Origin of the sequence: Xenorhabdus sp. SGI246 (assembly GCF_040838225.1) — a bacterium.
GTDB classification, from domain to species: Bacteria; Pseudomonadota; Gammaproteobacteria; order Enterobacterales; family Enterobacteriaceae; genus Xenorhabdus; species Xenorhabdus indica.
The window spans coordinates 1-43,841 of sequence record NZ_JBFPEZ010000032.1 but is presented as its reverse complement, the minus strand read 5'-3'; the positions used below and the strand labels follow the sequence as shown (position 1 = coordinate 43,841).

Annotated in this window: 25 protein-coding genes; 15 read left to right on the top strand and 10 right to left on the bottom strand. The window is 43.9% G+C overall.

All coding sequences use genetic code 11. The annotated features are described in order from the left end of the window. Positions 1–205 precede the first annotated feature (205 nt). Positions 206–1,261 (bottom strand): AraC family transcriptional regulator, encoded by a 1,056-nt coding sequence (locus ABLA85_RS08290; protein WP_367963036.1) that lies wholly within the window; start codon positions 1,259–1,261, stop codon positions 206–208. A gap of 342 nt (positions 1,262–1,603) precedes the next feature. Between ABLA85_RS08290 and ABLA85_RS08285 the strand changes: the two genes are divergently transcribed. The 10 genes from ABLA85_RS08285 (at position 1,604) to ABLA85_RS08240 (ending at position 14,598) form a co-directional block, all read left to right on the top strand. After that, the gene (locus tag ABLA85_RS08285; RefSeq protein ID WP_367963034.1) at positions 1,604–3,802 is read left to right on the top strand and encodes a thiamine pyrophosphate-dependent enzyme; all 2,199 of its coding nucleotides are present in this window, start codon (positions 1,604–1,606) and stop codon (positions 3,800–3,802) included. Between the two features lie 32 nt (positions 3,803–3,834). Beyond that, positions 3,835–5,490: an indolepyruvate oxidoreductase subunit beta family protein gene (locus tag ABLA85_RS08280; RefSeq protein ID WP_367963033.1), complete on the top strand. Its 1,656-nt coding sequence runs from the start codon at positions 3,835–3,837 to the stop codon at positions 5,488–5,490. After that, positions 5,490–5,909, top strand: coding sequence for an acyl-CoA thioesterase (locus tag ABLA85_RS08275; RefSeq protein ID WP_367963031.1), 420 nt, complete (start codon positions 5,490–5,492; stop codon positions 5,907–5,909). The genes ABLA85_RS08280 and ABLA85_RS08275 overlap by 1 nt, the downstream gene beginning before the upstream one ends. Before the next feature lie 136 nt (positions 5,910–6,045). After that, positions 6,046–8,385, top strand: coding sequence for a bifunctional salicylyl-CoA 5-hydroxylase/oxidoreductase (locus ABLA85_RS08270; protein WP_367963029.1), 2,340 nt, complete (start codon positions 6,046–6,048; stop codon positions 8,383–8,385). A 50-nt stretch (positions 8,386–8,435) separates the two neighbouring features. Continuing rightward, positions 8,436–9,587 (top strand): cupin domain-containing protein, encoded by a 1,152-nt coding sequence (locus ABLA85_RS08265; RefSeq protein WP_367963027.1) that lies wholly within the window; start codon positions 8,436–8,438, stop codon positions 9,585–9,587. Beyond that, positions 9,578–10,489, top strand: a complete 912-nt coding sequence (locus ABLA85_RS08260) for a fumarylacetoacetate hydrolase family protein (RefSeq protein ID WP_367963025.1) — start codon at positions 9,578–9,580, stop codon at positions 10,487–10,489. The genes ABLA85_RS08265 and ABLA85_RS08260 overlap by 10 nt, the downstream gene beginning before the upstream one ends. 35 nt (positions 10,490–10,524) lie before the next feature. Then, positions 10,525–11,553 carry a carbon-nitrogen hydrolase family protein gene (locus ABLA85_RS08255; protein ID WP_367963024.1) on the top strand — a complete coding sequence of 343 codons (1,029 nt, stop codon included), beginning with the start codon at positions 10,525–10,527 and terminating at the stop codon, positions 11,551–11,553. Further along, positions 11,550–12,296, top strand: coding sequence for an Asp/Glu racemase (locus tag ABLA85_RS08250; protein ID WP_367963022.1), 747 nt, complete (start codon positions 11,550–11,552; stop codon positions 12,294–12,296). Before ABLA85_RS08255 ends, ABLA85_RS08250 begins: the two co-directional genes overlap by 4 nt. A 188-nt stretch (positions 12,297–12,484) precedes the next feature. Continuing rightward, on the top strand, positions 12,485–13,906 hold the full coding sequence (locus ABLA85_RS08245) for a PLP-dependent aminotransferase family protein (protein ID WP_367963019.1): 1,422 nt from the start codon (positions 12,485–12,487) through the stop codon (positions 13,904–13,906). A gap of 125 nt (positions 13,907–14,031) precedes the next feature. Further along, complete coding sequence (locus ABLA85_RS08240) at positions 14,032–14,598, top strand: HutD family protein (protein ID WP_367963017.1); 567 nt, start codon at positions 14,032–14,034, stop codon at positions 14,596–14,598. Positions 14,599–14,719: 121 nt separating this feature from the next. On the opposite strand, the gene ABLA85_RS08235 is transcribed toward ABLA85_RS08240, so the two are convergent. The 3 genes from ABLA85_RS08235 to ABLA85_RS08225 form a co-directional block, all read right to left on the bottom strand. Continuing rightward, positions 14,720–15,343 (bottom strand): beta/gamma crystallin domain-containing protein, encoded by a 624-nt coding sequence (locus ABLA85_RS08235; protein ID WP_367963015.1) that lies wholly within the window; start codon positions 15,341–15,343, stop codon positions 14,720–14,722. A 351-nt stretch (positions 15,344–15,694) separates the two neighbouring features. Continuing rightward, entirely contained in the window at positions 15,695–16,885 is a 1,191-nt protein-coding gene (gene lhgO, locus ABLA85_RS08230; protein WP_367963012.1) for an L-2-hydroxyglutarate oxidase, read from the bottom strand. A gap of 29 nt (positions 16,886–16,914) precedes the next feature. Then, a complete protein-coding gene (locus ABLA85_RS08225) occupies positions 16,915–17,271 on the bottom strand; it encodes a hypothetical protein (protein WP_367963010.1) in 357 nt (118 codons plus the stop codon). A gap of 300 nt (positions 17,272–17,571) precedes the next feature. Between ABLA85_RS08225 and cynS the strand changes: the two genes are divergently transcribed. From cynS to tnaA, 5 genes are all read left to right on the top strand, one after another. Beyond that, the gene (gene cynS / locus ABLA85_RS08220; RefSeq protein ID WP_367963008.1) at positions 17,572–18,042 is read left to right on the top strand and encodes a cyanase; all 471 of its coding nucleotides are present in this window, start codon (positions 17,572–17,574) and stop codon (positions 18,040–18,042) included. A 598-nt stretch (positions 18,043–18,640) separates the two neighbouring features. Next, positions 18,641–19,477, top strand: coding sequence for an alpha/beta fold hydrolase (locus ABLA85_RS08215; RefSeq protein WP_367963007.1), 837 nt, complete (start codon positions 18,641–18,643; stop codon positions 19,475–19,477). 678 nt (positions 19,478–20,155) lie between these two features. Further along, positions 20,156–22,900, top strand: a complete 2,745-nt coding sequence (locus tag ABLA85_RS08210) for an amino acid adenylation domain-containing protein (protein WP_367963006.1) — start codon at positions 20,156–20,158, stop codon at positions 22,898–22,900. Positions 22,901–22,911: 11 nt separating this feature from the next. Next, complete coding sequence (locus ABLA85_RS08205; protein WP_367963004.1) at positions 22,912–23,658, top strand: thioesterase II family protein; 747 nt, start codon at positions 22,912–22,914, stop codon at positions 23,656–23,658. A gap of 690 nt (positions 23,659–24,348) precedes the next feature. After that, positions 24,349–25,755, top strand: a complete 1,407-nt coding sequence (gene tnaA / locus ABLA85_RS08200) for a tryptophanase (protein WP_367963002.1) — start codon at positions 24,349–24,351, stop codon at positions 25,753–25,755. An 87-nt stretch (positions 25,756–25,842) separates the two neighbouring features. Here the strand turns inward: tnaA and ABLA85_RS08195 are convergent, their stop codons facing one another. The 6 genes from ABLA85_RS08195 to ABLA85_RS08170 form a co-directional block, all read right to left on the bottom strand. Beyond that, a complete protein-coding gene (locus tag ABLA85_RS08195) occupies positions 25,843–26,586 on the bottom strand; it encodes a metallophosphoesterase (protein ID WP_367962999.1) in 744 nt (247 codons plus the stop codon). After that, positions 26,583–27,281, bottom strand: coding sequence for a VUT family protein (locus ABLA85_RS08190; protein ID WP_367962998.1), 699 nt, complete (start codon positions 27,279–27,281; stop codon positions 26,583–26,585). The genes ABLA85_RS08195 and ABLA85_RS08190 overlap by 4 nt, the downstream gene beginning before the upstream one ends. After that, positions 27,278–27,760 (bottom strand): hypothetical protein, encoded by a 483-nt coding sequence (locus ABLA85_RS08185; protein ID WP_367962995.1) that lies wholly within the window; start codon positions 27,758–27,760, stop codon positions 27,278–27,280. Before ABLA85_RS08185 ends, ABLA85_RS08190 begins: the two co-directional genes overlap by 4 nt. Before the next feature lie 10 nt (positions 27,761–27,770). After that, complete coding sequence (locus ABLA85_RS08180) at positions 27,771–28,424, bottom strand: helix-turn-helix domain-containing protein (protein ID WP_367962993.1); 654 nt, start codon at positions 28,422–28,424, stop codon at positions 27,771–27,773. Between the two features lie 429 nt (positions 28,425–28,853). Next, positions 28,854–39,689, bottom strand: coding sequence for an amino acid adenylation domain-containing protein (locus ABLA85_RS08175; protein WP_367962991.1), 10,836 nt, complete (start codon positions 39,687–39,689; stop codon positions 28,854–28,856). After that, on the bottom strand, positions 39,686–43,841 hold a 4,156-nt coding region (locus tag ABLA85_RS08170), incomplete at its 5' end, for an amino acid adenylation domain-containing protein (protein WP_367962989.1). The genes ABLA85_RS08175 and ABLA85_RS08170, both read right to left, overlap by 4 nt.

Sequence of the window (43,841 nt, the reverse complement as noted above, 5' to 3'; positions counted from 1 at the left end):
AACCATTCAATACATGACCGAATTATTATTCTCCGGTTTGAGAGAGTGAGCGAATTATAAGTCATATATGAAGGGAAGATCATTTATTATATACCCGTCGTCTTTCAAGTTGCTTCTTGAAATCCATAGGGTATAAATTTTTATCTCGGCTTATATTTGTTTTTGTCGCGTTGATTTTTAATAATTGGAGGTATATTGCTTAAATTCAACCACGTTTCAAACTTTCACTCGGTGTTTCACCATAGCGTGCCTTATATTCTGCACTGAATCGTCCCATATGGGCGAATCCCCAACGCAGAGCGACTCCCGTGACATTGCTTGCTTCTCCTGCCAGTAGCTCTGTACGAACATGTTCCATGCGCAAGTCGCGTAAATATTGCATCGGGCTGATATCCAAAAATTCCCTGAAACCGGAATAGAGACTGCGAAGGCTGACTCCTGCCACTTGAGCAAGCTGTTCTACCGTAATAGGTTCATGGGCGTGAGCCTGTAAATATTCCTGCACTTTTCGTACATGTCGTGGGCGAATGGAACTGCGACGATTCGCGGGGGAACCGCTGTAATTATGCTGATGGGTGGACAGCAGGGTAACAGAAAGTAATTGCTCAATCTGACCAGTAATGAGTTTATATTGCAGAATATCAGGTAGTTGTGTCGTATATTCAAGCAGATAGAGCATCAGGCAGCGCCACGCTTGACAACGTTGCCATTCAAACCCCAGTTCAAATACCAGTGGTTTATCTAAAGGATGCCCCAATTGTCCAATAAGGGTTCTTTCCAGCAAAGTGCGGGAGATCCTGACCATAAACTGGTCATTATCAGTACTCCAGCGCATGGAGGTATGCTGATCCGGACTGAGGATGGATGCCAGATTTGGTGTTGAATCAAGGTGCTGACCACCGCTTTCAATACAGGCATTGCCTGATAACGGCATCTGAATAAGAAAAAAAGACTCCAGTGCGTTCGGATTGATTTCAACATTAGCCCCGTAACGCAGTCGGCTCATGGAAAAGTCCCCACATGGGATATAGTGCATTCTGGCATCCAGCTTCCGGCTGCTACCCAGTATATTTAGTTGATGGGGCTTCATCACCCGACCGACCATCGACTTTACTTCATCAAGATCATGGGATGAAAAAAGCAAATGTTCTGGAGAATTGAGGTGAGACGCTATTTGGGGTACTGCATATTTGGGGTCTGCGTACCTTGAATCAGGGTTTCTGGGATCAGAATAATAGTGAGACCACGGATTGCCCATCATTATTAGATACCTCTTTAAACATTTATTAAAGCTATACAGTTTCCTACTAGCAGTATCCACATTTTGCTTAAATGAAAGATATATGATTGTGAATATATTTATGATAAATCTTACTCATTATTAAGATAGTAATAAGTTTCAACTGCTCTCATCTCTATCTGTTTTGACTATTTTTTATCCGCTCTCTGCATGTTCTATCCAGACACTGCGTAAATCATAATGACATGACAAATCATGTATTGATCGATGATTCATACTCTTATTACATAATGCCCATACCTGTTTGTTTGGAGATCTTTTTTTAACAAACTGTAGCAAGACAGAAATGTGAGGCGATTGATCATGGCGGAACGATCATTTGTTAAAGAAGTGGAAAAATTACGTTTGGGTCAGGGGGAGCTTTTCCGTGGGGAAGGCATACTCGCTGTGACAAAAGCGTTGTTGGAATCAGGTGTTGCTTATGTTGCAGGTTATCAGGGTGCGCCCATTTCCCATCTGATGGATGTTCTGGCTGATGCGCAAGCGATCCTTTCCGAATATGGTATTCGTTTTGAAAACAGCGCCAGTGAAGCAACAGCCGCTGCCACGCTTGCTGCTTCTGTTAATTATCCATTACGCGGTGCTGTCACATTTAAGGCGACTGTAGGCACAAATGTTGCCTCAGATGCGTTGGCAAATCTGGCATCCGGTGGCGTTGTCGGCGGTACGCTGATTATTGTCGGCGAAGATTATGGTGAAGGCTCTTCCATTATGCAGGAGCGCAGCCATGCATTTGCGATGAAATCCCAGATCTGGTTGCTTGATCCGCGTCCCAACCTGCCTTCAATCGTGCAGGCAGTAAAAATGGGGTTTGAGTTGTCGGAAGCCAGCCATACACCAGTGATGTTGCAGATGCGTATCCGTGCTTGCCATGTGCACGGTCGGTTTGTTTGCGCAGATAATCGCGTATCAGCATTTAAAATAAAAGATGCACTGACAAATCCGGCGCGTGAGCTCAATCGGATTGTTTTGCCTCCTGCCAGTTTCTTACATGAGAAGGAGAAAATTCAGGAACGCTGGCCTGCTGCTGTGCGCTTTATTCAGCAGAAGGAATTGAACGAATTTTTTGCTGAAAGCGCTGATGACATAGGCATTGCTTTGCAGGGAGGATGTTATAACACCGTGATCAGAGCCCTAAATTTGTTAGGGCTGGCGGATGTGTTCGGTAACAGCCGGATTCCGCTATATGTCATGAACGTAGCATATCCGTTGATCGATGAGGAATTTGAACGCTTCTGTTATGGCAAACAGGCAATTTTAGTATTGGAAGAAGGGCAACCTAATTTTGTAGAACAAAATGTCGCCAATATACTACGGCAGCGTGATATTACCATTCGGTTACATGGTAAAGATTTACTGCCAATGGCAGGAGAATATGATACAGCCACTGTGTTGGCGGGAGTTCGTGCTTTCCTTGAACGTTACGGCAAGGTTGAAGCTGAAGTGTCAGTCGCTGCCTGTCAGGTGCGCATTCCGGCGGTTACTTTGCCTGCTGAGGATACATCAGATAAAGACTCATCAGACAAAGAATCGTCAGTTACAGAAAATAATGTGGTTCATGTCCGCCCACCCGGATTTTGTACGGGTTGCCCGGAGCGTCCGATCTTTACCGCTATGAAATTGGTAGAGCGGGAACTGGGGCAACATCATGTCAGTGCGGATATTGGTTGTCACCTGTTTGCCATCTTGCCTCCATTCAATTTGGGAAATACCACGATGGGATATGGGCTAAGTGCAGCGAGCGCAGCAGCATTGAGTGCGCCAGTTGTGGATAAGCGAGCGATTTCAGTGATGGGAGATGGGGGATTCTGGCACAACGGGTTGACGAGTGGCATTGCTAACAGTGTCTTTAATCGCAGTGACAATCTGACCATTATTGTGGACAACAGCTACACTTCTGCCACAGGTGGGCAGGATATTCCATCTTCAACTGCTTTCAACGCCAGTCGCAGTACGGGTCATGATATCGAAAAAGCGGTGAAAGGCGTTGGGGTGAAGTGGATACGCACGATCAAACATACCTATGACCTTAAAGCCATGATCCATACTCTGCGGGAAGCACTGACAACAAGTGAACAGGGGCCGAAAGTTGTAGTCGCACAGAGTGAATGTATGTTGAATAAACAGCGCCGTGAGAAAAAAAGGAATAAAGAGGCAATAGCAGCAGGACAACGAATAGTGCGTGAACGCTTTGGCGTTGATCCTGATACTTGTACAGGAGATCACTCTTGTATCCGTTTGTCTGGTTGTCCTTCACTGTCGATTAAGCCAAATCCTGATCCCTTGCGCACCGATCCAGTGGCAACAGTATTGAATAGCTGCGTGGGTTGTGGATTGTGCGGGGAAGTTTCCCACGTTGCGGTATTGTGCCCTTCTTTCTTTAAGGCCCGGATCATAACCAACCCCAACTACTGGGAGCGGTTGCTTCATCGTATTCGTAAAGGATTCATCAGTTATTTGCAACGTCGAGATGCTAAACGTCGTGAGCGATATGACGCTTAAAAGCCAAACCCTGTAAGCTCTAAGGGGAAATTATGTCTATGTCATCATCCATTCAGTCTCCGATTATGAAACCGAAAATCCAACCTATTAAAATTGCGATTTTGGCAATGGGAGGTGAGGGGGGTGGGGTACTGGCAGATTGGATCGTCAATTTGGGTGAAGAGCAGGGTTATTTTGCTCAGGCAACATCCGTACCCGGTGTCGCACAACGGACAGGGGCGACGATATATTATGTCGAACTGTTTCCCGGAGCAGATGATCCCGATGTTCCGGCTCCGGTACTGGCATTAATGCCAACGCCCGGTGATGTGGATATTGTACTGGCTTCTGAGCTAATGGAAGCCGGACGTGCAGTCCAGCGCGGTTTTGTGACGCCGGATCGTACTACGTTGATCACGTCAACTCACCGAGTATTCTCAATGGAGGAGAAAACAGCAATGGGTGATGGGCGTGTAGATAGTCATGCCCTGATCCAGCAATCACGACGGGCTGCGTTACGTTTTGTCCATTTTGACATGGCATGGATGGCAGAAAAGAGTGGCAGTGTGATGAGTGCTGTGTTGTTTGGGGTACTCTGTGGTACGGGGCTTTTGCCATTCAGTCGTATGCATTTTGAAAAAACGATTATCAAAGGAGGTGTGGGGGTAAAGCCTAGCCTGCAAGCATTTGGCTTGGGATTGAGCAGAGTACAGTCAGAAGAAGCAGACTACCGGCCTTGCTATCAGCATTCTCATCATGAGTATTCTCAATATGACCGCTTAAATCGTAATCGTTCCAGCCACAACCGTACCGATGACGAGAATATAAAAGCTTTTTTATTGCGTATTCGAAAAACATTGCCTTCTTCTGTCCATGAAATCGCTGCTGAAGCTGTCAGGCGTTTGGTGGATTATCAAGATCCGGCTTATGCCGATTTATATCTTGATAAATTACAGTATCTGACGGAGCAGACTGGAAAACATCATCAGCAACTACTGTATGAAACTGCCCGTCATCTGGCGCTGTGGATGACTTATGAAGACACCATTCGGGTGGCAGATCTGAAAATCAGGGCCAGACGGTTCGAGCGGGTTTACAAAGAAGTGGGGAAGCATAGTAAGCAGCTTGTTGAAATTAATGAATTCTTGCATCCCAGAATGGAAGAGATCTGTGACACCTTGCCCACCAATGTTGGCCGCTGGTTATCCCGTCCTCATTTTGTAAATCGGATGCTGACAAAACTATTCAGCCGCGGTCGTGTAATTACTACCAGTTCAATTTGGGGATTTTTATTGCTGTATACGCTGGCGGGTTTACGCCGTGTCCGCCGACGTACTCTGCGCTTTCAGCATGAAACCGAACGGATTGAAAATTGGTTGCAGCGGATCGTGATTGCAGTAAAACATGACCCGGCGTTGGCTGTGGAAATTGCTCTATGCCAGCAATTGATTAAAGGGTACGGTGATACCCACACCCGTGGGTTGCGCAATTTTCAAAGCCTGATGGGGATTATTGATCGTCATCTCGTTCATTTGTCTCCGGCCAACTTGCGACAACTGCGTGAGGCGGCATTAGCGGATGAAGATGGCAGACGATTACGTGAGTACCAACAGCATATTGAAGCCACTATTTTAGAACAACGTACTAAAACTAAAACGACGATATTAAAAGACAGTATTAAAACGACAACATTGAGGAGGAGTCACTGATGAGCCTGCTTAGATTTGTACAGCCTCATAAGATTCGATTTTCTGAATGTGATCCTGCGGGGATTGTTTTTTATCCTCAATATTTTGTGATGTTCAATAATTTGTTCGAAGACTGGTTCGATGAATTAACTTCAATCGGATATGCCAATTACATTGCTAAGCATCGCTTTGGTCTGCCAACTGTTCATTTAGAGGCAGAGTTTACAGCGATCAGCAGAATGGGAGATCAGGTTTGGCTGGAATTAAATGTTGAGCATATAGGCAAAAAATCACTGAAACTCCGCCAGCGTTGTATCAGCAGGAAAGGAGAATTAAGGATGAGTGTAGTTCAGACTTATGTGACGACATCACTGGATACTCATCAGGCCATCCCGATCCCTGATGAACTTTATTACTCATTAACTAAATTAATACCTTGATTAAAGCAATTACTTAACTAAAGCAATGCCTTAATTAAAACAATGCCTCAACTAGGTATAACCTTAACTCAATACCTTAACTGAATCCCTGAACTTATGCGCCGTGGCACAGGTATGGTGTAACAGGAGAGAAATCATGAACAAGAAAAATATGAACATCGTATGTATTGGCGGCGGGCCGGCGGGTTTGTATTTCGGTTTGCTAATGAAATTACAAAATCCTGATAACCGTGTTGTCGTGATTGAACGTAATCGTCCCTATGATACTTTTGGTTGGGGAGTGGTGTTTTCGGACGCAACATTGGAAAACCTGAATGCGGCAGATACAGTATCAGCCAGTGCCATTGGTGCAGAATTCAGCCGTTGGGAAAATATTGATATCCATTTCAAGGGAACGGTAAATCGTAGCGGCGGTCATGGATTTATCGGTATTGGCCGTAAAAAATTACTCAATATCCTGCAAGATCGCTGCCAGCAGTTGGGGGTTGAGTTGGTGTTCGAAGTACAAGTTAAGGACGAACAGGAAATCGCCCGAAGATACGATGCCGATTTGCTGATTGCTTCTGATGGGATCAACAGCCAAATCCGTATCCGCTATGCTGATGCTTTTGCACCTGATATTGATCAACGCCATTGCCGTTTTGTCTGGTTGGGAACCCGCAAAGTCTTTGATGCTTTTACATTTTTGTTTGTCGAAACAGAATATGGCTGGTTCCAGGTTCATGCCTACCAATTTCAGGAAGGGTTATCGACTTTTATCGTTGAAACTACAGAAGAAGCCTGGTTAGCGGCAGGTATCGATAAAATGTCACAGGAAGAGGGCATTGCCTACTGTGAAAAGATATTTGCACCGTGGCTGGATGGATATAAGTTGATATCCAATGCAGCGCACTTACGCGGAGCTGCTATTTGGATACGTTTTCCTCGTGTCATCTGTAATCATTGGGTGCATTGGATCAGGCCGGAGGGCGGTAACGGCAAAAATGTACCGATCGTGTTAATGGGGGATGCTGCCCACACCGCCCACTTTTCTATTGGCTCTGGGACAAAACTGGCATTAGAAGATGCGATTGAACTGACTAACAGTCTGAAAACGCATCAGGGAGATTTGTCTGCGGGCTTGTCACATTACCAGAAAGTACGCAGTGTGGAAGTGTTGAAAATCCAAAATGCGGCACGTAATTCCACGGAATGGTTTGAAAATGTAGCGCGCTATGAAGATTTTCCGCCGGAACAGTTTGCGTATTCTTTGCTGACACGTTCACAACGTATTTCTCATGAAAACCTAAGATTGAGGGACAAAACATGGCTGGAAAGTTATGAACGTTGGTTTAATCAGCAGCCTGACCAACAGTCTCCCTTAACTCCACCAATATTGACACCTTATTCGGTGCGGGGAGTCACCCTGAAAAATCGAGTCGTGGTTTCTCCTACCCTACTGTATAAGGCCGTGGATGGCATACCGGGATTATTTCATCAGGTCCATCTTGGCAGCAGAGCATTGGGCGGTGTGGGGTTGGTGATCGCCGAAATGACAGCAATTTCACCACAGGCGCGTGTGACTCCTGCGTGCACAGGATTGTGGAATGATCAACAAGTGCAGGGATGGAAGTTGATCACCCATTTTATTCATCAGAACACAGATACCCTGATAGGTATTCAATTGGGACATGCCGGGCGACGAGGTTCGACCCAACGGGGATGGGAACAGTCTGACCATCCGTTACCGGAAGGAAACTGGCCTCTGGTGTCGGCATCGGCTGTGCCTTATTTATCAGAGATTTCACAAATTCCGGCAGCGATTACCAGGGCACAAATGAGTGAGGTTATTGCACAGTTTGTCGCGGCAACCCGCCGGGCTATTGATGCGGGCTTTGACTGGCTGGAAATTCAGGCTGCCCACGGTTATCTGCTTTCCAGTTTTATTTCACCGATAACTAACCTGCGTGATGATGAATATGGCGGTTCATTGGAAAATCGACTTCGTTTCCCGTTAGCTGTTTTTAAAGCGGTACGTGATGTCTGGCCGGCTGATTTGCCGATATCTGTGCGCATCTCTGCCACCGATTGGGTTGAAGGAGGAACTGGCATTGATGAAGCTGTCTTGATTGCCCGGCACTTCCACAATGCGGGGGTGGATATGGTGGATTGTTCCACAGGGGAAGTTTCTGCTAAACAACGGCCGGTTTACGGGCGCATGTATCAGACTCCGATGGCTGATCGTATTCGTAATGAGGGCAATGTGCCGGTTATCGCGGTTGGTGAGATTACAGACGCTGATCAAATCAACGGAATTATTGCTTCTGGCCGTGCCGATCTCTGTGCTTTATCACGTCCATTTTTATCCGATGCGGCCTGGTTGCTACATGAATGTGCCAAATATGGCTGGACAAACGTCGATTGGCCGAAACCTTATCTTTACGGCAAACAGCAACTGGAACGCCAATTGATGCAGATACAGAGAGGTATTCAATAGGTCTCAGGTTAGCTTTCAAATCACAGTTACCATCCGTACAGGAGATAGCCATGTCTCAACAAGAAAATATTCAATCACATGATCAATACCGGGAAAATATTATCGGTCGCGCTAATGTCGCCGATAACCCTGAACTGCTGGCTTATTACCAAGAACTGGAGAAACACAGAACAGGCGCACTTTGGACAATCGCTAATAAAATTGAACCGTGGCAACCGAAATCCGCGTCGGTTCCGGTACTTTGGCGTTATAGCGTTCTGCGTGAACATGTTCTGAAATCTGCGGATTTGGTTACACCAGAAAAAGCGGGGCGTCGTGTGGTCTATCTAAATAATACTGGAGATCCGCGTTCATCCAGTGCCGTGGGGCTGCTTTATTCCGGGATTCAGACTATGCGGCCGGGAGAAGCGGCATCAGCCCATGCTCATTCCTCTTCTGCTCTACGTTTTATTATGGAAGGACGCGGAGCTTATACCATTGTTAATGGGCAGAAAATGCCGCTGGAAGCGAATGATTTTGTTTTGACCCCAGGTGGGACATGGCATGAACATGGCGTTGATCCTGATGGTTCACAATGTATCTGGCAGGACGGTCTGGATATTCCGTTGGTCAATGTACTGGAAGCCGGCTTTTATAAGGTACATCCTGACTTACGTCAGGCGGTAACAGAACCTGTGGATGCTTCTGTTGCTCTTTGGGGAGCACCGGCCTTGCGTCCGCAAAATATCGGTTGGAATAAACCTTATTCTCCGTTGTTCAAATACCAATGGGAGCCAACCTATGCAGCACTGCAACGTCATGCCCGCGTTTCAGAAGGTTCGCCCTTTGATGACATTTTGATGCACTACACTAATCCGCTGACCGGGGGGCATGTGATGCCAACTCTTGGTGCCAGTATGCAGCTATTACGCCCCGGATTTGTTGGTAAAGCGCACAGGCATACTGGTAGTTTCATCTATCAGGTAGCGAAAGGACAGGGCTACTCTGTGATTGATGGTCAGCGGTTTGACTGGCAGGTGCGAGATATTTTCTGTGTTCCTTCATGGGCGCTGCATGAACATGTCAATACATCACAAACGGAAGACGCCTGTTTATTCTGTTTCAATGACCTGCCAGTGATACAGGCATTACAGTTGTATTACGAAGAAGCCCTGACCGATAACGACGGACATCAACGAGTAGGAGGAGAAAGATGCGTTTAATCACTTATCGTACCGAAATCACTGCTGCTGCACGATTGGGGGCAATTGTAAATAATCATGTAGTGGATTTGGCAAAATTAGCCGCTCATGCCGGAAGTGTTTTACCGGATAATATGCTGGACTTTATCGAATTGGGGCCATTGGCCGTAAACAGTACAGCCATATTGTTAAATTCGTTTGAAGGTCTATGGCCAACCGGTGTGACCCGGCCATTAGAGAATGTAAAAATTCTGGCTCCCATTCCCCGCCCGCGCAAAAACATTTTCGGCATTGGCCTGAATTATGTTGAACATGTTGAGGAATCCAGTCTGTCTCTTGATACAGCAAAAGATCTGCCGAAAGAACCGATTATTTTTTCTAAGCCGCCAACCACAATCATTGGTCCGGGGGATGCAATTGAACACAATCGTGAAATCACCCGGCAATTGGATTGGGAAGTGGAGTTAGCCGTGATCATCGGGCAGCGTGCGAAGGGCGTCCCAGAGTCTGACGCACTGAAATATGTCTTTGGTTATAGTTTGATTATCGACATGAGCGCTCGTGATTGTCGCCGTGCCGGGCAGTGGATCTACTCTAAAGGTCAGGATACTTATGCACCTTTTGGCCCTTGCATTGTTACTGCTGATGACATTCCCGACCCGCATAATCTTGCTTTGCGTCTGAAAGTTAATGGTGTGACTAAGCAGGATTCCAATACTCATCATATGTTATTCAAGGTTAATGCTTTGATCGCAGATATCAGCAAGGGGATTACACTGGAGCCGGGAGATATCATTGCGACAGGAACGCCATCAGGTGTTGGGGCAGGACGCGATCCGCAGGAATGGCTATGGCCGGGGGATGTCATTGAAGCACATCTTGAGAAAATAGGTGATTTGCGCCACCCCGTTATTGCTGTGTAATTTTTCCGATAGACGAAAGAAAACAGGAGCCTGATATGCTGAATCTTCCTAAATTCAAGGCAGCTACGGTACAGGCTGCGCCGATCTTTCTGGATACGGAAGCGACAGTTGATCTCGTTTGTCAGCTTATCCAGGAGGCGGCAAATAATGATGCCAGTCTGGTGGCTTTTCCTGAAGTGTTTATTGCGGGGTATCCCTATTGGAACTGGATAATGACGCCCGTTCAGGGCAGCCCGTGGTTTGAAAAATTGTGCAAATCTGCCATTGAAGTGCCAGGGGCTGAGATCCATAAAATCGCTCAGGCCGCTGCTCGTCATCATATCAATGTTGTGATTGGCGTGAATGAGCGTAGTCCCACAGGTATTGCAACACTCTATAACACGCTGGTGACTATTTCTGATGACGGGCGTATTTTGGGGCGCCATCGTAAACTGGTCCCGACATGGGCTGAAAAACTGACATGGGCGAATGGTGATGCTTCTTCATTAAAAGTACATGATACGAGTATTGGCCCACTGGGGGTGCTGGCCTGTGGTGAGAATACCAATCCGTTGGCACGTTTTGCTTTATTATCTCAGGGAGAGCTGGTACATGTTGCCAGTTATATCTCCCTGCCTGTTGCACCAGCAGATTATGATATGGCTGAGGCGATCCGTTTACGTGCGGCGGCGCATTGCTTTGAAGGTAAAGTTTTTACCCTCGTTTCTTGTTCCACTATTTCCCCGGAAATCGCACAGGCTATGATAGCCAGCCATCCCGAAGCTGAACAATTGCTGGCACGTCCTAATAGTGCGTTTACGGGAATTATCGGGCCGGATGGACGTGTGATGGGTCATCCCCTGATTGATAAAGAAGGAATTGTCTATGCGGAAATTGATCTGAACCGTTGTATTCAACCCCGCCAGATGCACGACATAACAGGGCATTACAACCGTTTTGATATTTTTGATTTGAAAGTGAATCGCCGTGCTACGAATGCGATCCAGTTTATTGATTCATGGGATCAGGCTGATTCTAATCTGTGTGCTGATTGGGTTAATCCCACACAAGAGGATCGCTTATGAGTGAACAGCGTAACTTTCGGGTCGGGCTGATTGTGCCTTCGTCAAATACTACTATGGAAACGGAAATTCCCGCTATTCTGCGCACGCGAGAAATGATCACCCCTGAACGTTTTACCTTTCATTCCAGCCGCATGAGAATGAAAACGGTCAGAAAAGATGAACTGGCATTAATGGATGCAGATAGTGATCGCTGTGCATTAGAATTGTCGGATGCGTCAGTGGATATCGTGGGATATGCCTGTCTGGTAGCCATTATGAGCATGGGGAAAGGATACCATCGAATTTCGGAAAAACGTCTTCATCTACGGACACTGGAAAATGGTTATCCGGCTCCGGTTGTCACAAGCGCAGGAGCATTAGTGAACGGGCTTCACGCTTTGGCAGCGAAACGGATCTCTATATTGACACCTTATATGAAGCCATTGACCCAATTGGTGATTGATTACATCGAAAATGAGGGCATTGAAGTCATTGATAGTATCTCGTTGGAAATCGCGGATAACCTCGCTGTCGGGCGACAAGATCCTCTTGCACCAGTGGAAATTACTAAGCGCTTGAACAGTAATGTCGATGTTATTGTTGCTTCTGCCTGCGTACAAATGCCTTCATTGGCATCAGTACCTTTGATCGAGGCGCGTGTGGGAGTACCTGTTATCTCCGCATCTGTGGCAACGACTTATATGATACTGAAACAGCTTGGGTTAGGTACATTCGCTCCGGGATTTGGTTCACTGTTATCTTGAATAGATACCCGTGACTTAAACTGGCCAGCAAAGTGAGAAGGGGCAGGCAAATAAAATGTAGGTATTCGGATATAATAGTGAAAGATTATTAATATCCTGGATATATACCCTATGGTTTTTCAGAATGCAGCTAACAAAACTGCAATTGAGAAGATGACGGGTATAGCAGTTTAACCAAAGGCCTGCATATGACGCGCTACGAACAACTGGCAGTAACGATCCGCCAACAGATAGAGGATGACATTTGGCAAGTGGGGGACAGGCTGCCATCACTGCGGGAATCGGTGAAATCGTCGGGATTAAGTTTGATGACGGTGCTGCAAGCCTATCAATTACTGGAAAGTCAGGGCTGGATCGTGGCACGTCCGCAATCAGGCTATTATGTTGCCCCGCGGATAAAACCATTTGCAGCGGCAAAAGGGGGAAAGAAACTGAATCTGAGTGAAAATGTGGAGATTAGTGCCTCAATTTTTGATGTCTTGCAAGCGTGTAAAGATCCACAAATCGTTCCTTTTGGTTCCGCATTTCCTGATCCTTCCTTATTGGTAGAACCCAGATTAGCCAAAACACTGGCGTCAGTCGCTCGTCGCTTTGTTCCCCACAGTTCATTGGCTAATTTACCTCCGGGAAATGAACGATTGAGGCGTAATATATCCCGCCGTTATGCCGCACAAGGTATCCATGTTTCTCCTGATGAAATTGTGATCACAGCAGGCGCAATGGAATCGTTGAGTTTCAGCTTACAGTCAGCGACTTCCCCCGGAGATTGGGTCGTGATTGAGTCACCGGCTTTTTATGGCGCATTACAGGCTATAGAGCGTTTACGTTTGAAAGCCATTGCCATAAAAACGGATCCAAAAACAGGTATTGATTTGGATGTACTGGAAGAAGTTGTTGGTAAATATGAAATAAAAGCTTGCTGGCTGATGTCCCGATTTCAGAACCCATTGTGTGTCAGTATGCCGACAGAAAATAAACAGCGATTAGTTGAAATTCTGAACCGAAGCGGCATTATCCTGATTGAAGATGATGTTTATGGCGAACTCTATTTTGATCAGGACCCGCTGATGCCAATCAAAGCATGGGATAAGGAAAATAATTTCATGCACTGTGCATCCTTTTCAAAATGTCTCGCTCCCGGATATCGCGTCGGATGGGTAGCTGCGGGAAAACATGCGATAAAGATCCAACAATTGCAGATGATGAGCACCGTTTCAGCCAGTATCCCCACACAGTTGGCGATTGCGGAATACCTGACTCAGGGAGGATATGATACCCATATACGGCGGTTGCGGCGTCAATTGGAGCAAAGACAACTTCAAATGCTGCGGGCAGTCAGTGGATATTTCCCTCAGTCGGTCAAAGTTAACAGCACGCGTGGTGGTTATTTTATCTGGCTGGAATTCGAACCGCCTTTCAATGCTAATCGGTTATATCAACTGGCGCTGGCTAAAGGCATCAGTATTGCGCCCGGCAGCATGTTTTCCACCAGCTCTCAGTTTGATCACGCTTTCCGGTTGAATACCTCATTTGCATGGAATGAAACTCAGGCGGCAGCCATGAAAACATTGGGAAGTTTGTGTCATATGTTATTAAAGGAATACGGGTAATTAATCACATTTTAATTGTTTCTTGGTTGCGGCAAGAAAAATTATTTGCGAAGTTTACAATTGGACATTTATTGCCTCTTCAGGTGTAAGTAGAACAGTAAGGGTAGTGAAAGGAGAGCATGAGAATGAAATGTTTCGATTATGCAACGTTACCAAGAGAACAATGGGCTGGAGGGATCGGGGAAGTAAGGGATATTGTTTGCTGGCCGGTTGCTGATGATTTCGCTTGGCGTGCTTGCTTCACATCTATTCATCAAAATGGGGCACTGGGGCAATTTCCTGATATTGATCGCTCCATCGTATTATTGAAGGGAAAAGGCATCCGTTTAACCAGCCCAGGTTTTCTGGAACATGAGCTGGTGAACAAAATGACCCCTTTCCATTTTTCCGGTGATATTCGGGGGCATGTTGAACTGTTGGATGGAGCTGTTCAATGCTTCAATATCCTGATCTGCCGTTCTTCCTGGGTTTCTGAAATTTCTGTGGTGACTGCTGAACGCCGCTTACCGACATCTCACAGCGGAGTGTTGTATGTTCTGAAAGGGCGTTGGGAAATGATCGGCACAAATTCTGTTCAGCTTGCTTTTGGGCAAGGTGCATGGTGGTTGCCAGAGGATATACGGGAAGGGGCGATTAAACCGTTAGTTGCTGATAGCCAGTTATTGTGGGTGGATTTATACCCGAATGAGTAAATATTAATGAATTTATCATTAAATCTAGTTTGGCAATATTAATTTGAACTGAAGTCATTATTAATAAGCCCCTTTTCAGGGGCTATATTAAAATCACCCACTATACAAATTTGTTTTCACTTTATTTGTTGTGAGGAAATTCTTCTAAATAGAAATTAAAGTGATAACTGCTGGCTTTTTCAAACCGCATATAGGGAGGTATTGTCTCATAAGTAACAATATCAAGGTCAGTGCCATTATATTTAAAATAAACAGCACCATTAGTTACCACGATATTCTGATCATTAAATACGGCCACGGAGGTAACATATAGTTGCCCATCTTTTGGTATTAGGCCAACGACTTCATAGTCGCCATTTGAATAACAGTTTACAGCATCAGGAATGGTATAAGTTTGGATATTTGCCCTAAATACTTGATCTATTCCTGATTCGTTAATCAATTTTATTGCCAGCAAATCACGGTTTGATGGAGATACAATAAACTTTGACAAACCTTGAATATCACTAATATCAGCCTGACTTGTATCCCATTCGCGATAAATTTGTCCTGCTTGACTATCACTGCCATGCCGCCAGGCAAAAACTATTGACTCCAGGCCAACTTCGACAGAAAGAAACTTATCATTTAGTGGAGTGCCTATTAAATTTACTTCTGTACTATTTTCTGGATATTGATAAGAGCTACCCGTGTAATTTTTTTGGGTGTAAAATATAGCGCCATTGGCGAGCTGAGTTTTAGACATAATAGATATTCTCCTTACGTTTATTCCAACAATGTCAAACTAGAATAAGGAGAAGAAATTATGTGTCAAGGTGGTGAATAACTCTTATATTGAGACATGGTTTTAAAAAAGATTTGCTTAAATTTAGATGTGTGAAAATTAATAAATGAGAGCATTTTTATTTATCAAGGTTTGATTTTATTTAATCTCTATAATATTTATTTTCTTAATAGCATTCCAGATAAATTATTATCATAAACCTTGATGAAAATGATATATCTAAAAAAAATTTAGTTATTTTAGGGGCATTGTGACCATGTCGGTAAGCGCATGGTGAGTTTACCGTGCGCTTACTTCTGAACAGCTCAGCGCTTAAATTGTTTCAAAATATTGTCTTACAATTTCTCTGCCAATTTCAAACGATGCCGTAGCGGCAGGCGAGGGAGCATTGCAAACGTGCAGTGAGCGATGGCCCTTCACAAAGTGAAAATCATCTACCAGTTTGCCATCAACTGTTAATGCCTGGGCACGAACACCCGCTGGCCCCGGTATGATATCTTCGGGCTGTAAATCAGGAATGAGCTGACGGGCATTGTCAGTAAAGCGCTGGCGTGAATAGGAACGGCGTATTTCTGCCAGGCCTTCACCAAAATAGCGTGTGGCAATTTTCCAGAATCCTTTGTAAGTCAGTATTTCCGTCAGATCCCGCAGGCTGAAATCTGTTTTATGATAGCCTTCACGCTTAAATGCCAATACTGCATTAGGGCCAACATCCCGTTTGCCATTATGCATGCGTGTGAAATGGACACCTAAAAACGGAAAATCAGGGTTGGGAACAGGGTAAATCAAGTGATTGACCAAATAGTTTTTACTGCTATCCAAGACATAATATTCACCACGGAATGGTACAATCTTCATACCAGTATCATAACCCGCCAGCTCAGCAATCCTGTCGCTATGTAGTCCGGCACAGTTCACCAGCCATTTGGCTTGATAACCGCGTTGTTGAGTCTGTACCTCAACATAACCACTATGTTCACGGATAGCTTTTACCCGTTGTTGGCAGTGAATATCTCCGCCTCTGGTTTGTATGATCTCAGCCAGTTTTGCTGCAATTTCCTGATAATTCACGATCCCTGTATCCTGCACCAGAATGGCTTCCAGGCCGTTGACATAAGGCTCACGTTCTTTCAAAGCAGCTTGTGATAACCGACTGACATTAAGATCATTTTGTAAACCGCGTTGATAAATATTTTCCAATAAAAGGAGTTCTTTTAATTGAGTTGCAACAATAACTTTGCCGCAGCGGTCGTAATATAAGCCATGTTCTTGGCAAAACTGATATATCGTTTGATTGCCTTTTTTCGCCAGACGCGCTTTCAGACTGTCGGGGGTGTAGTAAATACCAGAATGGACAACATTGCTATTACGACCACTCTGATGAGCAGCCACATTCTTTTCTTTATCCAATACTAGCAGGAGTAAGTGTGGATGATGTTCTTGCAGGGCATTGGCAGTACCAAGCCCGACTAATCCTGCACCAATAATAATCACGTCATACATTTTTACTTTGCCTCTTTAATTGTTTTTTCTCAATTGGCTCCAAAGTCATGCTTGCTGCTATTGTCCGGTAATGCTGTCCGGTATTGTTTATAGCGCAGGAGATGAATACTACCTGATAACACAATCAGCATTATTCCCACTAAATCTGTCCATATACCCGGTTTGATTAAAAGAATAGCGGCAATAGTGAAGATAACTCTTTCCAGCCAATGGGGCCTAATCATCCAGGGGTTGGAGATTGCGATAGAAAGAGAGTAAATACCAATTAATGCCATCATTATCATGTAAAGAATGGACAGCACATTCAAGTCACTGCCTTGCATCAATAATGTGGGGTTGTATACCAAAATAAAAGGGATGATAAAGACAGCCGGACAACATCCCATATATATGTGGTCAAAACCACCGATAGCCGTACCTGAACAATCTGATGGGGGCTTTACAGCCCTAATTCCAGTCCCATAGAGCGATTATGGGAATATTATGAATGAATAGAACTTGCTTCTCGGTTTACTGATAAATTTCAGATTTTGAAACCTGCATCTTCAAATTAGACAGGTATATTACGAGTATACATAAACGCTGACTATTCAAAAAAATTAATAAGATTTGTAAAAAATGATACTTAGACATTATAGATAAACAGTTACATTATAGTGTCAAAATGTGTCACACAGGAAAGTAATATGTTACAAATATTAGCGACTCAAACATCTCGCTTGGAACTGACTGAAAGTATTATTGCAGCTAAACTTGCTAAAAATCTTTCATGGGAAGAAATTGCAAATGGTACAGGAATGAATGTTGCTTTTGTGACGGCGGCTTTACTTGGACAACATCCGTTGCCTATAGAGGCAGCAAAGAAAGTTGTTGAACAATTAGGTCTTACAGATGATGCGGTAAAGCTTCTACAGGCAGTCCCTATGCGAGGTTCAATTCCAACAGGAGTACCAACTGATCCAACGATTTATCGTTTCTATGAAATGTTGCAAGTATATGGAACAACATTAAAAGCATTAATACATGAACAATTTGGTGATGGTGTTATTAGCGCAATTGACTTTAGGTTAGATATTAAGAAAGTCGAAGATCCAGAAGGCGGAAGTCGGGCAGTAATAACTTTAGATGGTAAATATTTACCTACTAAACCTTTCTGATGATGAGCTTTTAGAAATAAGTCAGCATCATTTTATGAAGTTGGCTTATTGATTAATATGATTTTTTTAAGTTTATAAAGAAGTTGTGTAATTTGTAGTTAAAGTACACACTAACTTGCATATTTTTCATTTAGCAGGGTACTGCCTGATAACACGAGATATTCTTAATAGGTAATAAGGTATTTGAAATATAGAGAGTAGAGATTGATATCACAATCATAAAATTAATAGTTTATTCATTTATTTTTGTAGAAGTTTGAACCAAATCATGTCTTTATTCAACATCATTAATTTCATCGTTAATGACTCTTTTTCATAGTAAAAACATTTCATATTGGAACACGGAAGTTATTGAAAGAATCAATCAGGCAAATTCAAAAATAATGATAATGAATTCCTAAAGTTGTTATTCATTTAAGGATCATTGAGGGAAAAAATCAGATGTATGTGAATGTTAATAATTGAGAGGGGACAAAAAATACCGTAGTGTCACGCTATTAGTATGTAAGACATAAAGATATCAAGGTAAAATACAATAATTTACTGTATTTTTCAGCAGAAAAATTACTCTTCAATTCATTCATTAGGAGATAGAATCATGGCGGCTGCACACACTAATATTCATTACTATGATATATCTACCCGTTATGCTCGTATTTCACTATTAGATACTGGCGGTAATCGGCTTCCGGTTCTTTTAATACATGGTAATTCAAGTAGTAAAGAGATATTTCGCCATCAGATTGAGTACCTTAAAAAGGACTATCGGGTTTTAGCGCTTGATTTACCGGGGCATGGTGCATCTTCTAATGCCAATGATCCACGTCAGACATATTCAATGCCGGGTTATGCTCGCACTGTTATTGAAGTCCTGAACAAGATCGGAGTTAACAGAGTGGTTGTTTTTGGTTGGTCATTAGGGGGGCATATTGGGCTGGAAATGCTGGCACTGTACCCTAAAATGATTGGGCTGATGATTTGTGGTACACCCCCTGTGGCTGCGGGTAAAGAGAATGTTGCACTTGGTTTTCGTCAAAGTGAGCATATGGGGCTTGCCGGGAAAGCTGATTTTACTGAAGAGGATGTGAAGAATTATGCTTATCAAACAGTAGGTGTTAACGCTCCCCATGAACCGTTTATCTTTGAAGCAGTAGCAAGAACAGATGGTTTGTCACGCCAGTATATGTTTGAAGCTTTTACTTCCCCACAGGCGACAGACCAAAAGTTATTGGCCGAAACAAGTAAAATACCTTTGGCTATCGTGAATGGGGCAGGTGATCCTTTTATCAATGCCGAATATATTGAAAGTTTGCATTATCAAAATCTTTGGCAGGATCAAATTATTAGTTTGGTCGGTGTGGATCATGCACCGTTTTGGGAAGCACCAGCTAGGTTTAATCCAATATTGTCTGATTTTCTTTGTGATTTCCAATAAATTCGATTAACTAATTTGAAAATATGCTTGGCTGGGAAATTTATGAGAATGTATTCAAATAAATTTTCCAGTTTCATCTGTTTTTTCTTCATTCTTTTGATGAACCTAAAGAGTGGGTTATAGATGAAACTTGTTTGGCATTAGTTCACTATGCAGCGCAGGAGATCCAGCAGCAAAAACAGGCACTGTCCGACATTGATAGTATCTAAAGCGATAATAAAGTAATAATAGGGTAACGGTAGGATAATAGTATAATATTGATCTCTGACAGTGATATGTTGAAAAAATCACCGCTGGCAGGTCGGATATAATTTTATTTGTTTAATATTTTAACACATCATTTAATTTTGTTTCCATCATTTCTATTATTCCTATTATATAACATGATATTTGCGTAATAAGATAGGCCAGTCTGACAATGATTATGAAAAAAAGAATTATGAAAATAATATTTTCTATTATAGAAAGATGTTTTCGATATTATTAATCTATACCCGTTTCATCAATGTTGATATTATCCGGAGCAAATTGATTTCTATTCACAGCTAATCTATTCGTATTTAACCTGTTTACAGTGAACAAAGAGGTAACTAAAAAATGAAGGACATACATTTGCGCAGAATAATGTGTTGATTACCATGAATGACAGTCAATTTATGGAATAAAAGGAAGATAATTATGCGTATTGAGTCGTTGTCAGAGCGTCATTCAAATCATTCCGTATTTTGTTGTGTGCATGAATTATTTGAGCAGCAGGTAGCGAAAACACCGGATGTTATTGCCATAAGGTTTGGTGAGCACTCATTGTCTTATGATGAATTAAATCGTAGAGCAAACAGATTGGCCCATTATATCCGTCGGCACCACCATCATGATGGTGAAAAAATTTCTCCGGTAGGTATTTGTCTTGAACGTAGCATTGATGCGATTGTTGCGGTTATTGGTGTTTTAAAAGCCGGAGCTGCTTATGTCCCGATTGATCTGAGTTATCCTATTGAGCGTCAATCTTACATTTTGACCGATTCTAATGTCTCAGTCGTTATTTCCCGTGGTGATATTGAATTATCATTTCCTGAGACTATCGCACGTATTGATTTAGCTCAGTATGATTTTTCCGACAGTAATAATAAAGAGAATACCAATAGTGAGAGTTGTGATATAGAAAACCTGGCAGTAGCTTGCTCTCCTCAAGATCTCGCTTATTTAATTTATACCTCAGGTTCGACAGGAAAGCCTAAAGGGGTCTGTATGCCTCATCAGTCGTTGGTGAATATGTTAGTCTGGCAAATTCATCAGCAAGGCGATTATTTTGGTAAGAAAACGTTGCAATTTTCTCCACTAAGCTTTGATGTCTCATTTCAGGAAATATTTTCAACTTTATCCAGCGGTGGTGAATTAGTGTTGATCTCCAATCACTTACGATTGGATCAATTGGCTCTGGTCACGTTTATTACAGAACAGCGGATTGAACGAATATTTTTGCCTTATGTGGCATTAAATGGTTTGGCAATGGCAGCGATTGCACAGGGATGTTATCCAGAGAGCCTTATTGATGTGATCACGGCGGGGGAACAATTGGTTATTACCACCGCTATCAGGCAATTTTTTCAGGCATTGCCCGATTGCCACCTGCATAATCACTATGGTCCATCAGAAGCACATGTTGTGACGGCTTACACTTTGGAAGGTAAAGCAGAAGGGTGGCAGGTTCTGCCTCCTATTGGTGCACCGATTGACAATATTGAAATCTATCTGCTGGATAGCAATAACTGTGTTATTGAGGATGAAACACCGGGTGAGTTGTGTATTGCGGGGGCGCAACTGGCTGAAGGTTATCATCAACGGCCGGAAGAAACTGCGGCTAAGTTTGTCAATATTGCGGTAAATGGTATGCCTCTTAAACGAATGTATCGTACTGGTGATTTAGCAAAATGGCGGAAGGATGGTTTGCTGGACATTCTTGGCCGGATGGATTTTCAGGTCAAAGTACGGGGTTATCGTGTTGAACTGGGTGAAGTTGAAGTGCTGTTGATGAAACACCCGGCTGTGCGTGATGTTGTGGTGTTGATACAAACAGCGCGGGAGCAAAGTGAAAGTTCAGAAGACAACCGGTTGATTGCTTTTGTGATTATTTCAGAACGTGCTTTGCAGCATCATTCACAGAGTAGTGTGAAAGAGAGCATTCAGCAATTCATGAAAAGAGTGGCGCCTGATTATATGCGGCCGACAGCCATTGTTATTGTCAATCATTTTCCTTTATCTGCCAGTGGCAAACTCGATCGCAAGGCTTTTCCGGTTATTGCTATTGGGAAACTTAAACAACAGGATGCCGCACCGGCAAAAGAGGGGATCGAAAAAACACTGGCTGAAACATGGAGTGAATTGTTCGGGGTTAAAAAAGTCAGCAGACATGCTCAATTCTTCAATTTGGGCGGTAATTCACTGTCGGCTATAAAAATGGTACAGGAATTACGTCGTCGCGGATTGATGGTGGAAGTACATATGCTGTATCAATATCCGGTATTGTCTGAATTAGCCATTCATTTGCAGGCTTGCAACTCAACAGATATCGACCCCAATGGGAGGGAATGCGCCAGGGTGACGGCCTCTTTGTTAAAAGATGATAAATCGTCTTCAACGCCATTCGATGTGGAAACCTATTTAGGTATCGATACTGTGACGACTCAAGCGTGGCGGCTGTTACCGGAGAATTTGTGTCATCAGATACGTCAACAAGCTAAGGTACATGCTGTCAGTGTCGCTGCCATTTTTCACTTGGTTTGGGGCAAAACAATGGGTTGCCTGGTTGGACATAATGACGCTGTTTTTGGCACGGTTTTATCGGGGAATATGTTTGCAGGCGCAGATACTGAGAATGAGGCAGAGCAATTTATCCACCAATTTATCCACATAGTGCCAATGTATATGCGTCTGGATAATTTGCCTGTGCTTGAGTGCCTCTGGCTTGTGCAAGATAATCTGGCACAGTTGATCAAACATCAGAAGGTATCGCAGGCATTAACTCTGCGATCGTTACAACAGCAATTATCACAATTGTTGGGATCGGCACCATTATTTACTTCATTATTGAATTATTATCATAGTGAAATACGTAGCTTCTCTACGGCAGAACCACTATTGGCAGTAACGTCTTCTGGTGATATCGGGCCTTTCAGTTGCGCTGGCATTGTGGAACACCCGATTTACATCAGCATTGAAGATATGGGCAAAGATTTTGCCATCCATATACAGGCGGAACAGGGGATTAATCTTGAACGTGTCAGTGATATTTTCCAAATGATATTACAGAAAATCGTTACCGCTCTGGAAAGTGCGCCGGAGAAGAATATAGATCGTATTAACCCAATTACCGGCAATTCCGATTATATTATGACGCACTTAACGAATAACCAGATTAACTAAAGGCCTTAATTTTGACTGATTCAATCCTGTACCCTGCGTTCGAAAGAGCAGAAGCGAAAGTTCAACTTGTGTTTTTACATCATGCTGGTGGCTCCAGCTACTCTTATTTACAACTTTCTCAGAAGCTATCTGGATTTATTGAAACTTACTGTATGGAACTGGCAGGCAGAGGCTCGCGTTTCATACAGCCATTTCAGACGGATGCTGAAACGGTAATATCCGATCTTCTGGCTTCGATCAATCGGTTGAAACTGGGAGAAGATAAGCCCTTGTTGTTGTTTGGTCATAGCCTGGGGGCAGAGCTTGCTTACCATGTAGCCCGAAGATTAAAAAGTGAGGCACCGGAAAAGAAATTGGGCCTTATGCTTTCTGCGCGAGGGACGTCCGCTCCAGATGATTTACGAAATGAGACATTATCAGAAGCGGAAATAATAGGTTTGCTGAAAGCATTTGAACAGACGCCACAGGATGTTTTCACACACCCTGAATTGCGAAAATATGTGGTTAATGCCATGCGAAGTGATCTGCGTCTGCTGGCTTCTTTATCCCGGTTGCCGAAGCCGATGATAAACTGTCAGGCTTATGTGATTGGTGCGGATCATGATGAGCACGTGCCTGTCCCTTGGTTGACACAATGGCGAGAAATATTTGCCACGCCCGTAACACAAAAAGTTTTTGCAGGTGAGCATTTCTACTTGTTTTCCAGTGATGAAGTTATTGATTGGATAGAGGAGCGGGCGCGGGAATTGGCGGCCTAACTTTCCAAACTATACTCAATGGATTTCAAGCTGTTTCGCGGCGGCAAGGAAATAAATCACCGGGAGCATAGGTAACTATGTGACCGGGGTGAATGTGTATAGCCAACAAAGAGACAGCGTGAAAGACGAAAGATCTCTCTATAGGCGGGTGTCGGCAATGCTGACACCCGTATTTGCAGATACTTTGAGGCTAAAATAAATATAGCGCTATATAAACTATTTTCTGCCAGAAATTGTAACGAATAGATCTAAAAAAAATTATACGTGCAGGCAATTTTCAGATTAAATTCTATGACCATCTGTGATTTGCTATATTTAATTCAATTTTATTTGTTATTAATTTGTAAATATTCATTCTGTTGTTGTATTTATGTTAAATAAGTATAGACATAAATACTTTGTTGTTGTATAAGCTCATGCTGAAAACACTCATGTAGTATAAGGTCAATGAATGTATGAAATTATGGCTGATGTTATATAAGTTTTTTTTCAAAATACAGTCCAATATTGGCTATCGAATATTACAACCTCTCCCAACCTATCTTTAAATTACTTTCTGCTAAAGATTATTTTTAATACTTTGCATTTATAAGCAAAAAGACTTGTGTATTCTCACTGAGAAATAGTAAGTGTTTTGTTCATTATGCAATGCGGTTCATTATTGTTTTTCTTTCTAATAGGTACATTAAGATGAAGCGTATTCCAGAGCCCTTTCGCATTAAAATGGTAGAAAATATTTATATCACAACTCGTGCAGAGCGTGAGGCTGCATTGGAAGCTGCGGGATATAATCCATTTATGCTGCCTTCTGAGATGGTTTATATTGATCTACTGACTGATTCTGGAACAGGTTCCATGAGTAATCAACAGTGGGCTGGTATGATGATGGGAGATGAAGCTTATGCAGGGTCTCGCAACTATTATCATTTAGTCGATAAAGTCAAAGAGTTGATCGGTTATAACTATACTGTTCCTACTCATCAAGGACGTGGAGCAGAGCAGATTTTATTTCCTGTTTTGATTGCCCGAAAAAAATTAAAAGGTGGAGCTAAAAACCCCGTATTTATTTCTAATTTTCATTTCGATACAACAATAGCACATGTGGAATTAAATCACGCTAAGGGGATCAATGTTGTTACAAATAAAGCCTTTAATACGGAAAATTATTATGATTGGAAAGGTAATTTCGATATTGAACTACTAAAAAAAACCATCGAAGAATATGGCAAGGATAATATTGTCGCTATCATAACAACGATTACTTGCAATAGCACAGGAGGGCAGCCCGTTTCTCTTGCCAATATGAAAACAGTGTATGAGATCGCGAAACAGTATGATATCCCAGTTGTGATTGATTCAGCACGTTTTTGTGAGAATGCCTGGTTTATTAAACAGAGGGAAAAAGGTTACGAAAATAAATCAGTCAAAGCGATCGTTAAAGAGATGTATCAATATGGCGATATGCTGACTATGTCAGCGAAAAAAGATCCAATGGTGAATATTGGTGGTTTTTACGCTGTTCGTGATGATGAGGGATTATTTAATGAAGTAAGTGTTAACTGTATTCCGAGTGAGGGGTTCGTGACTTATGGCGGGCTTGCCGGGCGTGATATGGAAGCGATGGCAATTGGTCTTGAAGAGGGGATGGATGAGAATTTTCTATCTTATCGCATTGGTCAGGTGACTTATTTGGGAGAGCAGTTAAGGAAAGCGGGGATCCCTATTCAATATCCGGTTGGAGGGCACGCAGTCTTTGTCGATGCAAAACGGTTTTTACCCCATATTCCGAATGAGCAGTTTCCAGCTCAGGCGTTGAATAATGAATTATATTTGGAAGCAGGTATCAGAAGTGTGGAAATTGGCTCATTATTATTGGGGCGTGACCCGCAGACAGGTAAACAAAAAGAATCACCGATGGAATTGATGAGGCTGACTATTCCTCGCCGTGTTTATACCAATGATCATATGGATTATGTTGTAGAGGCTTTTATTGAGTTAAAACAGCGAGCCGCTGATATTCGGGGATTAACTTTTACTTATGAACCACCGGTATTACGCCATTTCATGGCCAGATTTAAGCCAGTTTCTGAGAAGTAAGTGATATACGCTGTAACTTTCAAAATGTGGTATCGCAACACAATCTCAAGTTGCCTATACTGCAACTTGAGATTAGGGATCTAAATATTAATAACTACATGAAACCACGGATAAATCAGTTGAAAAATCAATAATATTAAAACCAAAACCTTTTGCTGTTTTGACGGTATCTGTACCTAATAACCATTGGAATGAAACTGCGGGGGCAACACTTATTGTCATCTCATTTTTATGCCAAATACGTGAAGTGTGTGCGTGCCCGCAACCAATAAATTTAATCTTATATTTCTCACATAGCGCCAGTAGGGCATTAGCGTTTTCCAGCATACAGCTATCTACAATTGGTGTACCAACCGATTTGACATGGTGATGCATAAATAAGGCAATATTAAAATTACTGTTTTTAATAATTCTTTGTTCTAATTCTACAAGGTTATCTTTAGTGATGAAGCCATAATCTTCACCTTCAACAACAGTGTCGATATCAGTAATATACCAATTGTCCCTATTATATTCACGGGAGATGATATTGTATTTTGGTTTGATTTCTGTAAGGGCGATATTAAATTTATCCTTGAGATCATGGTTGCCAAGTATTGTGATGTAAGTTGTATTGAGTGACTCCATTTTATTTAAAAAATATCGGTAAGCATCGGTGTCACCATCATTTGCTATGTCACCTGAGATTATAATTAACTCTATTTCAGTAATAGTCTGAATGCGACGTATTTCTTCACAAATGATATCGAAATTGTTATAAATATTTACATCAAATATTGTTTGTTCTCTTTTCTGAGTCAGATGTATATCTGTTAAGTGAATCACTTTCATTTTTTATTGCCTCCAAAAGTAAATGGATTATATGATATTCCCCAATCGTATACATCGGCAGATTCTAATTTTTTGACTTTATCTGCTAAGATGATACCAATAGGTAAAAGTATAATAGACATTATTACCTTATAGGACCAAGTCGTAGAAATTATTATGATCAATTCATTTGCACTATATTTTGAAGAAAGGCTTATAGGATATGATGATAATAAAAGAGATGCTTGTGTGATCATTGAAGCAATGATATATCTGAGAAAAAAGAAGCGGCCAAGAAAAACTTTTTTTAAAGAGGATATTACAAACCCGTTGATAAAGTAAGAAATTGGTACAGAAGTCCATGTGCCTACCATAACGCGCCAAAATTCGCCAAACAATGACTTAAAATTCATTGAGATCTGATTATTTTCTGGTTGAGTATGTGACGCAATAAAAATGACCATTACAAAAATTGATTGGCATAACACCATGATCCAGACTGTTTTTACTCCTTGTCTATAACCATAAACTTCTGTTTGAACTGTGGATATAAGAAAATAAAAAGAAAATAGAATTCCGCTAAAAGTAATTTTAAGGCCATAAAAATCCAGAGTTTTATAGACAAGAACATCACAAGTTATCATGATTGTGACGGATAAAGAAATAAATAAAGAGTTATACTTGAAATTTGAGTTTGTGGGGTATGTTTGAGTCACTTTATTACCTTTAAGTTTGCAGATTTAGATGATTTTATTCTTTCTGATTTTGAAATTTCATCGGAGATTTTTCTTCCATCTTTTAATCCAGATAGGTAGGCTATCCTTATAAGGCTGGCAGGATCTAATTTCTCTATAATATTCTGATCTGAAAGCAACTCTTTTCCATTTATTGTTCTGCGAGAATATTCGTTTTGTACAGTAAATGACAGATTTCTGTTTTCTTCTATAATCTTAAATTTTTGTTTTTCTTTCAGATCATACTCTTCATGTTTTGCTATAAAAATAATATCATAAGGATTGATATTATATAATAAATCACTTTCAAAAATATCTTCTGCTCTTACTTTTATACATGTATGAGTACCTAATTCTTTTAAGATGTAGAACCCATTTTCTTTTATTGGTTCGAACTTCTGCAAATTGTAAATGTAACGAGGCTTGAATATCTTTCTGAAAAAATCAATTATTTTACGCACAATTAAATTCCTATTTTAAGTTTTTAATTGATTTAATCAAAACCCCAATTATTGTGTAATTTTGGCTGAATATTGTTTTTCGATCATTATCAATACCTAATATTGAAAAGTAAATCCCACGTTCACCGACAAAGGCTTGTCTGAAACAAATAGGCGTATCTTTAATTTTTACTAGAACTATATCACTGTCACAAACTGATTCAGTTTTGGAGATGATCGCAATGGTGTTGCTATCAAAATACGGAGATAGGAGATTGTTTCCAAATTCTACTGCGAAGAGTGAGGTTTTCTGGTTATCCCGGATACTGATTTTGTATAGATTAGTGTGGATTATTTTCCCACTTATATATCCATCTAATTCATCATAACGAATTAGAGGTATTGATGAAATAGTTTCTTCTTGTCGATAAGATTCAGATAATTTACCATCGGTAATTTCACCAACATTTACACCAAATATATCAGCAATGGATGAGACTGTAGCTATAGTAGGATTTCCAACACCACGCCTAAGGCTGTTAATCGTAGCAATTCCAAGTCCTGTCAATTTACTTAGGGCTTGTGAGTCTATATTGTTTTTTTTCATTAAGAAATCAATATTTTGTGAAATGTTAGAAAGTAAAGCATCAGCTTCAGTTGATTTTTTATTGTTCGGCTCTTGCATTATATTATCTCGTTGATATTATCTTGTCAGATGTCGATGTTTATAAGCGTATCTTATAGATTGATATTTTATAATACAAGAGCTCAAAATAAGAGAAACGCTGATATCTTAGTAACATACAAGAAGATAATATTAAAGGCAGTATATTTTTTAGTATGTGAACTCTATAAGTTTCATTTTCTTGATAAAAATCTATTTTATTTGGATTTTAATACACCGGGGAACTATACCTTATGGATTTTAAAAAGCTGCAACTTGAAATACGGTAGGTATAATATAAAAAATAATTATCATGGTTATAATTAATTAAATTTATTTTTTATCTATTAGTGGATTTATAATGTTTCTTTAACACTGAGGAAGTAGTATAAACAGTTATAATTAGAATCTAAAAGATAACGCCCGCAACAACGGGCGTTATTCATGTTTTTATTTCCTCTCTATCATCGCTTTTAGTAATACCTTACCCACATCCTGAATATTAGGTTGCATCACAATAGAACCGTGGTCTCCTTTAATCGGGATAATAGTCAATCGTTCATTGGGTACAATTTTATCCCACCCAAGAGTGGCATTTCCCTGAGCCGCTTCTTCAGTTGCCCTGAATAGCGTAACGTCTACGGCTGCCGGAGATGGCGTATAACTGTAGGCTGCAACAGCGATATTGTGGCGTAATTGCAGGAGATCGTTGATATTCTCAAGCGTGATTTGTGGTGGTAGCAAATTGTTCTGTTCTGCAAAGGTCAGCATCGCATTGTAATCACGATTTTTAGCCAGTCTATACAGTTCATCACTGAAATGCTCTGGAATGCCTTCTGGCAGTAATTCAAGCAATGTGGTGCTTTTCTCAAATGGTATTCCGGCTTGCTGTTCTTCTGGAGTGAAGAATTCCAGATAATTGGAGGCGGAATCCAGTAATCCGACAAAGTTGACTGTCTCACCATCGGCGACCAGTTGGCAGGCTATTTCATAAGCAATAGTTCCGCCTGATGACCATCCTGCCAGATAATAAGGGCCATGAGCCTGTACCTGACGGATACATTCAATATATGTTTGAGCCATTTTGTTAACGGTGAGTTGTGCATCTTCTTCTGCATAGGCATCACTGGTCGCGAGTCCATAAATTGACAGTTCACTATCTTCAATATAAGGAGCAATATCATAAGCATAGTGAATATCTCCATCTACCGCATGGACAAGAAACAGTGAGATGTCACCATTGCCTTTACGGATAGTCACCAAATTTTCTTGTTGAGAAAGCGCAGCGTCTGACTGCATAAAAGCAGCCAGTTCACTGATGGTCGGATGGACAAGCAGATCACGTATTCCGATATCTTTGCCTAATACTTGTTGCAGGCGAACAGCAACCTGTAAAGTTAACAGGGAATGACCACCAAGCTCCAGGAAGTGATCGTGTCGTCCTACACGTTCCAGTCTGAGTACGTCCTGCCATATTTCTGCAATGATTTCCTCTGTTTTACCGACGGGTGCTTCATAATCACGACTGATGACAGCGGATTTATCCGGTATCGGTAATGCCCGACGATCTAATTTGCCGTTTGGTGTCAACGGGAATGTCTCCAGGATCACAAAAGCACTGGGAACCATATAACTGGCTAAATGAGTATGTAAGGCTTCACGCAGATTTTCCACATCTACTGTTGCTTCTGGTTGTGGTACTACATAGGCCACCAGGCGTTTATCATTGGGAATGTCTTCCCGTACTATAACAATCGCGTCTTTGATACCAGGGTAGGAGAATAATCTGGCTTCAATTTCCCCCAGTTCGATACGGAATCCGCGGATCTTAACCTGAAAATCGTTGCGTCCGAGATACTCAATCGTACCGTCCGGCAACCAGCATCCTAAATCGCCTGTTTTATACATTCTTGCATCGGCTTGATGGTTGAATGGGTCAGGAATAAAACGTTCCCCCGTGAGTTCAGATTGATTGAGATAACCGCGGGCAACGCCTGCGCCGCCAATATGGATTTCACCGGCAACACCAAGAGGAACAGGTCGTCCCTGAGTATCCAAAATATAAATGCGGGTATTGGTTAATGGATAACCAATGGGCAGGTTTGCCGCAGTATAAGCGGAATGACCATCTACTTTTAATACCGTGGCGATGACAGTGGTTTCCGTTGGTCCATAGGAGTTTATCCAGCGGCAGGATTGGGTTTCAGGCAGTGATTTCCAGAGGTTGAGATGATGAAGCTCTGCTTTTTCTCCTCCAACAATCACCAGACGTAAAGAAGGGCTGAAACCGCACCGTCCGGCGGCTAATTCTTGTACCCATTGATGCCAGAAGGCAGTGGGGAGGTCAGTAACGGTGATTTGCTGTTCCTGTAAGAAACGGGCAAAGTTGCTATCTGGTACACGAAGATCTGCCGGTCGCAGAATTAAAGTCGCACCTGTCGCCAGTGTGGCAAAAATGTCGGAGACAGTGGTGTCAAAAGCTACAGACGTAAATTGCAGCACGCGGTCAGTTGGTGTCAGTTCGTTAGTCTGGCGTTGGACATGAACAAAATTAACGACATTGCGGTGCTCAATCATCACGCCTTTCGGCTGTCCGGTCGAACCGGAGGTATAGATGATATAGGCCAGATGGTGCGGAGACAGCCCTGACAATTGCGGTTCAGGGTTGTGAGTGCAATGTTGTGCCACGGCAGTTAAATAATCTTCACCATCCATTAACCAAACCGGAACGTGAGTTGTCAGACGATGTTGTAAATGTTGCTGAGTCAGTAACAATTTTGGTTTGCAGTCTGCCAGAATATAGCTCAACCTCTCGGTCGGATAATCTGTGTCCAGTGGTACATAACCGGCACCGGCTTTTAGTATCCCGAATAGACCGATGATCATATCCAGACTGCGTTCAACACAAATAGCTACCCGATCATCCGGTTGCACTCCCGCGGCAATCAGAGCATGGGCTAACTGGTTGGCACGTTGGTTCAGCTCAGTGTAACTGAGTTGTCCTTCACCACTTATCAAGGCAATGGCATCAGGTGAAACAACGGCTTGTTGTTCGAATAACTGATGGAGCAGCATATCTTGCGGATAAACAATCTCAGCACCGTTGAAATCTACCATTAACTGAGTGTGTTCTTCTGGTGGCAAGATAGTGATTGTCTGAATAGCCTGTTTCGGTGTGTTTTGCAGTGCAGTCACCAATTCTCTTAGCGCGGTCACTACATAGGCATTAATGCGAGCAGGGTCGATGTGCTGGTTACACTGAGCGGTCAATTCAAATCCATCTTCATAAGCATCAACATCCAGTGATAAAGGATAATTGCTGCGTGACTCTTTCGTGTTGAGTGTTTCAATACCTTCCCAGATTGATGAGAGCGCCTGTTCATCTTCATCAGACTCATCTGAGCTATGACGGAAATTGAGCAGACTGTTAAATAACGGCAGAGAAGCGGGAATGCCACTGCAACGTTGAGCAATCGCCAAAGGGGCTTGTTCATGTATCAGTAATGTACTGAGTTGTTTGTAAGTATCTTGTACTGTTTGTTGAACGTTGCGTTCCCGCAGAATAACCCGGACAGGTAATGTGTTGATAAACATCCCCAATATTCGTTCTGTCTCTTCTCCACTCTGTAATCTTCCCAGTAACACTGTTCCGAAGACGACATCATCACGACCACTGCATTGTGCCAGTACCTGAGCCCAGGCAACATGGAACAAGACCGCAGTGCTGACACCCTGCTGGCGGGCACATTGCTGGATCATTTGAACCAGGTCATCATCCAATGTCAGAACATCTTCCACAATTTCATCGTTATTATTCTGAATATCGAGTAAACCAAATGGCAGGGTAGGTTCTTCTACATCACCGAGTAGCTGCCGGAAGTAGTTCTGATGCTGTTCAAGGGGAACATTTTTCGTCTGGGCAATAAAATTGCGATAGGGTAAAGGCGTTGGCAATTGCTCACTTTTTCCCTGTAGCAAGGTATTGACTTCATTAAATATCAATTTCAGCGATAAATGGTCGCAGACTAAATGATGATGCAGCAAGGATAACAGCCACTTGTCACTATGCGGATCTTTAGCGATGCTGGCGGACAATAAGGGGGCTTTGGTGACATCCATGCGTACCACGTCAGGATCGGTATAATCGCGCAGTTGTTGTTCAGCATCAGTTTCAGATGACAATTTCAGCTCTGTGACAGGCATTGATGCGTGGCGATGAACCACTTGTACCGGCTCCGGCAGATTTTCCCAATACACTGCACTGCGCAGAATATCATGGCGGGCGATGACTTGTTGCACTGTCTGCAAAAACTCATCCAGACGTGCACGGTTGTCGAAAGTCATCAACAGATTGTCCAGATAGGTATCACCGGTTGTTTCCAGCAAGTGGTGGAACAGGATACCTTCCTGTAATGGTCCCAATGGATAAATATCCTGAATATTGGCAACGCCACCGGCAACTTGATCCACAATCTGATCAATGTTGTCTTGCGTCAGCGTGACCAACGGCAACATATCCGGTGTGATAGCCTGGCAGTTATCAGAGATAAGATTAGGGGGGACATCATAGGTAAAGTCACTGGCTGTTGTTTTTGTCAAACGTTCTGCCATTGCCATCAATGAGGGAGAAGAGAAGACGGCACCGATTGCCAAAGTAAAACCACGCTGGCGCAACTGTTCAATCAGACTAACCACTAACAGTGAATGCCCACCCAATTCAAAGAAATTGTCATACCGTCCGACTTGCTCTAACCCCAACAAAGTCTGCCAGATAGTTGCTAAAAGTTGCTCAGTTTCTCCTTGAGGAGCCTGATATTCACGGCTGACAATGGCAGAGCGATCCGGAGCAGGCAGGGCCTGACGATCCAGTTTACCGTTCGGAGTCAGCGGGAAGGCGTCCAGAACGACAAAGGCGCCAGGCAGCATGTATTCCATCAGACGGGCGCCAAGCTGTTCACGTAGTTGAACAATATCTAATGTTATTTTCGGTTGTGGTATCAGATAGGCGACCAAACGTTTATCACCGTTTTCATCTTCACGAGCGATAACGATGGCATCTTTGACTCCATCACAGGCCGCCAGTTGAGCTTCAATTTCTCCCAGTTCAATCCGGTATCCGCGGATTTTGACCTGAAAGTCATTGCGTTCCAGATATTCAATTGTTCCGTTCGGTAGCCAGCGGCCTAAATCACCGGTTTTGTACATGCGGGCATTCGGTTGTTCACTGAATGTATCAGGGACAAAACGTTCGGCGGTAAGATCGGGGCGATTCAGATAACCACGGGCAACCCCGGCGCCACCGATATGAATTTCACCAGCAACACCAAGAGGAACGGGTTGTCCGTCTTTATCCAGAATATAGAGCCGGCTATTGGTGAGCGGGTAACCAATCGGCAGAATTTCTGCCATGTAAGGTGAATGACTATCCAGCTTAAGAACAGTAGCGATAACCGTAGTTTCCGTCGGGCCGTAAGAGTTAATCCATTGGCATGAATGAGTTTCCGGCATGGATTGCCAGGTTAAGAAATGGCGAAGTTCGGCTTTTTCACCGCCAACGATGACCAGGCGCAAATATGGGCTGAAACCGCAACGTCCTGCTGCCATCTCCTGTACCCATAAGTGCCAGAAGGCGGTCGGAAGATCGGAAACAGTGATTTGTTGTTCCCGCAGGAATTTGGTAAAGGTCATATCGGGAATGCGCAGATCCGCAGAGCGCAGAACTAAAGTTGCACCAACCGCCAGTGTGGCAAAAATGTCGGAGACGGTGGTGTCAAAGGCAACAGACGTAAATTGCAGTACACGGTCAGATGATGTCAGTTCGTTGGTCTGGCATTGGACGTGAACAAAATTGACCACATTGTGATGTTCAATCATCACACCTTTTGGTTGGCCGGTTGAGCCGGAGGTATAGATGATATAAGCCAGATGGTGTGGTTCCAGCCCTAGCTGGTGCGGATCAGGGTTGTATGTCGGTTGTTGTGCCATCGCAGCCAGATGGTTGTCACTGTCCAGTATCCAGGTTGGTATATCCGTTGATAAACGCGTTTGTAGGTGCTGTTGGGTCAGTAACAGCTTAGGCTGGCTGTCTGACAGAATATAAGCCAATCGCACTACCGGATATTCGCAATCCAGTGGTACATAGCCCGCACCGGATTTTAATATTGCCAACATAGCAATCACCATATCCAGACTACGTTCGACACAGAAAGCGACGCGGTCATCAGGTTGTACACCTGCTGAAATCAGTGCGTGCGCCAGTTGGTTGGCACGTTGATTCAGTTCTGTATAACTGAGATGCTCTTCACCGCTAACCAGCGCAATGGCATCGGGTGAGAGAGAGGCCTGTTGTTCAAGCAGTTGTTGCAACAGCCGTATATCTTGTGGAGAAGCGACACTGGCACCATTGAAGTCTACCAGTAACTGACGACGTTCAGCGGGTGGCAGAACAGGGATAGACTGAATATTTTGCTCAGGTGCATTTTGCAATGCACTCACCAGCCCTCTTAATGCAACGTCCATATAGGCGTTAATACGGGCAGGGTCGATTTGCTGGCTACACTGAGCAGTCAGTGAGAAGCCATCATCAAAATCATCCACATCCAGTGACAGGGGATAATTGCTGAGCTCTCCGGTGTCAAGAGTCTGTATCCCTTCCCAGGCCGGTGATATAGCGTGTTCGTTGTCGCTCGGATTATGACGAAAATTAAGCAGGCTGTTAAATAAAGGCAGAGAAGCTGGAATATTGCTGCAACGCTGGACAACTGCCAAAGGAGCCTGTTCATGTGCCAGCAACTTGCTGAGTTGCTGGTACGTTTCCTGTACCGTTTGTTGAACTGAACGATCCTGTAGCGTTATGCGGACAGGTAATGTGTTGATGAACATTCCCAATATTCTTGCCGTGTCTTCCCCACCTTGTAACCGTCCCAATAAAACAGTTCCGAAGATCACATCATCCCGGCCGCTGCATTTCGCCAGTACCTGTGCCCACGCCACATGAAACAGAACCGCAGCACTGACACCTTGCTGGCGGGCACAATCCCGTAGCGCTTGCGCCAACTCATTGTCCAGTGTAAAAACAGCTTCTGCAATCTGGTGACGGCTGCCCTGTATATCGAGCAGACCAAAGGGCAGAGTCGGCTCTTCTACATCTCCCAACAGTTGTTGGAAATAAGCCTGATGATTTTCCAACGGAATGTTTTTGGTCTGAGCGATAAAGTTGCGATAAGGCAAGGGCACAGGCAAGTCTTCACTTTGTCCCAGTAATAAGGCTTCAACTTCGCTGAATATCACTTCTAGTGACAAATGATCACAAACCAGATGATGGTGTTGTAAGGCCAGTAACCAACGCGGATTTTGTGAAGAATGGTGTTGTAAAGAACGCTCTTGCGCAATGCTGGCAGACAATAATGGCGCCCTTGTAATATCCATACGTGTCGAATGAGAGTCGGTATGGTGACGCAATTGTTGTTCCGCGCTGTTTTCTCCTGACAGTGTTAACTCTTTAACAGGAAGTGGTGCATGACGGTAAACCACCTGAACTGGCTCTGGCAAGTTATGCCATTGGATGGCACTTCGCAGGATATCATGACGATCGATAACTTCTTGCATAGCCAGCAGGAAAGTATCCAGCCGCTGGCGGCTGTCAAAAGTCATAATGACGCTATCGAGATAAATATCGCCTTCGGTTTCTAGTAAATGCTGGAACAGAATCCCTTGCTGTAATGGACCGAGTGGGTAGATATCCTGAATATTACTGACACCACCTGTTACCTGAGCGACTATCTGATCAATATTACCTTGTGACAACGTGACTAATGGCAGCATGTCCGGTGTAATTGCTTGACAGTTATTGGGGATCAGGTTTGGTGGCACAACCGGACTGTTTGCCTCTGAACCAGTGTGCGCCGTTAGATGCGTTGCCATCGCCGCCAATGTTGGCGCGGAGAAAACAGCACTGACATCAAGAGTACAATTACGCTGACGTAGCTGTTCGATCAGGCTGACGACTAATAATGAATGGCCTCCTAGCTCAAAGAAATTGTCGTGACGCCCAACTTGTTCCACTCCGAGCAATTCTTGCCAGACTGTTGCCAGTTGTTGTTCCGCTTCTCCTTCTGGAGCCTGATATTCCCGGTTGATGATAGCCCTACTATCGGGGGCTGGCAGTGCCTTGCGATCAACCTTTCCGTTAGGCGTCAGGGGGAAAGCATCCAGAATGACATATGCGCTCGGCAGCATATATTCCATCAATTGAGTGCTTAATTGTTCACGCAACTGAATGATATCCAGTGTTGTTGTGGACTGTGTTGTTGTGGACTGTATTGTTGTAAATTGGGGCACCAGATACGCGACCAGCCGTTTATTGCCGCTTTCGTCTTCATGCGCGGTAACGACGACATCCTTGACACCATCACATTTAGCCAGTTGTGTTTCAATTTCGCCCAGTTCAATGCGGAAACCCCGGATCTTGACCTGGAAATCATTACGTTCCAGATATTCAATCGTGCCATCCGGCAGCCAACGGCCTAAATCCCCGGTTTTATACATCCGGGCATCAGGTTGTTCACTGAATGGATCAGCAACGAACCGTTCAGCGGTGAGATCAGGGCGGTTCAGATACCCGCGAGCGACGCCTAAGCCACCAATATAAATCTCACCTGCAACGCTAATGGGTACAGGTTGTCCCTGAGAATCGAGGATATAAATACGGGTATTGGTGAGCGGGTAGCCAATGGGAACTGTACCCGTCAGGCAAGGGGAGTGACTGTCTGGTTTCCATACTGTGGCAATCACAGTCGTTTCCGTTGGGCCGTAAGAGTTTATCCAGCGGCAGGATTGGGTTTCCGCTAACGATTGCCAGGTGTTGAAGTGGCGGAGTTCGGCTTTTTCCCCGCCGACAATCACCAGCCGTAAAGAAGCACTGAAACCACAGCGGCCGGCGGCCATCTCCTGTACCCACAGGTGCCAGAATGCGGTGGGTAAATCGCAAACGGTGATCGCCTGTTCCTGTAAGAATTGGCTGAAGTTTTTGTCGGGGATGCGCAGATGAGCATCTCTCAGCACTAATGTTGCTCCGACGGCCAGGGTGGCAAAAATATCGGAGACAGTGGTATCAAAGGCTACCGAGGTAAATTGCAGAACCCGATCCGCCGGGGTCAGTGCATTGGTCTGACACTGGACATGGACAAAATTGACCACATTGCGGTGTTCAATCATGACGCCTTTCGGCTGACCGGTTGAACCGGAGGTATAGATGATATAGGCCAGATGATGAGGTTCCAATCCCAGTTGTTGTGGTTCAGGATTGCGGTCGGACTGTTGGGCCACATAATCCAGATAGTCATCATCATCCATGACCCAGACGGGGACATTGGTCGTTAAACGGCTCTGTAAGTGATGCTGAGTCAATAATAACTTAGGTTCACAATCTGACAGAATGTAAGCCAGACGTTCAGTGGGGTATTCAGGATCTAATGGTACATAGCCGGCACCCGCTTTCACGATCCCGAATAGGCCAATAATCATGTCCGGCCCACGCCCGACACAAATCGCCACGCGGTCATCCGGCTGCACACCAGCGGTAATCAGGGCATGGGCCAGTTGGTTAGCCCGTTGGTTCAGTTCGGCATAACTGAATTGCTCTTTACCGCTAATCAATGCAATAGCATCAGGTGAATGCCCGGCCTGTTGCTCAAGGAACTGTTGAAGCAACATATCTTGTGGATAACTGGCCTCTCTGGCATTGAAATCTGCCAGTAATTGGGTACGCTCATGTGGCATCAACAGTGGAAGATCGGCCACACGTTGTGAATCATCGCTAACCATAGCGGCCAGAAGCGTTTGCAGATAACCTGCCATACGTTTCATGGTGGTCTGGTCAAACAGATCGCTGGCATATTCCAGTTCACCGATTAACCCATTTTCGGTGTCATGCAGTGATAATGAAAGATCGAAGTGTGAACTGTCTTCGGATAGATCCAGTTCACTGATGGTTAATTCTGGCAGCTCAAACTGTTGTTGTCCTGGGGTATTATCCAGTGACAGCATAACCTGAAAGAGAGGACTATAACTCAGGCTACGGGGTGGCTTTAATGCTTCAACTAATTGTTCAAATGGAAAATCCTGATGTTCAAAAGCCTGCAAGGTATGTGCTTTCACATGTGCCAGTAATTCGCTGACAGTGGGGTTATTCTGTAATTGAACCCGTAACGCTAAGGTATTGACAAAAAAGCCGATTAACGGTTCCAGATCGCGATGTTTGCGATTAGCTACGGGAGTGCCTATTACCACATCATCTTGCCCACTCAGGCGGGAAAGTAATATTGACCAGCCTGCCAGCAAGGTCATAAATAAAGTAGCGCCATGACGTTGAGCGAAAGCCTTTAATTTTCCGGTTAAATCTGGTGACAACGTAACGATAGTCTCTCCTCCGGCATAGGTTTGCCGTGAAGGACGAGGTCTGTCAGTCGGAAGTGTCAAAAGTGCCGGTGCATCTTGTAGAGCGCTACGCCAATAATCCAGTTGTTTCTCCAGCTCTTTACCCTGTAATTTCTGCCGTTGCCAGAGAGTATAATCAGCATATTGGATCTTCAGCGGGGGTAATGGGTCAGGCATCCCGTGGCAGAAACTTTGGTAAATGGTGGAAAATTCCTGCATTAATACGTTGACTGACCAACCATCCGAAATAATGTGGTGCTGAGTTAATAGCAGGGTATGTTCATCTTCTGCGAGCTTGAATAATTGCCCCCGTATTAAGGGGCCGTTTTCAAAATCAAAGGGTTGGGTCGCTTCAAACTGCATGGCACTCTGAATCGTCGCCTGCTGTTCATCTTTGGTTAACCGGCTGAGATCTTCAGTCATTAAAGAAAAACCATAATCTGCATTATGAACGATTTGCAGGGCCCCTCCCTCCGCCCCGGTTTTTCCTTCAACTTTGACTTTATTTTCTGTCAATGTCGTTGGTGTATGCGCAGCCGATGTAATCGTAGTACGTAAGATCTCATGACGGGCAACAATCCGATCCAGCGCGGCTTGTAAGGCCGGCTTGTTCAGATGACCTTGCAGATGGAGAGCGGTCGGAATGTGATACGCTGTCAGCGCCGCCGGATCTAATTGTGCAAGAAACCATAGGCGCTGTTGCGCCCAGGATAATGGTATTTCCTGCTGCGGATTTCTGGCAGGGATCTGATCTTTCTCTGCTGTCAGACTGCTTTGAATACGTTCTTTCAGTTTCTTCTGAAGCACTGCTTGCCTTAATTGATTTAGTGTTTGTTCATTTTTATTCATTGTTGGCCTCCATTGGGTTGATCTCCATTTAGCATGGCAAGCAACTCTTCTTCGGATAGGGTTTCCAGCTCTTTTTGAATATCTTCAATATCTTGATCAAAAAAGGTTTCTACCTGTTTTGACAGAATAAATTCAGCAAGTTTGGATAAGGTTGAATGACGGAAAATCTCTGCAATTGAGATTTCCAGATGGAATTCTTCATGTAGTCGCGTTGATAATTGCATGATTGATAAAGAATTTCCTCCAAGCTCAAAGAAATCATCATGACGACCAACTAACTCCAGACCCAGTAGGGTTTGCCAGATAACAGCCAGTTGTTGTTCTGCTTCTCCTTGAGGGGCTTCATACTGCCGCGTTGCAGTAGCAGAACGGTCAGGTGCAGGCAGAGATTTACGATCCAGTTTACCGTTCGGGTTCAGTGGGAAAGCATCCAGTACGATAAAGGCACTGGGGATCATGTAATCCAGCAGATGATTGCTCAGTTGTTCGCGTAAGCTGGCGACTTCCAGCGTGGCATCAGGTTGTGGCACCAGATAGGCCACCAGACGTTTATCACCTGTTTCATCTTCACGAACTATGGCGATAGCATCTTTGACGCCCTCACAAGCTGCTAGCTGAGTTTCGATTTCCCCCAGTTCAATGCGGAATCCGCGGAGCTTGATCTGAAAATCATTGCGTCCGAGATATTCAATCGTACCGTCCGGCAGCCAGCGGCCTAGGTCACCAGTTTTGTACATGCGGGCATGTGATGGTTCGGTTGATAATTCAGCAAATGGATCAAGGACAAAACGGTCTGCTGTGAGTTCAGGTTGATTGAGATAACCACGGGCCACACCAGCACCTGCAATATAGATTTCGCCGGAAACGCCCATTGGGACAGGTTCTCCTTGCTTATCAAGGAGATATATGCGGGTGTTGGCGAGAGGATAGCCAATCGGTAAAGTTTCTGCGCTATAGACAGAAGTGCTATCCCATTTCAGCACCGTAGCAATAACGGTGGTTTCCGTTGGGCCATAAGAGTTAATCCAGCGGCATGAACGGGTCTCCGGCAGCGATTGCCAGGTCATAAAATGACGCAATTCCGCTTTTTCCCCGCCGACAATCACCAGACGCAGAGAAGGGCTGAAACCACAACGTCCTGCGGCCATCTCTTGTACCCACAGGTGCCAGAATGCGGTAGGTAAATCCGTCACCGTGATTTTCTGGTGCTGTAAGAATCGGGCAAATGCGCTATCTGGCGCACGTAGTTCGGACGGACGTAATACTAAAGTTGCACCGGCCGCGAGTGTTGCAAAGATATCCGACACAGTGGTATCGAACGCAACGGAAGTAAATTGCAGTACCCGATCTGCCGGAGTCAGCTCATTGGTTTGACGCTGGACATGGACAAAATTGACTACATTGCGATGTTCAATCATCACACCTTTTGGTTGCCCGGTGGAGCCGGAAGTGTAGATGATATAGGCCAGATGATGGGGTTCCAGCCCTAACTGTTGCGGTTCGGGGTTGTGAGTGGGCTGTTGTGCCATCAACTCTGCATGATGATGATTATCCAGGTTCCAGACAGGTACATCGGTTGTTAAGCGAGTCTGTAAGTGTTTCTGGGTCAGCAATAACTTAGGTGCACAATCTGACAGAATATAATTCAGGCGTTCAGTCGGGTAGTCTGTATCCAGTGGCACATAACCGGCTCCGGCTTTTAAAATACCGAACAAGCCAACTACCATATCCAGACCACGCTCAACACAAATCGCCACGCGATCATCAGGCTGTACCCCTGCTGCAATCAGTGCGTGCGCCAGTTGATTGGCTTTCTGGTTCAGTTCCTTGTAAGTGAGTTGCTGTCCTTCACCAACTTGTTCTTCACCAGTTTGCTCTGCGCTAATTTGTTTGCCGTGAATCAACGCGATAGCATCAGGAGTGAGCTCAACCTGCTGTTCAAATAGTTGCTGGAGTAACATATCCTGAGGGCAGTCAACTTTGGCTTTGTTAAAGTCTACCAGTAGCTGTGTACGCTCTGCTGGTGGCAGGATGGTGATAGATTGAATAGGTTGCTTTGGCCTATTCTGTAACGCTGTCACCAGTGCTCTCAGTGCCGTATCCATATAGACGTTAATGCGGGTCGGGTTAACCTGACGGTTGCATTGAGCTGTTAACGCAAAGCCATTTTCAAAATCATCCACATCCAATGACAAGGGATAATTACTGCGTTCTTCACTGCTGAAGGTCTGAATGCCTTCCCAAACTGGTGAACCGGCCTGTTGATCGTACCGTTGGCTATGACGGAAATTGAGCAGACTACTAAAAAGTGGCTGAGGGGCTTGAATACCACTGCAACGTTGGGCGATGGCTAACGGGGTCTGTTCATGCTCCAGTAATGCACTGAGTTGCTGGTAAGTTTCCTGTACTACCTGTTGCACAGTACGTTCCTGTAACATAATACGTACAGGCAGAGTATTGATGAACATGCCGAGCACTTGAGTGGCATCCGTTCCTCGTTGAGAACGACCCAATAAGACTGTACCGAAAACAACATCTTCCCGTCCGCTGCATTGTGCGAGAACTTGTGCCCACGCCACATGGAACAGAACAGCGGCACTGACCCCCTGTTGACGGGCACAGGCACGTATCTGATGAGCTAATTCATCATCCAAAGCAAATTCAGCTTCTTCTATCTTACTGTTTTCATTTTTACTGTTTTCATCTGAATCGTCGTGTTCATCGTGATGACCTTGTACATCAAGTAAGTCAAAAGGCAGAGTAGGCTCATCCACATCACCCAAAAGCTGGTGGAAATAAGTTTGATGTTTTTCAATCGGCACTGAACGGATCTGGGCGATAAAGTTACGGTAAGGCAGAGAAGGGGGTAAATGGTCTTTTTGCCCAAGTAATAACATTTCAACTTCATTGAAGATCATGTCCAGCGACAAATGGTCACAAACCAGATGATGGTAGAGCAATGCCAAATGCCAACAGTCAGTCTGTGGATCTTTGGCAATATTGGCGGACAATAAGGGTGCTTTGGTGATATCCATCCGTATTAAACGGGGGTCTGTCGCATCACGTAATTGCTGTACAATGTCGATATCAGATAGCAGTTCTGATTCGATGACTGGCAGAGGTGCATGGCGATAAACCACCTGCACAGGCTCCGGCAGGTTATCCCAATGAAATGCACTGCGCAGAATATCGTGGCGGTCAATGACTTGTTGCAATGTCAGCAGGAAAGTATCCAGACGTGCCCGGCTGTCAAAACTCATCAGCAGATTGTCCAGATAAATATCGCCTTTTGTTTCCAGCAAGTGATGGAACAAAATGCCTTCCTGTAATGGCCCTACCGGGTAGATATCTTGAACATTGGTAACACCACCAGAAACATGAGTCACAATCTGGTTGATGTGATCCTGGGTCAAAGTAACTAATGGCAACATTTGCGGTGTGATGGATTGGCAATCGTCAGTAATGAGGTTAGGTGGTACATCATATGTGACAGTATCATCTAATGCTGTATCCATCAGGTGTGCAGCCATTGCCATCAATGTTGGAGAGGAGAAAACGGTACTCACTTCCAGAGTGAAACCTCGCTGGCGAAGTTCTTCGATTAAATTGACGGTCAGTAACGAATGCCCGCCCAGTTCAAAGAAATTATCATGGCGTCCGATTTGTTCTACGCCCAATAAATCCTGCCAGATTTCAGCCAGTGTCTGTTCAATTTCACCCTGCGGTGCGGCATATTCACGGCGCACAAACGCAGCACTGTCCGGGGCGGGCAGGGCGTTGCGATCCAGTTTGCCATTCGGGGTCACAGGGAAGGCGTCTAAAATGATATAGGCGCCGGGCAGCATATAGTCCATCAGGCGGGTACTGAGCTGTTCACGCAATGGCACCGGATCCAGGGTAACTTCAGGTTGCGGCACCAGATAGGCCACCAGACGCTTATTGCCGCTTTCATCTTCATGGGCGGTGACGACCGCATCTTTGACGCCGTCACACTGCGCCAGTTGGGCTTCAATTTCCCCCAGTTCAATGCGGAAGCCGCGGATCTTGACCTGAAAATCATTGCGCTCCCGGTATTCAATGGTGCCGTCCGGCAGCCAGCGGCCTAAGTCCCCGGTTTTATACATCCGGGCATCCGGTTGTTCACTGAATGGA

Coding starts and splice junctions, on each gene's coding strand:
- ABLA85_RS08210 (WP_367963006.1), top strand. CDS start 20,156: ATGCGTATTGAGTCGTTGTCAGAGCGTCATTCAAATCATTCCGTATTT.
- ABLA85_RS08270 (WP_367963029.1), top strand. CDS start 6,046: ATGAACAAGAAAAATATGAACATCGTATGTATTGGCGGCGGGCCGGCG.
- ABLA85_RS08280 (WP_367963033.1), top strand. CDS start 3,835: ATGTCTATGTCATCATCCATTCAGTCTCCGATTATGAAACCGAAAATC.
- ABLA85_RS08215 (WP_367963007.1), top strand. CDS start 18,641: ATGGCGGCTGCACACACTAATATTCATTACTATGATATATCTACCCGT.
- ABLA85_RS08265 (WP_367963027.1), top strand. CDS start 8,436: ATGTCTCAACAAGAAAATATTCAATCACATGATCAATACCGGGAAAAT.
- ABLA85_RS08285 (WP_367963034.1), top strand. CDS start 1,604: ATGGCGGAACGATCATTTGTTAAAGAAGTGGAAAAATTACGTTTGGGT.
- ABLA85_RS08180 (WP_367962993.1), bottom strand. CDS start 28,424: ATGCAAGAGCCGAACAATAAAAAATCAACTGAAGCTGATGCTTTACTT.
- ABLA85_RS08245 (WP_367963019.1), top strand. CDS start 12,485: ATGACGCGCTACGAACAACTGGCAGTAACGATCCGCCAACAGATAGAG.
- ABLA85_RS08240 (WP_367963017.1), top strand. CDS start 14,032: ATGAAATGTTTCGATTATGCAACGTTACCAAGAGAACAATGGGCTGGA.
- ABLA85_RS08290 (WP_367963036.1), bottom strand. CDS start 1,261: ATGATGGGCAATCCGTGGTCTCACTATTATTCTGATCCCAGAAACCCT.
- ABLA85_RS08225 (WP_367963010.1), bottom strand. CDS start 17,271: ATGGGATGTTGTCCGGCTGTCTTTATCATCCCTTTTATTTTGGTATAC.
- ABLA85_RS08275 (WP_367963031.1), top strand. CDS start 5,490: ATGAGCCTGCTTAGATTTGTACAGCCTCATAAGATTCGATTTTCTGAA.
- ABLA85_RS08250 (WP_367963022.1), top strand. CDS start 11,550: ATGAGTGAACAGCGTAACTTTCGGGTCGGGCTGATTGTGCCTTCGTCA.
- ABLA85_RS08175 (WP_367962991.1), bottom strand. CDS start 39,689: ATGAATAAAAATGAACAAACACTAAATCAATTAAGGCAAGCAGTGCTT.
- cynS (WP_367963008.1), top strand. CDS start 17,572: ATGTTACAAATATTAGCGACTCAAACATCTCGCTTGGAACTGACTGAA.
- tnaA (WP_367963002.1), top strand. CDS start 24,349: ATGAAGCGTATTCCAGAGCCCTTTCGCATTAAAATGGTAGAAAATATT.
- ABLA85_RS08235 (WP_367963015.1), bottom strand. CDS start 15,343: ATGTCTAAAACTCAGCTCGCCAATGGCGCTATATTTTACACCCAAAAA.
- lhgO (WP_367963012.1), bottom strand. CDS start 16,885: ATGTATGACGTGATTATTATTGGTGCAGGATTAGTCGGGCTTGGTACT.
- ABLA85_RS08260 (WP_367963025.1), top strand. CDS start 9,578: ATGCGTTTAATCACTTATCGTACCGAAATCACTGCTGCTGCACGATTG.
- ABLA85_RS08195 (WP_367962999.1), bottom strand. CDS start 26,586: ATGAAAGTGATTCACTTAACAGATATACATCTGACTCAGAAAAGAGAA.
- ABLA85_RS08255 (WP_367963024.1), top strand. CDS start 10,525: ATGCTGAATCTTCCTAAATTCAAGGCAGCTACGGTACAGGCTGCGCCG.